Annotated in this window: 48 protein-coding genes and 1 pseudogene (2 of these 49 running past the window's edge); 32 read left to right on the forward strand and 17 right to left on the reverse strand. The window is 75.4% G+C overall.

The window, feature by feature from the left end; translation table 11 throughout:
* The 13 genes from GY42_RS00695 to GY42_RS00760 form a co-directional block, all read left to right on the forward strand.
* On the forward strand, positions 1 to 891 hold the 3' end of the coding sequence (locus GY42_RS00695) for a glycoside hydrolase family 3 N-terminal domain-containing protein (RefSeq protein WP_082131664.1). 1,323 nt of this gene lie to the left of the window's left edge; the window shows 891 of its 2,214 coding nt (coding positions 1,324-2,214); its start codon lies off the left edge, out of view; the stop codon is at positions 889 to 891.
* Positions 892 to 1,003: 112 nt separating this feature from the next.
* Positions 1,004 to 2,866 (forward strand): dihydroxy-acid dehydratase, encoded by a 1,863-nt coding sequence (ilvD, locus tag GY42_RS00700; protein WP_046527852.1) that lies wholly within the window; start codon positions 1,004 to 1,006, stop codon positions 2,864 to 2,866.
* Between the two features lie 64 nt (positions 2,867 to 2,930).
* A complete protein-coding gene (ilvD, locus tag GY42_RS00705; RefSeq protein WP_046527853.1) occupies positions 2,931 to 4,640 on the forward strand; it encodes a dihydroxy-acid dehydratase in 1,710 nt (569 codons plus the stop codon).
* 226 nt (positions 4,641 to 4,866) lie between these two features.
* The gene (locus GY42_RS00710; RefSeq protein WP_082131296.1) at positions 4,867 to 5,730 is read left to right on the forward strand and encodes a hypothetical protein; all 864 of its coding nucleotides are present in this window, start codon (positions 4,867 to 4,869) and stop codon (positions 5,728 to 5,730) included.
* Positions 5,731 to 5,787: 57 nt separating this feature from the next.
* On the forward strand, positions 5,788 to 6,063 hold the full coding sequence (locus GY42_RS00715; protein WP_046527854.1) for a hypothetical protein: 276 nt from the start codon (positions 5,788 to 5,790) through the stop codon (positions 6,061 to 6,063).
* Positions 6,064 to 6,222: 159 nt separating this feature from the next.
* Positions 6,223 to 7,365 (forward strand): hypothetical protein, encoded by a 1,143-nt coding sequence (locus GY42_RS00720; RefSeq protein ID WP_046527855.1) that lies wholly within the window; start codon positions 6,223 to 6,225, stop codon positions 7,363 to 7,365.
* Between the two features lie 138 nt (positions 7,366 to 7,503).
* Positions 7,504 to 7,911 carry a hypothetical protein gene (locus GY42_RS00725; protein WP_046527856.1) on the forward strand — a complete coding sequence of 136 codons (408 nt, stop codon included), beginning with the start codon at positions 7,504 to 7,506 and terminating at the stop codon, positions 7,909 to 7,911.
* Between the two features lie 68 nt (positions 7,912 to 7,979).
* Entirely contained in the window at positions 7,980 to 8,246 is a 267-nt protein-coding gene (locus GY42_RS00730) for a hypothetical protein (protein ID WP_046527857.1), read from the forward strand.
* A gap of 125 nt (positions 8,247 to 8,371) precedes the next feature.
* Positions 8,372 to 12,745, forward strand: a complete 4,374-nt coding sequence (locus tag GY42_RS00735; protein ID WP_046527858.1) for an FtsK/SpoIIIE domain-containing protein — start codon at positions 8,372 to 8,374, stop codon at positions 12,743 to 12,745.
* A gap of 26 nt (positions 12,746 to 12,771) precedes the next feature.
* Complete coding sequence (locus GY42_RS00745) at positions 12,772 to 15,627, forward strand: fibronectin type III domain-containing protein (RefSeq protein ID WP_052748143.1); 2,856 nt, start codon at positions 12,772 to 12,774, stop codon at positions 15,625 to 15,627.
* A complete protein-coding gene (locus tag GY42_RS00750; protein WP_046527861.1) occupies positions 15,624 to 16,592 on the forward strand; it encodes an AAA family ATPase in 969 nt (322 codons plus the stop codon). The genes GY42_RS00745 and GY42_RS00750 overlap by 4 nt, the downstream gene beginning before the upstream one ends.
* 10 nt (positions 16,593 to 16,602) lie before the next feature.
* A complete protein-coding gene (locus GY42_RS00755) occupies positions 16,603 to 17,799 on the forward strand; it encodes a DUF58 domain-containing protein (RefSeq protein ID WP_052748144.1) in 1,197 nt (398 codons plus the stop codon).
* A complete protein-coding gene (locus GY42_RS00760; RefSeq protein ID WP_046527862.1) occupies positions 17,796 to 20,048 on the forward strand; it encodes a transglutaminase-like domain-containing protein in 2,253 nt (750 codons plus the stop codon). The genes GY42_RS00755 and GY42_RS00760 overlap by 4 nt, the downstream gene beginning before the upstream one ends.
* On the opposite strand, the gene GY42_RS00765 is transcribed toward GY42_RS00760, so the two are convergent.
* The 5 genes from GY42_RS00765 to GY42_RS00785 all read right to left on the reverse strand — a co-directional run bounded on the left by GY42_RS00765 (position 20,017) and on the right by GY42_RS00785 (position 26,383).
* Positions 20,017 to 21,642 carry a methyl-accepting chemotaxis protein gene (locus GY42_RS00765; protein WP_046527863.1) on the reverse strand — a complete coding sequence of 542 codons (1,626 nt, stop codon included), beginning with the start codon at positions 21,640 to 21,642 and terminating at the stop codon, positions 20,017 to 20,019. The two genes, GY42_RS00760 and GY42_RS00765, sit on opposite strands and share 32 nt — an antisense overlap.
* Before the next feature lie 108 nt (positions 21,643 to 21,750).
* The gene (locus GY42_RS17980; protein WP_052748146.1) at positions 21,751 to 23,496 is read right to left on the reverse strand and encodes a serine/threonine-protein kinase; all 1,746 of its coding nucleotides are present in this window, start codon (positions 23,494 to 23,496) and stop codon (positions 21,751 to 21,753) included.
* Between the two features lie 51 nt (positions 23,497 to 23,547).
* A complete protein-coding gene (locus GY42_RS00775; RefSeq protein ID WP_046527864.1) occupies positions 23,548 to 24,567 on the reverse strand; it encodes a hypothetical protein in 1,020 nt (339 codons plus the stop codon).
* 159 nt (positions 24,568 to 24,726) lie between these two features.
* On the reverse strand, positions 24,727 to 25,728 hold the full coding sequence (locus GY42_RS00780) for a DUF5692 family protein (RefSeq protein WP_046527865.1): 1,002 nt from the start codon (positions 25,726 to 25,728) through the stop codon (positions 24,727 to 24,729).
* A 28-nt stretch (positions 25,729 to 25,756) separates the two neighbouring features.
* Entirely contained in the window at positions 25,757 to 26,383 is a 627-nt protein-coding gene (locus GY42_RS00785; RefSeq protein WP_046527866.1) for a TetR/AcrR family transcriptional regulator, read from the reverse strand.
* Between the two features lie 179 nt (positions 26,384 to 26,562).
* On the opposite strand from GY42_RS00785, the gene GY42_RS00790 reads away from it, so the two are divergent.
* Together GY42_RS00790 and GY42_RS00795 are read left to right on the forward strand one after the other, a co-directional pair.
* Positions 26,563 to 28,290 (forward strand): glycoside hydrolase family 13 protein, encoded by a 1,728-nt coding sequence (locus tag GY42_RS00790; protein ID WP_046530375.1) that lies wholly within the window; start codon positions 26,563 to 26,565, stop codon positions 28,288 to 28,290.
* A 67-nt stretch (positions 28,291 to 28,357) separates the two neighbouring features.
* Positions 28,358 to 28,939 carry a pyridoxamine 5'-phosphate oxidase family protein gene (locus GY42_RS00795; RefSeq protein WP_046527867.1) on the forward strand — a complete coding sequence of 194 codons (582 nt, stop codon included), beginning with the start codon at positions 28,358 to 28,360 and terminating at the stop codon, positions 28,937 to 28,939.
* A 16-nt stretch (positions 28,940 to 28,955) separates the two neighbouring features.
* On the opposite strand, the gene GY42_RS00800 is transcribed toward GY42_RS00795, so the two are convergent.
* Genes GY42_RS00800 through GY42_RS00810 form a run of 3 tightly spaced genes read right to left on the reverse strand, consistent with a single transcriptional unit; the run spans position 28,956 to position 31,844 of the window.
* A complete protein-coding gene (locus GY42_RS00800; RefSeq protein ID WP_046527868.1) occupies positions 28,956 to 30,005 on the reverse strand; it encodes an NAD(P)/FAD-dependent oxidoreductase in 1,050 nt (349 codons plus the stop codon).
* A 46-nt stretch (positions 30,006 to 30,051) separates the two neighbouring features.
* On the reverse strand, positions 30,052 to 30,576 hold the full coding sequence (locus tag GY42_RS00805; RefSeq protein WP_082131298.1) for an isoprenylcysteine carboxyl methyltransferase family protein: 525 nt from the start codon (positions 30,574 to 30,576) through the stop codon (positions 30,052 to 30,054).
* Positions 30,570 to 31,844: a type III polyketide synthase gene (locus GY42_RS00810; protein WP_330217824.1), complete on the reverse strand. Its 1,275-nt coding sequence runs from the start codon at positions 31,842 to 31,844 to the stop codon at positions 30,570 to 30,572. The genes GY42_RS00805 and GY42_RS00810 overlap by 7 nt, the downstream gene beginning before the upstream one ends.
* On the opposite strand from GY42_RS00810, the gene GY42_RS00815 reads away from it, so the two are divergent.
* Entirely contained in the window at positions 31,775 to 32,680 is a 906-nt protein-coding gene (locus GY42_RS00815; protein ID WP_330217825.1) for a UbiA family prenyltransferase, read from the forward strand. The genes GY42_RS00810 and GY42_RS00815 overlap by 70 nt on opposite strands.
* 6 nt (positions 32,681 to 32,686) lie before the next feature.
* Here the strand turns inward: GY42_RS00815 and GY42_RS00820 are convergent, their stop codons facing one another.
* Positions 32,687 to 33,352: an AMIN-like domain-containing (lipo)protein gene (locus GY42_RS00820; RefSeq protein WP_052748147.1), complete on the reverse strand. Its 666-nt coding sequence runs from the start codon at positions 33,350 to 33,352 to the stop codon at positions 32,687 to 32,689.
* A 362-nt stretch (positions 33,353 to 33,714) separates the two neighbouring features.
* Between GY42_RS00820 and GY42_RS00825 the strand changes: the two genes are divergently transcribed.
* From GY42_RS00825 to GY42_RS00865, 9 genes are all read left to right on the forward strand, one after another.
* Positions 33,715 to 35,577 carry an acetolactate synthase large subunit gene (locus tag GY42_RS00825; protein WP_046527870.1) on the forward strand — a complete coding sequence of 621 codons (1,863 nt, stop codon included), beginning with the start codon at positions 33,715 to 33,717 and terminating at the stop codon, positions 35,575 to 35,577.
* Positions 35,578 to 35,590: 13 nt separating this feature from the next.
* On the forward strand, positions 35,591 to 36,115 hold the full coding sequence (ilvN, locus tag GY42_RS00830; protein ID WP_046527871.1) for an acetolactate synthase small subunit: 525 nt from the start codon (positions 35,591 to 35,593) through the stop codon (positions 36,113 to 36,115).
* Between the two features lie 49 nt (positions 36,116 to 36,164).
* Positions 36,165 to 37,193, forward strand: coding sequence for a ketol-acid reductoisomerase (ilvC, locus tag GY42_RS00835; RefSeq protein WP_046527872.1), 1,029 nt, complete (start codon positions 36,165 to 36,167; stop codon positions 37,191 to 37,193).
* 180 nt (positions 37,194 to 37,373) lie between these two features.
* Positions 37,374 to 37,919, forward strand: a complete 546-nt coding sequence (locus GY42_RS00840; RefSeq protein WP_046527873.1) for an ASCH domain-containing protein — start codon at positions 37,374 to 37,376, stop codon at positions 37,917 to 37,919.
* Between the two features lie 61 nt (positions 37,920 to 37,980).
* Positions 37,981 to 39,039: a 3-isopropylmalate dehydrogenase gene (locus tag GY42_RS00845; protein ID WP_046527874.1), complete on the forward strand. Its 1,059-nt coding sequence runs from the start codon at positions 37,981 to 37,983 to the stop codon at positions 39,037 to 39,039.
* Between the two features lie 133 nt (positions 39,040 to 39,172).
* Positions 39,173 to 40,279: a branched-chain amino acid aminotransferase gene (locus tag GY42_RS00850; protein WP_046527875.1), complete on the forward strand. Its 1,107-nt coding sequence runs from the start codon at positions 39,173 to 39,175 to the stop codon at positions 40,277 to 40,279.
* Positions 40,280 to 40,593: 314 nt separating this feature from the next.
* Positions 40,594 to 42,216, forward strand: a complete 1,623-nt coding sequence (gene cimA, locus GY42_RS00855; RefSeq protein WP_046527876.1) for a citramalate synthase — start codon at positions 40,594 to 40,596, stop codon at positions 42,214 to 42,216.
* A gap of 104 nt (positions 42,217 to 42,320) precedes the next feature.
* Positions 42,321 to 43,232, forward strand: a complete 912-nt coding sequence (locus GY42_RS00860) for a sensor domain-containing protein (RefSeq protein ID WP_046527877.1) — start codon at positions 42,321 to 42,323, stop codon at positions 43,230 to 43,232.
* Between the two features lie 30 nt (positions 43,233 to 43,262).
* On the forward strand, positions 43,263 to 44,342 hold the full coding sequence (locus GY42_RS00865) for a lipoate--protein ligase family protein (protein ID WP_046527878.1): 1,080 nt from the start codon (positions 43,263 to 43,265) through the stop codon (positions 44,340 to 44,342).
* Positions 44,343 to 44,391: 49 nt separating this feature from the next.
* Here GY42_RS00865 and GY42_RS00870 read toward each other — a convergent pair whose 3' ends face one another.
* Genes GY42_RS00870 through GY42_RS00880 form a run of 3 tightly spaced genes read right to left on the reverse strand, consistent with a single transcriptional unit; the run spans position 44,392 to position 45,889 of the window.
* Positions 44,392 to 44,745 (reverse strand): DUF202 domain-containing protein, encoded by a 354-nt coding sequence (locus GY42_RS00870; protein WP_046527879.1) that lies wholly within the window; start codon positions 44,743 to 44,745, stop codon positions 44,392 to 44,394.
* Positions 44,742 to 45,113: a YidH family protein gene (locus GY42_RS00875; protein WP_046527880.1), complete on the reverse strand. Its 372-nt coding sequence runs from the start codon at positions 45,111 to 45,113 to the stop codon at positions 44,742 to 44,744. Before GY42_RS00875 ends, GY42_RS00870 begins: the two co-directional genes overlap by 4 nt.
* Before the next feature lie 35 nt (positions 45,114 to 45,148).
* The gene (locus GY42_RS00880; RefSeq protein WP_046527881.1) at positions 45,149 to 45,889 is read right to left on the reverse strand and encodes a YggS family pyridoxal phosphate-dependent enzyme; all 741 of its coding nucleotides are present in this window, start codon (positions 45,887 to 45,889) and stop codon (positions 45,149 to 45,151) included.
* A 131-nt stretch (positions 45,890 to 46,020) separates the two neighbouring features.
* Between GY42_RS00880 and GY42_RS00885 the strand changes: the two genes are divergently transcribed.
* Complete coding sequence (locus tag GY42_RS00885) at positions 46,021 to 46,572, forward strand: YqgE/AlgH family protein (RefSeq protein ID WP_046527882.1); 552 nt, start codon at positions 46,021 to 46,023, stop codon at positions 46,570 to 46,572.
* 16 nt (positions 46,573 to 46,588) lie between these two features.
* Here the strand turns inward: GY42_RS00885 and GY42_RS00890 are convergent, their stop codons facing one another.
* From GY42_RS00890 to GY42_RS00910, 5 genes are all read right to left on the reverse strand, one after another.
* Positions 46,589 to 48,070: a stalk domain-containing protein gene (locus tag GY42_RS00890; protein ID WP_046527883.1), complete on the reverse strand. Its 1,482-nt coding sequence runs from the start codon at positions 48,068 to 48,070 to the stop codon at positions 46,589 to 46,591.
* Between the two features lie 24 nt (positions 48,071 to 48,094).
* Positions 48,095 to 48,973, reverse strand: coding sequence for a carbohydrate ABC transporter permease (locus GY42_RS00895; RefSeq protein WP_046527884.1), 879 nt, complete (start codon positions 48,971 to 48,973; stop codon positions 48,095 to 48,097).
* Between the two features lie 12 nt (positions 48,974 to 48,985).
* Entirely contained in the window at positions 48,986 to 50,002 is a 1,017-nt protein-coding gene (locus GY42_RS00900; protein ID WP_082131299.1) for an ABC transporter permease, read from the reverse strand.
* A 10-nt stretch (positions 50,003 to 50,012) separates the two neighbouring features.
* On the reverse strand, positions 50,013 to 51,488 hold the full coding sequence (locus tag GY42_RS00905) for an ABC transporter substrate-binding protein (RefSeq protein ID WP_046527885.1): 1,476 nt from the start codon (positions 51,486 to 51,488) through the stop codon (positions 50,013 to 50,015).
* Positions 51,489 to 51,570: 82 nt separating this feature from the next.
* Positions 51,571 to 52,401 (reverse strand): alpha/beta hydrolase, encoded by an 831-nt coding sequence (locus GY42_RS00910; RefSeq protein ID WP_201775247.1) that lies wholly within the window; start codon positions 52,399 to 52,401, stop codon positions 51,571 to 51,573.
* Between the two features lie 333 nt (positions 52,402 to 52,734).
* Here GY42_RS00910 and GY42_RS00915 point away from each other — a divergent pair, with 333 nt between their 5' ends.
* The 6 genes and pseudogenes from GY42_RS00915 to GY42_RS00940 all read left to right on the forward strand — a co-directional run.
* Complete coding sequence (locus tag GY42_RS00915) at positions 52,735 to 53,772, forward strand: LacI family DNA-binding transcriptional regulator (protein ID WP_046527887.1); 1,038 nt, start codon at positions 52,735 to 52,737, stop codon at positions 53,770 to 53,772.
* Positions 53,773 to 53,776: 4 nt separating this feature from the next.
* Complete coding sequence (locus GY42_RS00920) at positions 53,777 to 55,006, forward strand: MFS transporter (RefSeq protein WP_052748148.1); 1,230 nt, start codon at positions 53,777 to 53,779, stop codon at positions 55,004 to 55,006.
* Between the two features lie 591 nt (positions 55,007 to 55,597).
* A pseudogene (locus GY42_RS20165) lies at positions 55,598 to 55,723 on the forward strand (prolyl oligopeptidase family serine peptidase); the annotation flags it as partial.
* Between the two features lie 6 nt (positions 55,724 to 55,729).
* Positions 55,730 to 56,053, forward strand: a complete 324-nt coding sequence (locus GY42_RS00930) for a hypothetical protein (RefSeq protein WP_236686681.1) — start codon at positions 55,730 to 55,732, stop codon at positions 56,051 to 56,053.
* Positions 56,054 to 56,096: 43 nt separating this feature from the next.
* Entirely contained in the window at positions 56,097 to 57,560 is a 1,464-nt protein-coding gene (gene gtfA, locus GY42_RS00935; RefSeq protein ID WP_046527890.1) for a sucrose phosphorylase, read from the forward strand.
* 77 nt (positions 57,561 to 57,637) lie between these two features.
* A protein-coding gene (locus GY42_RS00940; protein ID WP_046527891.1) for a YccF domain-containing protein crosses the window boundary here: on the forward strand, positions 57,638 to 57,671 show its beginning. The gene runs 365 nt beyond the window's last position; only the first 34 of its 399 coding nucleotides appear in the window; the start codon lies at positions 57,638 to 57,640; the stop codon falls past the right edge of the window.

Genomic DNA, 57,671 nt, shown 5'->3' on the forward strand with positions numbered 1-57,671 from the left:
GTCGACGACGACGACCGCTCGGGCTTCGACGAGGCCGTCGCGCTCGCGTCCGACGCCGACGTCGCCGTGCTCGTGGTCGGCGACCACGCGGCGCTGTTCGGCCGCGGCACGGTCGGCGAGGGCTGCGACCGTGACGACCTCGAGCTGCCGGGCGTGCAGCGCGAGCTCGTCGAGGCCGTGCTCGCGACCGGCACCCCCGTCGTGCTCGTCATGCTCACGGGCCGCCCGTACGCGGTGGACTGGGCGCTGGGGCGCTGCGCCGCGGCCGTGCAGGCGTTCTTCCCGGGCGAGGAGGGCGGCACCGCGATCGCGGGCCTGCTGAGCGGGCGCGTCAACCCGTCGGGCCGGCTGCCCATCAGCATGCCGCGCTCGGCCGGTGCGCAGCCGTACACGTACCTGCACCCCGCGCTGGGCGGCGACGGCGACGTCACGAACCTCAGCACGGTGCCCACGCTGCCGTTCGGGCACGGGCTGTCGTACACGACGTTCACGCACACCGACCTGCGGGTCGCGCCCGGCGCGACCACGGACGGCGGCCTGGCCGTCACGGTGACCGTCACCAACACGGGCGGCCGCACGGGCGCCGACGTCGTGCAGCTGTACGGGCACGACGTCGTCGCGAGCGTCACGCGCCCCGTCGCACAGCTGCTCGGCTACCACCGCGTCGAGCTCGCCCCCGGGCAGAGCGTCGACGTCGAGCTCACCGTGCCCGCCGCGCGCCTGGCGTTCACGGACCGCTCGGGTCGCCGCGTGGTCGAGCCCGGCGAGCTGCGCGTGTGGGTCGGGCCGTCGTGCGCCGAGCGCGAGGTCGAGGCGAGCGTCGAGCTCGCGGGGGAGACCTACGCCGTGACGCTGGACGACGCGCGCTGGACGCACGTCACCGCCGTCTGAGCGTCCGGCCCTCGGAGGATCACAGGCCGGACGCGCGGGACGCCCCGCACCAGGGCCGACGTACGGTGGGCGGGCACCAGCACGGTGCCCGCCCCCGAAGGAGAACTGCGCGATGAGCCGTCCCCTGCGCTCACGTACCTCGACCCACGGTCGCAACATGGCCGGAGCGCGTGCGCTCTGGCGCGCCACGGGCATGGGTTCGGAGGACTTCGGCAAGCCGATCGTCGCGATCGCGAATTCGTACACGCAGTTCGTGCCGGGCCACGTGCACCTCAAGGACATGGGCGACCTCGTCGCGTCGGCGATCCAGGAGGCCGGCGGCGTCGCCAAGGAGTTCAACACCATCGCGGTCGACGACGGCATCGCGATGGGGCACGCGGGCATGCTCTACTCGCTGCCGAGCCGTGACCTCATCGCCGACTCGGTCGAGTACATGGTGCAGGCGCACTGCGCGGACGCGCTCGTGTGCATCTCCAACTGCGACAAGATCACGCCCGGCATGCTCAACGCGGCGCTGCGGCTGAACATCCCGGTGATCTTCGTGTCCGGCGGGCCGATGGAGGCCGGCAAGGCCGTCGTCGCGGACGGGGTCGCGAAGACGCCGCTCAACCTCATCAACGCGATCAACTACTCGGCCGACGACAACGTGTCCGACGCGGCGCTCGCGAGCGTCGAGGAGAACGCGTGCCCCACGTGCGGCTCGTGCTCGGGCATGTTCACGGCCAACTCGATGAACTGCCTCACCGAGGCGCTGGGGCTGTCGCTGCCGGGCAACGGCTCGACGCTCGCGACGCACAGCGCGCGCCGCGAGCTGTTCCTCGAGGCGGGGCGCACGATCGTCGACCTCGCGCGGCGCTACTACGACGACGAGGACGACACCGCGGCGCCGCGGTCGATCGCGACGCGCGCCGCCTTCTCGAACGCGATGACGCTCGACGTGGCGATGGGCGGCTCGACCAACACCGTGCTGCACATCCTGGCCGCCGCGCAGGAGGCCGAGGTCGACTTCACGCTCGACGACATCGACGCGCTCAGCCGCCGCGTGCCGTGCCTGTCGAAGGTCGCGCCGAACCACCCGGACTTCCACATGGAGGACGTGCACCGCGCCGGCGGCATCCCCGCGCTGCTGGGCGAGCTCGACCGCGCCGGCCTGCTCGACCACGACGTGACGAGCGTGCACACCCCGACGCTCCGCGCGTGGCTCGACGACTGGGACGTGCGCGGCGGCAAGGCCACGCAGCGCGCGGTCGACCTGTTCCACGCCGCGCCCGGCGGCGTCCGCACGACGCAGGCGTTCTCGACGTCGAACGTGTGGGAGTCCCTCGACACCGACGCCGCGAACGGCTGCATCCGCGACGTCGCGCACGCGTACACGGTCGAGGGCGGGCTCGCGGTGCTGCGCGGCAACCTCGCGGAGGATGGCGCGATCCTCAAGACCGCGGGCATCGACCCCGACGTCTTCCACTTCGTGGGGCGCGCGCTGGTGTGCGAGTCGCAGGACGAGGCGGTCGAGAAGATCCTGCGCAAGGAGGTCGAGCCCGGCCACGTCGTGGTCGTGCGGTACGAGGGCCCGTCCGGCGGCCCCGGAATGCAGGAGATGCTGTACCCGACGTCGTTCATCAAGGGCCGCGGCCTGGGCAAGGTCTGCGCGCTCATCACCGACGGCCGGTTCTCGGGCGGGTCGAGCGGCATCTCGGTGGGGCACATCAGCCCCGAGGCGGCCGCGGGCGGCACCATCGGCCTCGTCGAGGACGGCGACGAGATCGAGATCGACGTCGAGACGCGCCTCATCCGCGTCAACGTGCCCGACGAGGTCCTCGCCGAGCGCCGCGCCAAGATGGAGGCGCGCGAGAACCCGTGGCAGCCGGTCGACCGCGACCGCTACGTGTCGCCCGCGCTGCAGGCGTACGCCGCGATGGCGACGTCCGCCGACCGCGGGGCCGTGCGCGACGTGAGCCGCATCCGCCGGGTCTGACGCTCCGCCGCGCCGCTGCGCGTCATCGGGTGCCCGGCGGGTCCGGCGTGCCTAGGCTCGGCTCATGACGGACGCGCAGCAGGCGGGGGTCGACATCAAGCCGCGGTCGCGGCAGGTCACCGACGGGCTCGAGGCGACGGCGGCGCGCGGCATGCTGCGCGCGGTCGGGCTCGGGGACGAGGACTTCGCGAAGCCGCAGGTGGGCGTCGCGAGCTCGTGGAACGAGATCACGCCGTGCAACCTGTCGCTCGACCGGCTCGCCAGGGCCGTGAAGGCGGGCGTGCACGCGGGCGGCGGGTACCCGCTGGAGTTCGGGACCATCTCGGTGTCCGACGGCATCTCGATGGGCCACGAGGGCATGCACTACTCGCTCGTGAGCCGCGACATCATCGCCGACAGCGTCGAGACCGTGATGATGGCCGAGCGGCTCGACGGGTCGGTGCTGCTGGCCGGGTGCGACAAGTCGCTGCCCGGCATGCTCATGGCCGCCGCGCGCCTCGACCTCGCGAGCGTGTTCCTCTACGCGGGCTCGATCATGCCGGGCCGGGTCAAGCTGTCCGACGGCACCGAGAAGGACGTGACGATCATCGACGCGTTCGAGGCCGTCGGCGCGTGCGCGCGCGGGCTCATGAGCCGTGAGGACGTCGACCGCATCGAGCGCGCGATCTGCCCCGGCGAGGGCGCGTGCGGCGGCATGTACACCGCGAACACCATGGCGTCCGTCGCCGAGGCCATGGGCATGTCGCTGCCCGGCTCGGCCGCGCCGCCGTCGGCCGACCGGCGGCGCGACCAGTACGCGCAGCGCTCGGGCGAGGCCGTGGTCGAGCTGCTGCGCCGCGGCATCACCGCGCGGCAGATCATGACCAAGGAGGCGTTCGAGAACGCGATCGCCGTCGTCATGGCGTTCGGCGGGTCCACCAACGCCGTGCTGCACCTGCTGGCCATCGCGCACGAGGCCGAGGTCGACCTCACGCTCGACGACTTCAGCCGCGTCGCCGCGAAGGTGCCGCACCTGGGCGACCTCAAGCCGTTCGGCCGGTACGTCATGAACGACGTCGACCGCGTCGGTGGCGTGCCCGTCGTCATGAAGGCGCTGCTCGACGCGGGGCTCCTGCACGGCGACTGCCTCACCGTCACCGGGCGCACCGTCGCCGAGAACCTCGCCGACATCGCGCCGCCCGACCCCGACGGCAAGATCCTGCGCGCGCTCGACGACCCGATCCACCGCACGGGCGGCATCACGATCCTCTCGGGCTCGCTTGCCCCCGAGGGCGCGGTCGTGAAGTCCGCGGGCTTCGACTCCGACGTGTTCGAGGGCACCGCGCGCGTGTTCGAGCGCGAGCGGGCCGCGCTCGACGCGCTCGAGGACGGCACGATCCAGGCCGGCGACGTCGTCGTCATCCGCTACGAGGGCCCCAAGGGCGGGCCCGGCATGCGCGAGATGCTCGCCATCACCGGGGCGATCAAGGGCGTGGGCCTCGGCAAGGACGTGCTGCTCGTGACCGACGGCCGGTTCTCGGGCGGCACGACGGGCCTGTGCGTCGGGCACATCGCGCCCGAGGCCGTCGACGCCGGACCGATCGCGTTCGTGCGCGACGGCGACCGCATCCGCCTGGACGTCGCGCACGCGACGCTCGACCTGCTGGTCGACGACGCCGAGCTCGCGGCCCGCCGCGAGGGCTGGACGCCGCTCGCACCCCGGTACACGCGCGGCGTGCTCGGCAAGTACCAGAAGCTCGTGCAGTCCGCGTCGAAGGGCGCCGTGCTCGGCTGAGCGCGGTGCTGGTGTCGGCGCCGCGGCCGTCGCCGCCGCCGTCCCCGCGCGAGCCCGGCGCGGCGTCACCGCTGGTCGGATCGGGTGAAAGCGTGTCCGAAACCGTCCGGGAACGTCCGGGAGGGGTGAACCGCCCGCGCGCGTCGGACAGACTCCGACAGATGCACACGGACCGCACGGGCCGCCACGGCGCGCCCGCACCCAGCCCCGACGTGAGGGGGACCCCGTGCTGCGGGTGACCCTGCGCGGCGTCGGCGTGCCCACCGTCGTGCTCGGGTCCGGCGAGACGCTGCTCGTCGGCCGCGACCCGCACGCCGCGCTCCCGGACGCCGACGCGGACGCCGCGCTGCGCAGCACCGCGCTGACCCTGCCGCGCGCCGCACCGCACGTGTCGCGGCTCGTCGGCGAGATCGTCGTGGGGGAGGAGGTCGTGCGGCTGCGCTGGCGCGGCTCGACCGAGGCCCAGCTCTCGAGCCTGTTCGACGCGCCCGGCGGCGCGCGCCGCGTCGCGCTCACCGACGGCATGGCCGCGCTGCTCGACGAGGGCGAGAACCACGTGCTGCTGCTGCGCGGGCGGCAGACCGCCCCGGGGCAGTACACCGACCTCGTGCTCGTCGTCGACGTGTCGGTGCCCGCCGAGCCCGACACGGGCCCCGCGTGGGTGCCCGAGCACGACCCCGACGGCGCCGTCACCGCACCCGCGCCGCGCCTCGAGCGGTGGTCCCGCGAGTGGTACGTCGCGCTCGCGCTCGCCGAGCCGTGGCTCGTCGGCGACGACGACTACCCGCGGCCCGCGTCGAACCGCGAGATCTACGAGCGCGTGCTCGCGTGGCGCGGGCACGCGTGGAACCTCGAGCGCGCGCAGCGCGTCGACGACGCGATCCGCGTGGTCGCGCGCATGGCGTTCGGCCCCGCCGACGACCCGTTCGCGCAGGCCGGCGGCCGCGCGCAGAACGTGCGGTTCGCGGTCGCGCGCCGTGCCGCCGAGGTGCGCCTCGTGACGGCCGACGACCTGGCCGTCGTCGAGGCCGCGCGCGCCCGCGGCGCGGGCCTCAACCCGGAAGGTTCCACCCCCGGCGCCCTGTCCTGAGCGCCCGCGCGCTGCCTAGCGTGCCGGGCACCGGCCCGACGACGCGAGGAGCACGCGATGTACGACAAGAGCACCTTCCACGGCATCGACCCGCAGTACAGCCGCCAGCAGGCCCGCGCGATGCAGACGGGCGCGGGCGACCTCGACCGCATCGTCGGGCAGATCGGCTCGCTGCTGAGCCAGGTGCAGTGGTCCGGCCCGGGCGCGCAGCGGTTCCTCGGCGAGTGGGAAGGCGCGCTGCGCCCCGAGCTGCAGGCCGCCGCCGAGAACATCCGCAGCAACGCCGTCGAGCTCGACCGGCGCGCCCAGCTGCAGGAGGACGCGAGCCGCTGACCGGCCGCGCGGCGGAACCTTCCACCCCGCCGACGCTGGCCGCGGCGCCCGCCCGCTCCCTAGCGTCGAGACAGCGCCGGCGCCCCGCGCCGCAGCGCCCCGCACGACCCACCCGCAGCAGCCCCGCCGGACCGTCCGGCCCACCGCAGGAGGCACCCGATGACCCAGCTCCAGCAGAGCGGCACGTTCCGCGGGTCCGACGTCGACGGGCTCGACCGCATCGTGCGGACCATGACCGACGCGGCCGAGTTCGCCGACGACGTCGTCACCGCGCTGCGCGTGCTCGCCGCGGCGCTCGAGGCGATGTCGTGGACCGGCTGGGCGGCCGCGTTCGCCCGCTACCTGCGCGCCGTGGTCATCCCGTGGGTCCAGACGGTCGCCAAGTACCTGCGCGGGTTCGCCCAGGTGCTCGCGCTGATCTCGCAGACGCAGAAGGACACGAGCGCGGACACCCCGACCGTGCACATCCCCGACGCTCGGTTCACGCCCGTGCAGCTGCCCAAGTCGTCGACCGTGAACGCGCCCGTGCTCGCGGCGCCCGACCCGGCGGTGCGGCCCTCGCAGCCCGGCGGCGGTGCGGCCGGTGCCGGTGCGCAGGTCGTCGTGCCGGTGTCGATCGGCTCGATCACGGTGCACGTCAACGGCGCGGGGGGCGGGGGAGCGGGCGTCACGACGCCCACCGCACCCGTGGCCCGCACCGAGCCCGGCGGCGGCGCGACCGGCAGCACGGGCGTGTCCGCGGGCTCGATCGCGACCGGCGTCGTCAAGGACCCGGGCGGCACGCTCGGCCAGGTGGTCGGCGGCGTCGTCGGCGGGGCCGTCGGCCACGCGGTCGGCGGCGGCACGTTCGGCGAGCGCATCGGCGCGGCCGTCGCCGACGAGGTCGCCGGGCGGATCTCCGGCGGCTCGGGCGGCGCGTCCGGCGGCGGCGCCCCGGTGCCCCCGGCCCCGCGGCGATCGGCGGACCCGTCGAGGCGGGCGGGGCCACGGGCGGCGGCACGCCCGTCGACGCGGGTGCGGTGCCCGGCGACCCGCCGGTGTCGACCACGCCCGTGGGGCTCGGCGGTGCCGCGGGCGGTGCCCCCGCCGGCAGCGACGCGCGCACCGTGGCGGCGGCCGGGACGGCGGCGCTCGAGGAGGGCGGCGGCACACCCGTCGCGCTCGCGGCCGCACCGCTCGGCCTCGCCGCGCTGGGCGCCGCGGGCCTCGGGGCGCTGCGCGCCGACGGCGGTACGGCCGACGGCGAGCCGCAGGACGACGCCGCGGCCGGCGACCACGCCGGGCCCGGCACGCCCGTGGTGACCGAGCTGACGATCGACGGGACCGTGCGATGACCGCCACGACCGTCGAGCACCCCGGACCCCTGCTGCCCGGCGCGCCGCGCTTCCGCCTCGACCTGCCCGACGGCTGGCACGCCGCCCCGCGCCGCGTGCGCTCGCGGTGGCCCGGCCCGCGGTCGACGTCCCCGGCTTCCAGCCGAACCTCACCGTCACGGCCGACCTCGTGCCCGCGGGCACGACCGCCGCGCAGGTGCTCGACGCGATGCTCGCGCAGTACCCGGGCACGCGGCAGCCGGTGCCGCCGGCCGACGCGAGCACCGGCGACGGCGCAGGCGACGACGCACCCGACGGGACCGCACGTGCGGCGCTCGTGCGCGCGCACGGCACCGGCACCGTGCACCAGCGCGTCGACGTGCACGTCGACCCGACGCCCGTGCCCGGCGGTCACCGGCACGCCGTCACGGTCGTGTCGAGCTGGTCCGCCACGACCCCCACCGACCTGCGCGACGCGCTCGCCGCCGCGCACACCTCCGTCCGGCTCGGCGCCGCCGACCCGGCCCCGGCCTGACCGAGACCGGCAGAGCCACCCACCCGCCCAGGGCGCCAGGTCCGGGCACGCACCGAAGGAGAACGACCATGAGCAACGTCCTCGGCATGGACATCGCCGCCGCCCGTGACCTCGTGCGCGTCATGAACGTCGACGCCGACTCGATCACGCAGATCACGAGCCGCCTCACGCAGCAGCTGCAGTCGACGCCCTGGTACGGGCCCGACGCGCAGCGCTTCAACGCCGACTGGACCGGCCAGTACGTGCCGGCCCTGCAGCGGGTCGTCGAGGCGCTGCAGGCCAACGCCGCGGCGCTCGCGCAGCAGGCGGACGACCAGGAGACCGCGTCGTCCTGACCCCCGCCGCCGGGGTGCCGCCGCTGTCCGGCGCGGTACCCCGGCGTCCGCGTCCCGCCGGACGTCACCCGGGACGTCACCACCCTCGCCCCCCCGCCCACGCACCCACCGACGGGAGACCGCCCATGTGGCGACTGAGCGTCCAGCCGACCCGCGACAGCGGGCTGCGCGCCGTCGACGTCGAGGTCGTCGCGCGCGAGGGCGCGCGCGTCGCGGACCTCGCCCGCGCGCTCGCGGCGCACCTGGGTGCCGGCACGGGCGCGCTGCTCGCCCCGACCACCGACGGCACGCCGTGGCCGGCCGACCTGCCGCTCGCGCAGGCGCCGCTGCGCACGGGCGCGGTGCTGCCGGTCGCGTCGGTGCCGGCCGCGTGGCTCGACCGCCCGGGCGGCCGACGCGCCGTGCGGGCACGCGTGCGGGTCGTCGCCGGCCCCGACGCGGGGCAGGAGGTCGCGGTCGCGTCCGACGCGTTCACGGTCGGCCGCGGGTCCGGCGCGACCGTGCGGCTCACCGACCCGCTCGTGTCGCGCGTGCACGCACGCGTGCTGCTCACGGGTGGCGTGGTCGTGAGCGACGAGGGCTCGGCGCACGGCACGCGCGTCGCGGGCCGCCCCGTGCAGCGCGCGCAGCCCGTGGGCTGGGGCGAGCGCGTCGAGGTCGGCCGCACCGCGTTCGAGGTGCACCGCGGCGACGCGACCCCGCTGCCCGGCGAGACGGGCGTGCTGAGGCCGCCGCGGTTCGGCGCGCGGCTGGAGGCCGCCGAGCTCGAGGCGCCCGCGCCGCCCACCGCACCGCGCCGCGCGCCGCTGCCGTGGCCCATGATGCTCATGCCCGTGCTGCTGGGCGGTGCGATGTTCGCGATGAACCGCAGCCCGTTCTCGCTGGTCTTCATGCTCGGGTTCCCGCTCATGATGTCGGTGCAGCACGTCGTGCAGCGCCGCCAGCAGCGCGCCGAGCACGACGCGCAGCTGCGTGCGTGGCGGCACGACGTCGACGACGTCGTCGCGCAGGTCGACGCCGCGGCCGCCGTGCAGCGCGAGCGCGCCGCCGCCGACGAGCCCGACCTCGTGACCGTGCGCGAGCGTGTCGCCGCGCGGCACCCCGGCACGTGGGCGCGCCGCGTCGACGACCCCGACTTCCTGCACGTGCGGGCCGGCCTCGGCCCGCGCCCCGCGCTCGTGGCCGGGACGGTCGCGCGCGGCGGCGACCGCGTGCAGCGCGACCTCGCGGTCCGCGAGCTGCAGGAGCGCGCGACGATCCCCGCGCAGCCCGTGCCGCTGGTGCTCGGCGGCCACCGGCTCGCGGCCGTCACGTGCACCGACCGGGACCGCGCCGACGCGGCCGTGCGCGCGCTGCTCGTGCGGCTCGCGGCCGCGCACTCGCCGACCGACGTCGCGCTCGCGGCCGTGCTCGGGCCCGACGCGACGCACGTCGAGACGTGGCTGCGGTGGCTGCCGCACACCGCGCACCGCGTCGCCGGCCTGCCGCCGGTGGCGGTCGGCGCGGCCGACGGGGTCGTGCTGCTCGACGCGCTCGTCGCGGCCGACGGCGCGCGCGGGCACGTCGTCTGCGTGGTCGACGAGGACGCGGGCGTGCCGCGCCGCGCGGTCGAGGCCGTCGCGGGCGCCGCCGCCGAGCGCGACGTGCACCTGCTGTGGGTGGGCCGCGACGCGACGCGCGTGCCGTCCGCGACGGACGTGCTGCTCGACCTCGACGCGGGGCTCGTGCGCCGCCGCGACCGCGGCGGGGACGACGTCGTGGACGCGGTCGACGAGCTCGACCTCGCGGCCGCGTGGGAGACCGCGCGCACGCTCACGTCGTTCCGCGACGAGGCGGCTGTCGTGCCGCCCGACTCGGCGCTGCCCGACGCCGTGCGCCTGCCGGACCTGGGCTCCGACCTGCGCGACCCCGACGACGCGACCGCCGTGCTCGACCGCTGGGCGCAGTCCGCGGGCCTGCGCGCCCAGCTCGGGGCGGGCGCCGACGGCGTCGTCACGGTGGACCTGCGCGAGGACGGTCCGCACGGCCTCGTCGCGGGCACCACCGGCTCGGGCAAGTCGGAGCTGCTGCAGACCCTGCTGTGCTCGCTGGCCACCAACAACCCGCCGTCGCGCATCACGTTCCTGCTGGTCGACTACAAGGGCGGTGCCGCGTTCCGCGAGTGCGCCGACCTGCCGCACACGGTCGGCTACATCACCGACCTCACGCCCGCGCTCGTGCAGCGCGCCCTGGTGTCGCTGCGCGCCGAGCTCACGTGGCGCGAGCACCTGCTGGCCGAGCACGGCGCCAAGGACCTCGTCGCCCTCGAGCGGCTCCGCCCCGACGTCGCGCCGCCCAGCATGCTCATCTGCGTCGACGAGTTCGCGGCCCTGCTGGGCGAGGTGCCGGAGTTCGTCGACGGCGTCGTGGACGTCGCGCAGCGCGGGCGGTCGCTCGGCATGCACCTGCTGCTCGCGACGCAGCGCCCCGCGGGCGTCGTGACGCCGCAGATCAAGGCGAACACCGACCTGCGGATCGCGCTGCGCATGGCGTCGACCGACGACTCGACGGACGTCGTCGAGGCACCCGACGCCGCGACGCTCTCGCGGCGCACGCCGGGGCGCGCGTGGCTGCGGCGCACGGGCCACGGCACGCGCGAGCTCGTGCAGGTCGCGTGGGTCGGCGCGCACGAGCCCGCGCGCGACGAGGCCGCGACCGTCGCGGTGCGCGCGTTCACGGCACGCTCCGACGCCGCGCCCGCGGCCGCGAGCGGTCGCGTCCACGAGCGGTCCGACCTCGAGCGGCTCGTGCTCACGGTGGGGGAGGCGTTCGCCCGCTCGGGCCTGGCCGCCCCCAAGCGCCCGTGGCTGCCCGCGCTCCGTGACGAGGTGCTGCTCGCGGGCGGCGAGCCCGGGGCGCTGCTGCTCGGCGCCGACGCGCGCGACGAGGCCGCCGTGCCCGGCGTGACGCCCGACGTCCACACCTGCACGCCCGGCCCCGGCGTGCTGCCGCTCGGCCTGGCCGACCTGCCGCACGAGCAGACGCAGCGCCCGCTGCTCGTCGACTACGCGCGCGCCGGCCACCTGCTCGTGCACGGCGCGTCGGGCAGCGGCAAGACCGAGCTGCTGCGCACCGTCGCCCTGGCCGCGACGCTCGCGCACGACCTCGCGCCCGCGCTCGTCTACGGCATCGACGCCGCGGGCGGCGGGCTCGCGGCGCTCGAGGCGCTGCCGTCCGTCGGGTCGGTCGTGGTCGAGCAGCAGCCCGAGCGCGTCACGCGGCTCGTGCGGATGCTGCACCGCACGCTCACCGAGCGCAACGCGCTGCTCGCGCGGCACGGCGCGGCCGACGTCGAGGCGCTCGCCGCCGCGGGCGTCGTGCTGCCGCGCGTGCACGTGCTGGTCGACAACCTGCCGCAGCTCGTCGAGCACCTCGAGGGCGGCGGCCCGCTGCGCCGCGGCCACGTCGACCAGCTCGTCGCCGTGCTGCAGGACGGCCGCCGCTGCGGCGTGCACGTCACCGCCACGACCCCGCGGCGCACCGGCCTGCCGTCGGCGCTCGCGGGCGCGTTCGGCCAGCGGCTCGTGCTGCGCATGACGTCGGTCGACGACTACCAGGTGCTCGGCGTGCCGCAGACCGTGCTCGACGACCGCACGCCGCCCGGCCGCAGCCTGCTGGGCCGCACCGAGGTCCAGGTCGCGACGGTCGGCGGTGCGGGCACGCCGCGCCAGGCCGCGCTGCTGCGCGACGTCGCCGCGCGCGAGGGTGCGCGGTACGCCGCCCAGCCGCCCGTCGCGGTGCCCGCCATGCCGACGCGCGTGCCGGTCGACCTCGTGCCCGCGCCGCAGCGCGACGACGTGTGCCTCGGCGTCGACGGCGACCTCGCGACGGGCGTCGTGCTGCCGCTGCTGCCGGCGCCGCTGCTCGTGCTGGGCCGCGGCGGGTCGGGGCGCACGTCGTTCCTGCTCGGCCTCGCGCAGGCCGTCGCGCGGGCCGCGCGGCCGCCGGCGGCCGTGCACCTGCTGGGCCCGCGGGCGCGCGACGCGGCGGGCGTCACGGCCGTCGCCGACCCCGCCGCGGCCGCCGCGCTGCTCGAGGAGCTGCTCGCGGACCCGACGCCGGCCGCCGCCGACGACGCCTGGCGCGTGCTGCTCGTGGACGACGTGCACGAGTGGGAGCGCGGCTGGGAGCGGGGCGGCGACGACCGGCGCCTCGTGGAGCTGCTGGCCCGCGCGGTCGAGGAGGGGCCCGCACGCCGCGTCGCCGTGGTCGTCGCGGCCGACGCCGACGAGGCCCGCGCGCGGCAGCACGTCGCGGGCGCGGTCGCGGCGGCCCGGCGCGCACGACGCGCGGTGCTGCTCGCCCCCGAGATGGCCGACGGCTCGCTCGTCGGCGCGACCGTCCCGATGCACACGCACGAGCCCGCGACGGGCGTCGGGCGCGGCCTGCTGGTCAGCGCCGGGGGCGTCCGGGTGGTCCAGGTACTATCGCCGACAGCCGACCGGGAGACCGTCCGTTGAACCGATCAGCCACCGCATCCGGCCTGATGAGGCGCCTGCTGGGCCGTCCGGGCGACCGCCAGCGCGGCTTCGCCGAGGCCGGCGTCGCGGTCACGGGCGCCGCGCTCGTGCTGGGCGCCGCGCTCGGCTCGGGCGTGGCCAGCACCGTGGTCACCATGTCGGACGGCGTGACCTGGCTGCCCGACGACCAGACCGGTCAGGTCGTGCAGATCAACCCCGGCACGGGCCGCGCCGAGCGTCGGCTGCAGGTCGCCGGCCCCGGCGCCGAGCTCGACATCAGCCAGCGCGACGGCGTGCTCGTGGTCGGCGACGGCCGCACCGGGAGCCTCACGAGCATCGACCTCGCGACGCTGCTCGCGAGCGGTCAGCGCACGAGCGGCGAGCCGGCCCGCGTGCTGGTCGGCGGCGGCCTGGTGTACCTCGTGACGCCCGGCAGCGGGGTCGTGCGCGCGGTGGACCCGCTGACGCTCAAGGACCTCGGCACGCCGCACCGCGTGGGCGGCGCGCTGGCCGACGCGGTCGTCGACGCGCGCGGCACGGTGTGGGTCGTGACGGCGGGCGGCGACCTGCAGCAGGTGACCTGGAAGCCCGCCGACGAGCGCTTCGACGTCGGCGAGCCGCGGCCCGTGCGGGGCGCCGGCTCCGGCACGCGCCTGCTGCCGCACGAGCGCGGCGTGACGCTGTTCGCGCCCGACGGCGGCGCCGTGCTGCAGGTCGGGGTCGGCCGGGACCTCGCGGTCGCGGTGCCCGACCTCGCGGGCGAGGTGCTGCCCGCGGACTCCTCGCCGACCGACCTCGCACCGGCGGGCGTGCCCGGCCGCTCGGCGGTCGTCATGCTCGCGGGGGACCGGATCCTCGACGTCGGCGTCGGGGCGCTCGGGTGCGAGCGCCCGGGACGCCCCGCGGTGTTCGCGGGCCTGGTGTACGTGCCCTGCACGGGCGCCGGGCGCGTGGTCGTGCTGCGGCCCGACGGCACGCGCGCCCGCGCCGACGTCGTCGTGCCGGGCGGCCGCGACCCGCGCCTGCTGGTCGACGACGGCCGCCTGGTGGTGCACACCGAAGACGGTGCGCGCGCCGTGGTCGTCGAGGCCGACGGCAGCACGCGCGCGATCGACACCGGACGGTCCGGCGCGCCCGTGCACGACCCGCGCGACACGGCGGCAGGCCCGTCGGCCGCCGTGCCGCCGCAGCGTCCGCTGCAGCCGACGCAGCCGCAGCGTCCCGACCAGGGCGCGCCGCCCCCGGGCGCCGACCCGGGCGTCCCGCCGGTGGGCGCGCCCGAGCCGCCGCCCGGTGCACCCGACGCACCGACGCCGGGCGGCACCCCGACGCTCCCGGTCGGGACGCCCACGGGCGAGCCGACGGGGCGCCCGCCGGGCACCCCGACGCCGACCCCCACCCCGACCGGCACCGCGACCCCGACGCCCGACGCCCCGCCGGGGCGCCCGTCGGCCGTCGTCGCGACCCTGGGCACGCCCGACGCCGCGGGGCTCACCGACGTCACCGTGACGTGGCGTGCGGGCACGCCGCCCGCTGACGACCACGTGGTCCGCACGTCGGTCGCGGGCGTCGCGCCCGTCGAGGTCGGCGGCGGCGCCACCACGGCGACCGTGCGCGGCGTCGTGTGCGGCACGCGGGTCACGTTCTCGGTCGAGGCCGTCGCGGGTGCCGAGCGCTCGGCCGCGGCCACCAGCGCGGCCGTCACGACGCCCGCGTGCCCGCCGCAGGCCCCCGCCGCGCCGACGGGCGTCACCGCGGTCGCGGGCGCCGACGGGTCGGTCACGGTCTCGTGGACGGCGTCGCGCACGCCGGTCGACGCGTACCTCGTCGGCCCCGAGGGCGGGTCGACCACCACGACGTCGGGCGACGCGACCTCGCTCGTGCTGCGCGACCTGCCGCCCGGCGCCGGCGTGCGGTTCGTCGTGCAGGCGCAGCGTGAGGGCCTCACCACCGCGTCGGCTCCCTCGAACGCGGTCACGGTCGCGGGCCCCCCGGGCGGCGTCGGCGGCCTCGCGGCCGCGCTCGCGGGCCGCGCGGGCGACGTGCTCACGGTCGACGTGTCCTGGGCGGCCGCCGCCGACAACGGGTCACCCCTGTCCGGCTACACGGTCGCGTGGTCGGGCGGTGGCACGGGCGGCTCGACCACGACCGCCGCCACCGGCGCGACGCTGAGCGTGCCGTGCGCCGGTCAGCCCCTGTGCACCGCCGGCGGGACTCTCACCGTGACCGTCACGCCGTCCAACAGCGTCGGCGCCGGGCCGGCTGCGAGCGCGGGCGTGAGCGTCCCTGCGCCGCCCCTGCCGCCGCCCGCCGACGGCGACGCGGTCGTCGCGTTCGTCCAGTACGGCACCCCCGGCCTGAGCGACCGCGAGGTCCCGATGTCCGCGCAGCTCTCGCCCCCCGCGTCGTGGGCGGCGCACCAGGGCGGCTGCACGCTCGTCGTCAACGGGGCCGCCGCGGGCAGCGTGTCGTGCTCCGGGGGTGCGGTGCACCTCGGCAGCTTCTCCGGGGGCTCCGTGACCGTCGCCGTCCGGGCCGAGAACGTCGACGGCCGGGCCGTCACGTCCGCGTCCGTGACCGAGCAGGTGCCGCCGCGCAACACGTGGGCGTACTGCGACCCGGTCTCGCGGATCTGCACCGACCCCGTCAGCGTGACGCCGGGCGACCCCGACGTGGTCGTCGTGCCTCTGCCGTGGGTCCCGCGCCTGCCCGTGGGGCACGAGCGGCCGCCGCTCGCGGCGGCCGGAGCCGGGCTGCTGCTGGCGGCCGGCGCCCTGCGCGCCGCGCGTCTGCGCGGACGGCACGGTGCGGAGCCCACGAGCGCCCCCGCACGGACCGCGACCACCGCCCTGCACGACCCCACCGAGGAGAGCCGCGCATGACCGACGCCGTCACCACCGTCGCCGAGTTCCGGGTGCTGCACGGGCGCGTCGTCGACGCGGTCGAGCACGCCGTGCACGGCAAGCGGCCCGTCGTCGAGCTCGTGGTCGCCGCGCTGTTCTCGGGCGGGCACGTGCTGCTCGAGGACGTGCCCGGCACCGGCAAGACGACCCTCGCGCGCGCGGTCGCCGCGGCGCTCGGCGGCACGTCGCGTCGCATCCAGTTCACGCCCGACCTGCTGCCGGCCGACGTGACGGGCACGAGCGTGCTCGACCCCGCGACCGGTGAGGTCAGGTTCCGCCCCGGGCCGGTGTTCTCGCACGTGCTGCTGGCCGACGAGATCAACCGCGCCGCCGCCAAGACGCAGTCGGCCATGCTCGAGGTCATGGCCGAGCGCACCGTCACGGCCGACGGCACGACGCACACCGTGCCCGACCCGTTCCTCGTGGTCGCGACGCAGAACCCCGTCGACCTCGACGGCACGTACCGGTTGCCCGAGGCGCAGCTCGACCGTTTTCTGCTGCGCGTGAGCCTGGGCTACCCGGACCTCGAGCACGAGCTCGCGGTGCTGCGGCCCGGGTCGAGCGCGGGCGACGTCGCGAGCGTCCCGGTCGTCACGAGCCCCGACGAGGTCGCGCGCTTCGTGCGCGACCTGCGCGCCGTGCACGTGGCCGACCCCCTGCTGCGCTACGTGCGCGCGCTCGGCGAGGCGACGCGCGAGGACGCACGCACACGCCTGGGCGCGAGCACGCGCGCGCTGCGTGCGCTCGTCGGTGCGGGCCAGGTGCAGGCGGCCGCGCAGGGGCGGCACTACGTCGTCCCGAGCGACGTGCAGCGCGTCGCGCACGCCGTGCTCGAGCACCGTCTCGTGCTCACGCGCGAGGCGCTGCTCGAGGGCACGACCGCCGCCGACGTCGTGGCCGCGGCGGTCGAGGCCGTCGAGGTGCCGCGGCCCGCGGCCGTCTGAGGCGCGGCACGTGACCCGCGGTCTGCGTCCCACGGCGCGCGGCACGGCGCTGACCGTGCTCGGCGTCGCGGCGCTCGTGCTCGGCCTGCTCGCGCGCTACCCGGGGCTCGTCGCGCTCGGCGTCGCGGCGCTCGGGCTGGTGCTCGCCGCGCTCGTCGGGCTCGCGCTGCCGACGCCGCTCGACGTCACGCACCGCGTCGAGCCCGCGCGCACGCCGCGGCTCGCCCCGGCGGCCGCGCACGTCGCGCTGCGCAACGCCTCGCCGTGGCTCCCGCTCGAGGTCGCGGGCACCGACCACGTCGCGGGCCGCGCGCTGCCGCTCGCACCCGTGCGCCTCGCGCCGCGCGGCACGGGCGAGGTCGAGGTGCCCGTGCCGACGGACCGCCGCGGGCTCGTCCCGGTCGGGCCGTTCGTGCTCGAGCGCCGCGGGCTGGCCGACCTCGCCCGTGCGCGCGAGCGCCGCGGCGGCTCGTCGACGCTGCAGGTCGTGCCGCGGCTCCTCGCCGCGTCCGCGCCGCCGCCCGGGCGCCGCCGCGGGCACGTCGGCACCCAGGAGCGCGTCGAGCACGGGGGCACCGACCTCGTGGGGCTGCGCGAGTACGTCCCGGGCGACGACCTGCGCCGCCTGCACTGGGCGAGCACCGCGCGCGTCGGCACCCCGATGGTCCGCGAGGACGCCGACCCCGCGCAGCCGCACCTCACGGTCCTGCTCGACGACCGCGCCGCCGCGTACGACGACGACGCGACGGGCGACGGCTTCGAGGAGGCCGTGGACGTCGCGGCGTCGCTCGTGCAGGCGTGCGCGGGCGACGGCGTCCCGGTGCGCTGCGTGACGCTCACGGGCCGGCTCGACGTCGAGGCGCCCGCGGGCGTGCCCGGCTCGGGCGAGCCGCTGCGCGCGGCGGCGCACGCCGCGGACCGGCTCACGGTCGTCGCGCCGGGCGGCCCGCGGGAGGCGTCGCTCGACGCAGCGGTCGCCGTGCCGCCGGGCGGCGGGGCGGTCGTCGACGTGCTCGCCGTGGTCACGGGCCACCGCGCGCCGCTGCCCGCGCTCCTGCTCGCCGGGCGCGGTGCGGCGACCTGCCTGCTGCTCGTCGTCGACCCCGCTCCCGAGCGCGTGCTCGGCGCGGCGGGCGCCGCGACCGTCGTGCGCGGGCCGCGCGCCGAGGACCTGCTGCGCGGCTGGGACCTGGCGGTGGCGCGGTGAGCGCGCGCGGTCCGGGCCTCGCGGTGACCGCGTGGGCGTGCGCGCTGCTGCTGCTCGCGTGCGTGCCGACGGCCGCCGCGTTCACGTCACCCGTGGTCCTCGCGCCGCTCGCGGGCGCCGTGCTCGTCCCGTTCGGGCTCGTCGCGCTCGCGCGGCGCCTGCGCGTGCCCGCGTGGGCGACGGGCACGGCGGTCGTCGCGCTCGTGCTGGTCGTCGCGGCCTCCGTCGCGCGGGTCGGCGCGGTGCCGCTGCCCGACGGCACGGACGACGCGTGGCGCTCGACGGGTGCCGCCGCCGCGCTCGCACCCGTCGCCGACGCGGTCGCGCGGCTCCTCACGGCACCGCGCCCGGCCGCACCGCTGCTCGCGCTGCCGCTGGTCGTGCTCGCGGCGCTCGTCGCGCTGGGCGTCGCGCTCGCGCTCGGACGTCGCGCACCGGCTCGCGTCGCGCCGCTGGTCGGGGCGAGCGTCCTCTACGCCGCCGCGCTGCTGCTCACGGCCGGCGCGGCGGACCGCGGCGTCGTCGCGGTCGCGCTCGTCACGGTCGCGGCCGCGGGGTGGGTGCTGCTCGGGGGCGACGCGGTCGCGCGCGAGCGCGAGGCGCCCCGGCTCGGGCACGCGGCGCGCGGCCCCCGCACGCGGTGGCGCGCCGGTGGCGTCGCCGGGCTCGTCGTCGTCGCGCTCGTCGCGGCCGTCGGCGTCGCGAGCGCGGGCGCGGTCACGGGGCGCGCGTTCGAGCCGCGCGAGCACGTCGCGCCGCCGCGCGTGCCCGCGCCGGCCGTGCACCCGCTCGCCGAGCTGTCCCGCTGGCAGACCGACGCCGACGCGACGGTGCTGCGCGTCGCGGGCACGCACCCGGGCTACCTCACGTGGGTGACGCTGCCGGACTTCGACGGCACAGGGTGGTCGGCCGACCTGGACCTGCGCGCGGTCGGGACGGTCGTCGAGCCCTCGCTCGCGCCGGGCCGCGCGCGGTCGGCGGTCGACGTGGAGGTCGAGCTGGCGGCGATCGCCGGGCCGTCGGGGTCGCCCGGCACGTGGTTGCCGTCGGCCGGCGACGTGGTCGCGACGACCGCGCCGCGCGCGCTCGTCGACGCCGACACGGGCGTCCTCGCGGTGCCGCCCACGCCCGACGGGCGGCTGCCCGCGGGGCTGACGTACCGCGTGCGCGGCGAGGTCGACGCGCCCGACGCGGCCCGGGCGGCCGGCGCTGGCGTGCCGGGCGGCGCCGAGGTCGAGCGCTACCTGCGGCTCGACCGCGTGCCGCCGGACCTGCGGCGCTACGCGCAGGACGTCGTCGCCGGCGCGCACTCGCGGCTCGACCAGGCCACGCTGCTCGCCGACACCGTGCGGGCCGACCGCGAGCTCGCCGTCGACGCCGTCAGCGGCTCGTCGTACGCGCGCCTGCGCGAGTTCCTGTTCGCCGACCGCGCCGACGGCGGCCAGGTCGGCACGAGCGAGCAGTTCGCGGGCGCGTTCGCGGTGCTCGCGCGTGCCGTCGGGCTGCCGTCGCGCGTCGTGCTCGGGTTCGCCGTGCCGGGCGGCGCCGCGCAGGACGACGCCACGCCGCGCGACGTGCGCGGCGCGGACGTGCGGGCGTGGGCCGAGGTGTACCTCGCAGGCACGGGCTGGGTGCGCTTCGACCCGTCGCCCGACGCGGCGACGGCCACGGGCGTCGCACCGGACGCGCGCCAGCAGGACGCGGGGACCCCCGTCGAGGACGACGTGCCCGTCGACGCGCCGCAGGACGCGCCGGCACCCGACCCGGACGCCGACGTGCCGCCGCGCGACGCCGCCGGGGGCGCGGCCCTCGGTGTCGTGGCGCTCGCGCTCGTCGTGGTGCTCGGTGCGGCCGGGGCCGGCACCGCGGCCGCGCTGGCCGCGCTGCGGGTCGTCCGGCGACGCCGCCTGCGCGCCGCGGGCGCCGTCGGGGCGTGGCAGCACGCGGCCGAGGCGCTCGCGCTGCGCGACGGCCCCCCGCCCGGGGCGGCGACGTCACCCCGGCTCGCGGAGCGGATGGCCGCGCTCACGGGTGTCGACGCGTCCGGGCTCGCGCGGCGCGCGGAGGCCGCCGCGTTCGGCCCCGGCGCCGCGACGGACGACGCGGCGGCGTGGCAGCAGGCCCGCGAGGTCGAGCGGCTGCTGCGCCGGGGCGCGCGTCCCGCCCGGCGGCTCACGTGGTGGCTCGCCCCGCCGCCACGCGCGCCCCGGTCGCGCGTCAGCAGCGGAACCGGGCGACCTGCGCGCTGAGCGCCTGCGCGAGGGCCGCGAGCCCGTCGATGCGCTCGCGGGCCTGCGCGATGCCGCCCGCGACCTCCTGCGTCGCGTCCGCGACGTCGGCCACGTGCGCCGCGATCGCCTCGGAGCCCGCGGCGGCCTCGGTGATGTTGCGGCCCGACTCGTTGGTCGTCGCGGTCTGCTCCTCGACGGCCGACGCGATCGTCATCTGGTAGTCGTTGATCGAGCCGACGATCTGCGCGATCTCCCGGATCGCGTCGGCCGCGCCGCGCGAGTCGGACTGGATCGCCTCGATGCGCCGGGAGATCTCGTCGGTCGCGCGCGACGTCTGCTGCGCGAGCTCCTTCACCTCGCCGGCGACGACCGAGAAGCCGCGGCCCGCCTCGCCCGCACGTGCCGCCTCGATGGTCGCGTTGAGCGCGAGCAGGTTCGTCTGGTCGGCGATCGCCGTGATGAGCCGCACCACGTTGCCGATCTCCTCGCTGGACTCGGCGAGGCTCACGACCGTGGTGTCGGTGCGGCCCGCGGCGTCGACCGCGGTCGCGGCGACCTGCGCGGCCTGCGTCGCGTTGCGCGAGATCTCGCGGATCGACGTCTCCATCTCGTGCGAGCCCGACGCGACCGTGAGGACGTTGGTCGAGACCCCGGCGGCCGCGGTCGTGACCTCGCCCGCCTGCCGCGAGGCGCGGTCCGAGGCCGCCGCGACCGCCGTCGACACCTGCGTGAGCTCGTCGCTCGCGCTCGTGAGCGCGGCGGTCGTCGTGGTGATGTCGCGCACGAGCGCCGCGACCCGCTCGGCGGCCTCGTTGAGGGCGCGCGCCATCTGCCCGGCCTCGTCCTGCGAGTCCGCGGGCACGCGCACCGTCAGGTCGCCCTCGGCGAGGCGCTGCAGCGCGCCGCGCACGGCGTGCAGGCGGCGGATGATGCCGCCCGAGACGAACCAGGCCAGCGTGCCGCCCGCGACGAGCGCGACGAGCGCCGTGGCGATCGTGAGCCAGCGGCTGCGGGTCTCGGTCGCGAGGACCTGCGCGTCGAGGTCGTCCACCTGCGCCTGCACGGCCGCGCGCAGGTCGTCGAGCGCGCCCGCGACCACGAAGTACGCGTCCCACCGCTCGCCCTGCCAGGTCGCGTCGCCCTCGTCGAGGCGGCCGTCGCGCCACGCCGCGAAGATCTTCTGGTCGGCGTCGACGTAGCCCTGCCACGCCGCGTCGATGGCGGCGAGCGCGTCCCGGCCGTCGTCGTCGAGCGTCGCGGGGTCGAGGTCGACGACGTTGTCGCGGAACTCGGTGATGCCCTGCGTGTAGCCGGCCATGGTGTCGCCGCCCGTCGCGGCGGCGACGTCGCCGCCGTCGACCCGGGACGACCAGGCCATGATCGCGAGGTAGTCGGCGGCCCAGAGCATCCCGTACCGGCCGGCCTCGACCCGCGCCTGCACGGCGACCGCGTCGTCCGCGCGGTCGCGCAGCGCCGCGACGCGGGCGGCGCCCTGCAGCGACGTCGTCGCGACGACGACGAGGCCCAGCATGAGCACGGCCGCGATCGTGAAGACGCGCGTGCGCACGCTGCGGTCGTCGAAGCGGAGACGTCGAGGGCGGGACGTGCTCATGGGGTGCCTCCGGGGGCGTGGGACGCGAGGTGCGTCTCACCCATCGGCGCCGCCCGCGGCGTCTGAGGGACACGGACGGGTGAACGTGGCCGACCGGGACCTCCGCCCCTACCGGTCCACGCAGGCCTCGTCGGAGATGCCCCGGCGCTGCGTGTCCTCGGTGAGGATCGCGACCACGCGCAGGCACACGCGCGGCGACTGCGGGTCGACGCCCTCGACCGTGTACGTGGTCGCGCCCGCCGGCAGCGACACCAGCGCGCGCGGCGGGTCGTCGAGCGGGTCGACGACGACGAACGTCGCCCCGCCGCCCGTCGGGTCGCCCCAGCTCAGCTCGACGCTCGTGCCGCGGTCCACGGCTACGAGGTCGCTGGGGGTGACCCCCGGGTCGGACACCTCGGGCTGCAGCGGGCCGGTCGGCGACGGCACGGGGTCCTCGCGGACCGGCACCTCGGCGGCCGCCGGCGTGGGCGGGGGCGTCGGCTCCGCGGTCCCGGGCGCCTGCCGCGCCGACGCCCAGGTGGTCACGCCCACGCCGACCGCGCTGCCCAGCAGGATCGCGCCGCCCACGAACGCCGCGACGCGCACCCAGCCGCCGCGTCCGCCGCCGGCCGTCGCGTCGGGGGCGTCCGCCGTGCGTGGCGGCAGCCCCGGGGGAGCCGGGTGCAGCCCCGTGGCCTCGTCGTCGGCGCCCACGGCCGCCGGGACCGGGGCGTGCAGCAGCGAGAGCGCCGACGGGGCGAGCGCCCGGTCGTCCTCGGGCTGGACGGGCGGCAGCTCCAGCGGGGGGAGGGCGCCTCCCCGGGCGGCCACGGGTGCGGCGGCGGGCGCGGCGTCCGGCGTGGCGGGCGTCCCGGTGCCGGGCGCGGGGTCGACGCCGGGCGCCGCGGCCGCCCCCGCGGGCGGGGCAGCCTCGGCGGCCGCGCGCCGCGCGGCGTCCGTCGGCGACGGCGCGGGCGTGGCCGGCGCGCCGCCCGGCGACCAGGACCGGGTCTCGGTCGGCAGCGCGAGCAGCGCGGCGTGCACGTCCGCGGCGGACGCGAACCGGTCCTCGCGCGCCGGGGCGAGGCACCGGTCGACGACCGCGAGCAGCGCCGCGGGCACGTCGTCGCGCCGCACCGGACGCCGCTCGCCCGTGCGCACGCGCCGCAGGTAGCCCAGCGCGGTGTCGTCGTCCGGGTCGGGCGCGGCGAACGGCGCGCGCCCGTCGAGCAGGGTCGAGAGCGTCGAGCCGAGCGACCACACGTCGTCGGCGGCCGTGGGCTCGAGCCCGTCGAGCACCTGCGGCGACGCGTGCCGGTAGCTGAAGCGTTCGAGCGACGCGGTGTGCCCCGCGTCCGCCATGCGCGCGATGCCGAAGTCCGTCAGGACGTACGACGTGGGCAGCAGCAGCACGTTCTGCGGCTTGACGTCGCGGTGCAGCACGCCGTGCGCGTGCGCGAACGCGAGCGCGTCGGCCACCGCGGTGCCCGCGGCCACGACCTCCGCGACGGGCAGCGGGCCGTGGCTGCGCAGGCGGTCGTGCAGCGAGCCGAGGTCGTGGAAGTCCATGACGAGGCACGGGTGGCCCTGCGCGGTGGTCCCGGTGTCGAGCACGGTCACGACGTGCGGGTGCTGGCGCCCCAGCCGCACGGTGATCTCGAGCTCGCGCGCGAACCGCGCACGCGTGGCGGGGTCGGTCTCGAGCAGGACCTTGATCGCGACGTCGCGGTGCAGCGCGGGCTGGTGCGCGCGGTAGACGACCGAGTCGCCGCCGCGGGCGACCTCGCGCAGGTCGGTGTACCCGGGCAGCCCGAGGTCGACGTCGACCCGGGTCGTGCGCGTCGGCGCGGGCGCCCACAGCTCGTCGTCGTCCATCGCTCCTCGTCCCCGCCCCGCGCCGGTGCCCGGCGTCCCCCGCGACCGAGACTAGCGGCGGCCGTCGAGCGTGCCGTCGGCCGGTCCGGTGATCCCGTCCCACAGCGCACGGGCGCGCAGGCCGACCTCCTCGGCACCCGTGACGATCAGCGCACCGGGCGTGTTGAGCATGCCCCACGCGCCGCCGAGGTCGAACGCGGCGTCCATGCGGTCGGTGAACCGCGCGTGGAAGTCGGTGCCCTGCATCGCGTCGTTCGCGGCCGTGCCCACGGCGGTGCCGACCTGCCACGACGCGCCGAGGGCGGCGCTGCCCAGGCCCCAGCCGGGCACGAACGACCCCGCGCCCAGCACCGCGGACACCGCGTTGTCGACCGTGCCGTGCAGGTCGCCCGCGCCGTGCGCGCGGTACGCGCCGTACGCGTCCGACGCGACGCCCAGCGCCGCGGCGCCCTGCAGCACGCCGCCGACCGCGGGGCCGATGTGCGCGTCCTGCATGATCCCGACCGCCTGGTCGAGCACGCGGTACGACGAGCCGAGCGTGACGTTGTCCCAGCGGCCGAGCGCCGCCGCGACGGCCGCCGCGTCCGCCGCCGTCGTGACGGTGCCGAGCCGGCCGAGCGCGTCGGACACGACGTCGTGCGCCCGGTCGACCTGCGCGCGGACGTCCGCCCACGACGTGCCTGCGCCCGTCGCCGTGCCCGTGCCGGCCGGCGCGGGGGCGGGCACGGTCGCGCCCGGGCCGCCGCCCGGCGTCGGGGCCGCGCCGCCGGGGCCTCCGGTCGCGGGGCCCGGGACCCCGGTCGCGGCGCTCGCGGACTCCTGCGCGTCGGCCTCGTCGAGCAGCCGCAGCGCGGCCTCGCCGAGCGCGTGCGCGGTGCGCAGCAGCGCGGGCACCTGCTCGGTCTGCCACGCGGTCCGGGCGCGGTCGGCGTCGCGGCCGGCCCACGCGAGGGCGTCGAGCCCGCGGCCGGTGCGCTGCGCGCAGGTCACGAGGGTCTGCGCGGCGTCGTGCAGCGCGACGGCCTGCGTGCGCAGCGCGGCGACGTCGGCACCGTGGAACGCGTCGGTCATGGTGGGCCCCCTGGCTCGGCTCGGGTCTGGCAGCAGCCTCGCCGACCGGGCGCGCCGCGGGCGAGCCCGCGCGGGGTGGAACGTTCCGGGACGCACGACGACGCCGGGCCCGGGACGTGCCCGGACCCGGCGTCATGGGGTGGGTCGGCGCGGGGTGGGTCAGCGCGGGGCGACGACCTCGGGCTCCGCGGTCGCGCCCGTCGCGGCCGCGACGGGGGCACCGGCACCGGCGAGCCGGTAGCCGGGGATGTTCTCGACCACGCGGCGGTATGCCGGCAGGTCGGTCCACAGCTCGTCGCGCAGCGGGTGCAGGCGGCCCTTGAGCAGGCGGCGCGCCTGGTAGACGACCACGGCGACGTTGGCCGCGAGCGACAGCGCCGACACCGTGAAGAGCGCGGCGGGGGAGTGCGACGACTGCACCGAGAACTGCGAGTCGGTGACGAACGCCGGGACGGCCATCGTGAACATCATCCAGAACGCGAGCGTGTGCGCGCGGTGCTGCAGCCACGCGCCGCGGCGCAGCCAGAACGCGGGGATCGTGCACGACAGCAGCAGCGCGGCACCGGCGTAGAAGGCGTGGTCGCCGACGCAGTTGTAGACGTAGGCGAAGTTCCACAGGTCGTACGCGACGATCCAGAACCAGAGCATGTCCGGCCAGATCATGTCCTTGGTCTTGTCGCGGCTGACGTAGATGCCGACCCAGCCGCAGATCGTCACGATGTTGAGGATGCCGGCGACGCCGTTCATGACGTTCCACGGGCCGGGCACCATCATGACGCCGTCGACGACGCCCTCCTGCATGCCTGAGACCTGGAAGTCGCGGATGACGGCCTCGAGGATGTTGATCGACAGGATCGCCGGCGGGAACAGCAGCATCCACCTGTTCGCGGCCAGGCGCGGCACGTACCGGATGAGCATGAAGCCCAGGCAGCCGGCGAGCGCCGAGTAGACCTTGACCCAGTGGAACCACGACCCGGTCGACGACCCCGCGCCCGCGGTGTGCGGCCACACGAAGATCGTCAGGACCAGCGGCAGCGCGACGAACAGCGCGAGCCCGGCCACCTTGCCGCGTCGCGAGATCTCGTTGAGGCCGATCAGGCCCGCGAGGACCACGACGAACATCAGTGCCTGGATCGGCGTGATGCTCTCGAACAGGAACATGTCTCTCCTTCGACGTGAGCCCTGGCCGCTAGGACGCGGCAGGGTCGTTGGGGGCCAGCCGCAGGGTCTGCCGCACGAGCGTGGCGAGCACGTCGTCGGGGGTGTCCGGCTGGGAGCGGACGAGCGCGATGAGGCCGTGCACGAGCACGACGAACGTGGCGCGCACGTGCGCGATCTGGATGGTGTGCCGCGCCGCGTAGGCGGGGATCGTCGTGACCTCGAGGGTGTCGACGAGCGCCTCGACCGCCCGGTCGAGGAACTGCACCGAGAGCGCGGCGTCGTCGAACCGCGGCAGGGGCGTCGCGGTGCGGGGGCCGGGGCCGTCGTGCCGGCGGCGGGTCGGGACGTGCCGGCGGAACAGCGCGACGCACTCGGCGACCGCGCCGTCGACGTCGCCGGGGCGGCGGGCCGCGTCCCACGCGCGCAGGTCGGCGACGAAGTCGTCGATGCACGCGTCGATGACGAGGCCGACGAGCGTCTCCATGTCGCCGACGTAGTGGTAGACGAGCCCGCGGGTGACGCCGACGCGGTCGGCGACGTGCTGGAACGTCGTGCTGCGGACGCCCTGCTCGGCGAACAGCTCACGTGCGGCGCGGACGATCTCGTCGCGTCGGACGTCGGGGGTCTTGACGACCCGTCGCTGCGCGGTGCTCATGGGGAGGACGCTATTGACGGTGTGTCAACGCGGCGGGGGACCGAGGTCCCGGGATCGCCCGGACGGCCCAGCGCGGTGCCGGGGTGCTCCGGGCGCGGCGGCGGACGACGTGCGTCGCGCCCGGCGCCGTGCGAGCGTCGGACCGTCCCCACGACGCCCCGGGCGAGGAGCTGCCGCGCATGACCTTCACCGTCGACGACGCCCCCTGGTGGACCGGTGCGGTCGTCTACCAGGTCTACCCCCGGTCCTTCCAGGACTCCGACGGCGACGGCGTCGGTGACCTGCGGGGCGTGCTGCGGCGCGTCGACCACCTGGCCGAGCTGGGCGTCGACGTCGTGTGGTTCTCGCCGCTGTACCGCAGCCCGCAGGACGACAACGGGTACGACATCAGCGACTACCAGGACGTCGACCCGCTGTTCGGCACGCTGGCCGACCTCGACGAGGTGGTCGCGGCGCTGCACGCGCGCGGCATCAAGGTCGTCATGGACCTCGTGGTCAACCACACGAGCGACGAGCACCCGTGGTTCGTCGAGTCGCGGTCGTCCGTGGACTCGCCGAAGCGGGACTGGTACTGGTGGCGGCCGGCCCGCGACGGCATGGAGCCGGGTACCCCCGGCGCCGAGCCGACCAACTGGGCGTCGTTCTTCTCCGGGCCCGCGTGGGAGCTCGACGAGGCGACGGGCGAGTACTACCTGCACCTGTTCAGCCGCAAGCAGCCCGACCTCAACTGGGAGAACCCCGAGGTCCGCGAGGCGGTCTACGCGATGATGCGCTGGTGGCTCGACCGCGGGGTCGACGGCTTCCGCATGGACGTCATCAACCTCGTCTCCAAGGTCGTGGACGCCGACGGCGGTCTCGCGGACGGCCCCGTGACCGCAGGCGCGCTGGGCGACGGCACGGCGCAGTACACGAACGGCCCGCGCCTGCACGCGTACCTGCAGGAGATGCACCGCGAGGTGTTCGAGGGCCGCCGCGACGGCCTGCTCCTCGTGGGCGAGACGCCCGGTGCGACGGTCGACGACGCGGTGCTGCTCACGGACCCCGCGCGGCGCGAGCTCGACATGGTGTTCACGTTCGAGCACGTCGGCCTCGACCACGGCCCGGGCGGCAAGTTCGACCCCGTGCCGCTCGACCTGCGCGACCTCAAGGCCGTGCTGGGCCGGTGGCAGGCCGGCCTGGCCGAGCGCGGCTGGAACTCCCTGTACTGGGACAACCACGACCAGCCGCGCGTCGTGTCGCGGTTCGGCGACGACGGCGCGCACCGCCGCGACTCGGCGACCATGCTCGCGACCGTGCTGCACCTGCACCGCGGGACGCCGTACGTCTACCAGGGCGAGGAGCTGGGCATGACGAACGCGCACCTGACGTCGTTCGACGACTACCGCGACATCGAGTCGGTGCGGTGGGCGGCCGAGCAGCGCGCGCTCGGCCACGTGCCCGACGAGCGGCTGCTGGCGGGGCTCGCGGCCATGAGCCGCGACAACGCCCGCACGCCCGTGCAGTGGGACGCGACCGCGCACGCGGGCTTCACGACCGGCACGCCGTGGCTCGCGGTGAACCCGAACCACGTCGAGGTCAACGCCGAGGCGCAGCGCGCCGACCCGCGCTCCGTCTTCCACCACTACCGGCGGCTGGTCGCGCTGCGCCACGAGGACCCCGTGGTGCGGCTGGGCGACTTCACGATGCTGCTGCCCGAGGACCCGCACGTGTACGCCTTCGAACGCTCGCTCGACGGCTCGCGTCTGCTCGTCGTGGGGAACTTCACCGGCGACGAGCGCACGGTCGAGCTGGGGGAGGGATGGCAGGACGCGTCGCTCGTGCTGGGCAACCTCGCCGAGCCCTCGGCGGTGGTCGCGGGGCGCGTGGCGCTGCGCCCCTGGGAGGCCTGGGTGCGCCGCGCCGCGTAGGGCGGTGCGCGCGCCGCGGGGTGGACGTACGGTGCCGCGCTCGGGCGGTCGGTGCCACCATGCGCGCATGGGCAAGGTGCACGAGCACATCGGTGAGCGCATGCGCACGTGGCTGCTGGCGCAGCACGTGTTCTTCGTCGCCACGGCACCCAGCGGGCCGGGCGGTCACGTCAACGTGTCGCCCAAGGGGGTCGGCGGCACGTTCGCGGTGCTCGACGAGCGCACGGTCGCGTACGTCGACCTGACGGCGTCGGGCTCGGAGACCATCGCGCACCTGCGCGACAACGGGCGGATCACGCTGATGTTCTGCGCGTTCGAGGGCCCGCCGGACATCGTGCGCCTGCACGGCCGCGGCCGGTTCGTGACGCTCTACGACGAGGGCTTCGACGAGCTGCTCGGACGGTTCGAGGGAGGCCTGGACGAGTCGCGTGGCGCCCGCGCGGTCGTCGTGGTCGACGTCGAGCGCGTCTCGGACTCGTGCGGGTACGGGGTCCCGCTGATGTCGCACGTCGGCGAGCGTGACCTGCTGCCCTCGTTCATGGAGCGCAAGGGCGTCGAGGGGCGCGCGGCGTACCGGCGGCTCAAGAACCGCACGAGCATCGACGGGTTGCCCGGGTTCGACATGGACCCCGAGCCGCCGGACGCGTGAGACCGGCGCGCCGCGGTCACCGGGCCAGGCGCTCGACGACCCCGCCGAACAGCGCGGGCAGGCTCCGCGCCGCGGGTACGAGGGCGGGCCGCAGCGGCGACGTGGCCCACGCGACGAGCCCCGTCGTCAACACGCGGTACTCGCGCGTCGCCGCGCGCCACGCGCGCTCGTACGCCGCCGGGTCGTCGAGCGTCGCGACGGCCGCGCGGGCCTGCGCGAACCCGACCCGCAGCCCCTCGCCCGTGAGCGCGTCGACGTAGCCCGACGCGTCGCCCACGAGCCGCACGGGCCCGAGCGCGCGACGCGTCGCGCGCTGCCGCAGGGGCCCGGCGCCGCGCACGGTGCTCGCGGGGGCCGCGCCGGCGAGCCGGTCCGCGAGCTCGGGCAGCGCGGCGAGCGTCGCGTCGAGGTCGGTGCCGCGCGGGCCGAGCACCGCGACGCCCACGAGGTCGTCGGCCACGGGCGTCACGTACGCCTCGGCGTGCGGTGCCCAGTGCACCTCGACGAGGTCGCTCCACGGGGCGACGCGGTAGTGCCGCCGCAGGCCGTAGCGGCGTCGGCCCGCGACGCGCTCGCGGGCGCGCTCCGTCGGCGGCTCGGACGCGGGCTCGAGCCCCAGCCGGCGGCGCACGGTCGAGTGCAGGCCGTCGCACGCGAGCAGGTGGCGAGCCGTCAGGCCGTCGACGTCGACACCCGCGGGCGTGATCCGCACGTCGTGCGCGCGGCGCGGGACGACGACGACGCCGACGTCGGCCGCGAGGGTGCGCAGCGCGTCGTGCAGGACCGTGCGCCGCACGCCGCGCCCGGGGGTGCCGCGGAACGCGTGGTCGACGTGACCGGTCGCCGTGCGGTAGCTGATCCCCGCGAGCACGTGCCCCGCGGGGTCGAGGTCCCACGCGCGCAGCAGGCGCAGCGCACCCGGCATCAGCCCCTCGCCGCAGGCCTTGTCGACCGTGCCGTCGCGGGCCTCGAGCACGACCACGTCGAGCCCGCGGCGGCGCGCCTCGACCGCGGCTGCCAGGCCCACGGGGCCGCCGCCCACCACGAGCACGTCGGTGTCCGTCACGGCACCGGCCCGCCGCGCGACGGCCGCGCCGCACGTCGCCCCGCGCTCACGCGCCCACGGTCGCCGCGCGCAGCGCGCGCTCCTCCGCGGGGATCCGATACCGCGCGAGCAGCACCGCGTTGAGCAGCGTGAACACGAGGGCCGTGACCCAGGCCGTGTGCACGAGCGGCAGCGCGATCCCCTCGGCGACCACCGCGACGTAGTTCGGGTGGCGCAGCCAGCGGTACGGCCCCCGGTCCACGAGCGGCAGGTCGGGCACGACGATCACGCGCGTGTTCCACCGCGGCCCGAGCGTCGCGATGCACCACCACCGCAGGCCCTGGCTCGCGACGACGAGCGCGAGCGCGGGCCACCCCAGCCAGGGCAGGAACGGCCGGTCGGCGACGAGCACCTCGACGACGCACGCGACGAGCAGCGCGGTGTGCAGCGCGACCATCGCGGGGAAGTGCCCGCGGCCGCTCTCGACGCCGCCGCGCGCGAACGACCAGCGGGCGTTGCGCGTCGACACGACGAGCTCGGCGACGCGCTCGACGGCCGTGAGGCCGACGACCACCAGGTAGAGGGTCAGCACCCGTGTCCTCCCGTGGACCACTCGAGCAGCACCATCTCCAGGCCCACGCCGGGCCCGAACGCGAGCAGCACGCCGGGGGAGCCCGCGGGCGTCCCCGCACGCAGCGTGCGGTCGAGCACGTGCAGCACCGACGCGGACGACAGGTTGCCGACGTCGGCGAGCGACGCGCGGCTCGCGTCGAGCGCGTCGCTGGGCAGGCCGAGCGCGTCCTGCACGGCGTCGAGGATGCGCGGGCCGCCCGCGTGCACGACCCACCGCGTGACGTCGCCCGGCTTGCGGCCGTGCGCGGCGAGCAGACCCTCGACGTCGGCCGCGACGCCCGCGCGCACGACGTCGGGCAGCCCCGCGGACAGCACGATGCGGAACCCCGAGGCGCCGACCCGCCAGCCGAGGTGGTCGGCGGTGCCCGGGTAGAGGCGGCTGCCGACCGCGACGACGCGGGGGCCGGTGGTGACCGCCGCGGCGGGGTGGTCGTCGCCGACGAGCACGGCCGCGGCGGCGCCGTCGCCGAACAGGCCGCTCGCGACGAGGTTCGCGGGGCTGGGGTCGTCGGGCTGCAGCGTGAGGGAGCACAGCTCGACGCTGACGACGAGCGCGACGTCGTGCGGGTGACCCGTGAGGTGGTCGTGCGTGCGGGCAAGCGCGGCCGCGCCGCCCGCGCACCCGAGGCCGAAGGACGGCACGCGCGTGACGTCGCGCCGCAGGCCGAGCCGGTCGACGAGCAGCGCGTCCACCGACGGGGCGCCGACGCCCGTGACGGACGTGAGGAACACGAGGTCGACGTCCTGCGCGGACAGCCCGGCCCGGTCCAGCGCGTCGGCCGCGGCGCGCGCCGCGAGCTCGGTGGCCAGCTCGAGGTACAGGTCGTTGGCCTGCCCGAAGTCGCGGACCTCGCCGTACCGCTCGAGGGGGAGGGCGAGGTGCCGCGTGCGGACGCCGCAGCCGGCGTGCAGCCGACGCGCGAGCGCCTCGGTGCGTGCGTCGCCCGCGGCGACCAGCGGCGCGACGACGTCGAGGATCTCCTGCTGCGAGCGCGGCGGCCCCGGCAGCGCGGGGGCGACGGCCAGCAGGTGCGACATCCCGGCATCGTGGCACGCGGCGGCGGTGCCCGCGCGGGGGGAGCGCAGGTCGCGCGCGCGTCGCGCGCAGGTCGCCCGGAGGCCGCGCGCACCGCGGTGCCGCGGGTTAGCGTCGCGTCGTGCGCGAGCCGTCCACGACCACCGACCCCGACCGCGCGGTGCGTCGCGACCCGGCCCGGCGGGCCGCACCCGGCAGGACCCTCGCGGGGCTGGTCCGCGCGTCCCACGCCGGACCGACGGTCGTCGTCACGGGTCTGTCGACGGCGCTGGCGGTCGGGCTCGCGGCGCCGCCGCGCACCGTGCTGCTCGTGCTCGTCGTCGTGCTCGCGGGCCAGCTGTCGATCGGCTGGTCGAACGACTGGCTCGACGCCGCGCGCGACCGCGCCGTGGCGCGCGCGGACAAGCCGGTGGTCGCGGGGACCGTGACGGCCCGGCTGCTGCGCGGCGCGGCCGGTGCCGCGGTCGTCGTGTCGGTGCTCGCGTCGCTGCCGACGGGAGCGCTCGCCGCGGGCACGCACCTCGTCGCGGTCGCGGCGGGCTGGGCGTACAACCTCGGGCTCAAGGCGACGGCGGCGTCCTGGCTGCCGTACGCGCTCGCGTTCGCGCTGCTCCCGGGGTTCGTCGTGCTCGCGCTGCCCGGGCCGGGCCGGCCGGCGGGGTGGCTGCTCGCGGTCGGTGCGCTGCTCGGCGTGGGCGCGCACCTCGCGAACGTCCTGCCCGACCTCGAGGACGACGTCGCGACGGGCGTGCGGGGCCTGCCGCACCGGCTGGGTCGGCGCGCGGCGAGCGTGCTGGCGCCGGCGGTCCTCGCGGTGGCGGTCGTGGTGGCCGTGCTCGGGCCGCCGGGGCCGCCGCGCGCCGCTGCCGCGACGGTCGGGGTCGTGGCGGTCCTGGTGGGCGTGGTCGCCGGGCTGGTCGGCCTGCGCCGCGGGCGCAGCCGCGCGCCGTTCACGCTCGCGATGGTCGTGGCCGTGCTGTGCGTCGTGGTGCTCGGCCTGTCGGGGACGTCGCGCGCCGTGGTCTGACGCGCGTCAGCGGTCCTCGACGTCGACGACCACACGCACGGGGTCGGCGAGCACCAGGACCCGGAACGCGCGGGGCCCGTCGTCGACGCCGACGAACGAGTCGGTCATGCCCTCGAACGTCAGGGGGCGCACGACGTGCTCGACGTCGCCGTCGTCCGGCCGCAGGTCCTGCGAGAACTCCTGCAGCCCGTCCTGCGTCGGGTAGGTGGTGCCCAGGAGCGTGACCTGGAGGATCGCGTCGCCGTCGACCTGTCGGACGGCGCCGCTCGGGTCCTCGACCGCGCGCTCGACGTACCGCACGCGGTAGCCGGGCGTGCCGGTGCCGCCCTCGAGCTGGTAGACGACGCGGTCGTACCCCTCGTGCTCGCCGGTGCGCACCCCGGTGACGACGTAGAGCGAGGCGTCCCCCTCGGACGTGAGCTCGGTGCCGGGCGCGGCGAAGCCGTCGAGCCCGTCCGTCGGCTCGGCGGCGCCGGGCGTGGCGGCGTCGGTCGGTGCCGTGCCGGTCGGCGTCGGCGTCGGGGACGACGTGCGCGTGGGCGTGGGCGTGGCGGAGACGGTCGTCGTGGCGGTCGACGTCGGCGCGGGGTCGTCGGCGCACGCCGCGAGGGCGGCGCCCAGGCCGAGCGTGGTCGCCACGGCGAGCAGCCGGCGGGCGGTCGTGGTCGTCATGGTGGCCTCCCTGTCGCGTGCGTCCACGCTAGGGGGCGGGGCGCCAGGCCGGGCGCGCGACCCGCCGAGGCGCGGCGGTCCGGGTCGACGTTCCACGCCATGGACGTGTGAACCACGATGTGAGACGAGGGGTGAGGGATGTGACACCCGCACGGGACAGGCGTAGGGTCGCCGACGTGCAGATGATCCTCGTAGTACTTCCTGAGCGCGCCGGCTGACGCCACCGCACAGGTCGCTCGTCGCGCGCGCTCGCCCCTCGTCCATCCCGGTGCCCGGGTCGAGGGGCTTTTTCGTGCCCGGCAGCCGCCCGGCGCACCCCGCACCGGACGACCACACCCGCACTCGACCCGCAGGAGACGACGATGGCTCAGGGTCCCCATCCCGCACCACCGCGCGCCACGGTGCGTTCCGTGCGCCCGGCCGCCGAGGCCGCGCCGCGCACCGACGCGCCGGCCGGCGAGCAGCGCATCGGCCCCGAGAAGGTCACCGGCGCGCAGTCGATCGTCCGCTCGCTCGAGGAGGCGGGCGTCGAGGTCGTCTTCGGGATCCCGGGCGGTGCGATCCTGCCGACCTACGACCCGCTCATGGACTCCTCGCGCGTGCGGCACGTGCTCGTGCGCCACGAGCAGGGGGGCGGGCACGCGGCCGCCGGCTACGCGTACTCCTCGGGCAAGGTCGGCGTCACCATGGCGACGTCCGGCCCGGGCGCGACCAACCTCGTCACCGCGATCGCCGACGCCAACATGGACTCGGTGCCGATGGTCGCGATCACCGGCCAGGTCGGTGCGTCGATGATCGGCACGGACGCGTTCCAGGAGGCCGACATCGTCGGCATCACGCTGCCGATCACCAAGCACAACTACCTGGTGACCGACCCCGACGACATCCCGCGCACGATCGCCGAGGCGTTCCACGTCGCGTCGTCGGGTCGACCCGGTCCCGTGCTCGTCGACATCGCGAAGTCGGCGATGCAGGCGCAGACCACGTTCTCGTGGCCGCAGGACGTCAACCTGCCCGGGTACCACCCGGTGACCAAGCCGCACGCCAAGCAGATCCGCGAGGCCGCGCGGCTGCTCGCGACCTCACGCCGGCCGGTGCTGTACGTGGGCGGCGGCGTGATCCGCGCGGGCGCGTCCGACCTGCTGCGCCGTCTGACCGACGCGTCGGGCGCCCCCGTCGTCACGACGCTCATGGCCCGCGGCGCGCTGCCCGACTCGCACCCGCAGCACCTCGGCATGCCCGGCATGCACGGCACGGTCGCCGCGGTGGCCGCGCTGCAGAAGGCCGACCTCGTGGTCGCGCTCGGTGCGCGGTTCGACGACCGCGTCACGGGCCTGCTGGCGTCGTTCGCGCCCGGCGCGACCGTCGTGCACGCCGACATCGACCCCGCTGAGATCGGCAAGAACAAGCGCGCCGACGTCCCGATCGTGGGCGACCTGCGCGAGGTGATCGCCGACCTGCTGCCCGAGCTCGAGCGCGAGCACGCCCAGCACGGCAGGCCGGACCTCGAGGCGTGGTGGAAGCAGCTCGACGACTGGCGCGCGACGTTCCCGCTCGGGTACGACGAGCCGACGGACGGCCTGCTCGCGCCGCAGCACGTCATCACCCGCATCGGCGAGATCTCCGGCCCGGAGTCGATCTTCGTGTCGGGCGTCGGGCAGCACCAGATGTGGGCCGCGCAGTTCATCCGCTACGAGCGGCCCGGCTCGTGGGTCAACTCCGGCGGCCTGGGCACCATGGGCTTCGCGGTGCCCGCCGCGATGGGCGCGAAGGTCGGCGACCCGTCGCGCACGGTCTGGGCGATCGACGGCGACGGCTGCTTCCAGATGACCAACCAGGAGCTCGCGACCTGCACGATCAACGAGATCCCCATCAAGGTCGCGGTGGTCAACAACAGCTCGTTGGGCATGGTCCGCCAGTGGCAGACCCTGTTCTACGAGTCGCGCTACTCCAACACCGACCTGCACACCGGCCACGGCACGGCGCGCGTCCCGGACTTCGTCAAGCTCGCCGACGCGTACGGCGCGGTGGGCCTGCGGTGCGAGACCAAGGCCGACGTCGACGCGACGATCAAGCGCGCGATGGAGATCGACGACCGCCCCGTCGTGGTCGACTTCACGGTCTCGCGCGACTCGATGGTGTGGCCGATGGTCGCCGCCGGCGTCAGCAACGACGCCATCCAGTACGCGCGGGGCATCAGCCCCGCGTGGGACCGCGAGGACTGAGGAAGGAACCGCGATGACCCGCCACACCCTGTCCGTCCTCGTCGAGAACAAGCCCGGCGTGCTCACGCGCGTCGCGGGGCTGTTCGCGCGCCGGTCCTTCAACATCCACTCGCTGGCCGTCGGCCCGACCGAGCACGCCGAGATCAGCCGCATCACGGTCGTCGTCGACGTCGACGCGCTGCCCCTGGAGCAGGTGACCAAGCAGCTCAACAAGCTGGTCAACGTCATCAAGATCGTCGAGCTCGAGGACGCCGCGTCGGTCCAGCGCGAGCTGCTGCTCGTCAAGGTCAAGGCCGACGTGTCGCAGCGCACGCACGTGCTCGAGGTCGTGCAGCTGTTCCGGGCGCACGTCGTCGACGTCGTGCCCGACACGGTCGTCATCGAGGCGACCGGCGGCCCGGGCAAGCTCGACGCCCTGCTGGCGGCCCTCGAGCCGTTCGGCATCCGTGAGATCGTGCAGTCCGGCACGGTCGCCATCGGCCGCGGCTCGCGGTCCATCACCGACCGCGCGCTCGAGCGCGTGAGCCGGTCCGCCTGACCCCGTCCAGACCCCACCCTGCCAAGACACACCACCGAGGAGATCCACCGTGGCTGAGCTGTTCTACGACGACGACGCCGACCTGTCGGTCATCCAGTCCAAGAAGGTCGCCGTCATCGGCTACGGCAGCCAGGGGCACGCGCACTCGCTCAACCTGCGCGACTCCGGCGTCGACGTGACCGTCGGCCTGCGCGAGGGCTCGGCGTCGCGGGCCAAGGCCGAGAACGAGGGCCTCAAGGTCGCCTCGGTCGCCGACGCGGTCGCCGGTGCCGACGTCGTCGTGATCCTCGCGCCCGACCAGGTGCAGCGCATCGTCTACCGCGAGGAGATCGAGCCGAACCTCAAGGACGGCGCCGCGCTCGTCTTCGGTCACGGCTTCAACATCCGCTACGGCTACATCAAGCCGGCCGCGGACCACGACGTGCTCATGGTCGCGCCCAAGGGCCCGGGCCACCTCGTCCGCCGCGAGTACGTCGACGGGCGCGGCGTGCCGGTCATCGTCGCGGTCGAGCAGGACGCGTCGGGCTCGGCGTGGGCGCTCGCGCTGTCGTACGCGAAGGCCATCGGCGGCCTGCGCGCGGCGGGCATCAAGACGACGTTCACCGAGGAGACCGAGACCGACCTGTTCGGTGAGCAGGCCGTCCTGTGCGGTGGCGTGTCGCAGCTCATCCAGTACGGCTTCGAGACCCTGACCGAGGCGGGCTACCAGCCCGAGGTCGCGTACTTCGAGGTGCTGCACGAGCTCAAGCTCATCGTCGACCTCATCTTCGAGGGCGGGATCACCAAGCAGCGCTGGTCGGTGTCGGACACGGCCGAGTACGGCGACTACGTCTCGGGCCCGCGCGTCATCACGCCCGAGGTCAAGGCGAACATGCAGGCCGTGCTCGCGGACATCCAGAACGGCGCGTTCGCGGAGCGCTTCATCACGGACCAGGACGCGGGCGCGCCCGAGTTCCAGGCGCTGCGTGAGAAGGGCCAGAACCACCCGATCGAGCCGGTCGGCCGCGAGCTGCGCCAGCTGTTCGCGTGGGTGAAGCCCTCGGACTCCGACTACACGGAGGGCAGCGCGGCGCGCTGACCGCAGGTGGGGGTCGCGCGGCACGTTCTTCGCCGCGCGGCACCCCCCTCCCACCGCGAGAGGGCGATCCAGCAACCGCTGGATCGCCCTCTCGCGGCTGGTGGGGGTGCAGGTCGCCGCGCGGCGCGCGAGGATCGCTGCGCGGGCGCGCCGCCCGTGACCTCGAGGGAAGGGTGCACGATGACCGAGCAGCTGCCGCAGGCCCCGGACGGCACGCAGGACACGCGGATCGCGGACTTCTGGGACGCGGCGCGCGGGCACCTGGGGTGGGGCAAGCTCGACCCGGTGATGGGGGAGACGGTCGACGGTGCGGTCGCCCCGCCGGCGTGGTCGTTCGGCGACGACCCGGTCGCGGCGGACGCGCTGCTCGGCCTGGTGCTCGAGGGGCGCAAGACGGCGACGTCGACGGCGCTCGCAGAGCTCACGGCGGCCGACGCGCCGCTGCCGCGCGTGGGGGACGTGTCGATCGTGCTGGACTCGCGCGGCGACCCGCGGGCGCTGCTGCGCACGACGGCGGTCGACGTCGTGCCGTTCGACGCGGTGGGTGACGAGCACGCCGCGGCGGAGGGCGAGGGCGACCGGTCGGTGGCGGCGTGGCGGCGCGAGCACGAGGCCGTGTGGCGGCGCGTGCTCGGGGACGCGGCGTTCTCGCCGACGATGGACGTCGTCACGGAGCGGTTCGAGCTCGTGTACCCGACGACGGGGGCGGCGCCGGCGGTCGACTGAGCCAGCGTCCGTCTGATGAGACGAGACGTCCGAGGCGTGGACCGCTGGTTACTGTGGCGGCATGGCTGACACGACCCCTCCCACGTCCCTGAACCTGGCCGTCGTGGCCGGCGACGGCATCGGGACGGAGGTCGTCGAGCAGGGGCTCCTCGTGCTCGAGCAGGCCCTGCACGGCACCGGCACCACGGTCCGCACGACCGACTTCGACCTCGGCGCCCGGCGCTGGCACGCCACGGGCGAGACCCTCACGGACGAGGACCTCGCCGCGATCCGCACGCACGACGCGATCCTGCTCGGTGCGATCGGCGACCCGAGCGTGCCGTCGGGCGTCCTCGAGCGCGGGCTGCTGCTCAAGCTGCGCTTCGCGCTCGACCACTACGTCAACCTGCGCCCCAGCACGCTCTTCCCGGGCGTCGCGAGCCCCCTCGCCGCCCCCGGCGACGTCGACTTCGTCGTCGTGCGCGAGGGCACCGAGGGTCCCTACGTCGGCAACGGTGGCGCGATCCGCGTCGGCACGCCCGCCGAGGTCGCGAACGAGGTGAGCGTCAACACCGCGTTCGGCGTCGAGCGCGTCGTGCGCGACGCGTTCGCGCGCGCCGCGGCTCGCCCGCGCAAGAAGCTCACGCTCGTGCACAAGCACAACGTGCTGGTGCACGCGGGTCACCTGTGGCGCCGCACGGTCGAGGCCGTCAACGCCGAGTTCCCCGACGTCACGGTGGACTACCTGCACGTCGACGCGGCGACGATCTTCCTCGTCACCGACCCCGCGCGGTTCGACGTCATCGTGACCGACAACCTGTTCGGCGACATCCTCACCGACCTGGCCGCCGCCATCACGGGCGGCATCGGCCTCGCGGCGTCGGCCAACATCAACCCCGACCGCACCGCGCCGAGCATGTTCGAGCCCGTGCACGGCTCGGCCCCCGACATCGCCGGGCAGGGCAAGGCCGACCCCACCGCGACGGTGCTGTCGGTCGCGCTGCTGCTCGACCACGTCGGCCTGCCCGACGCCGCGCGCGCCGTCGAGGCCGCGGTGGCCGCCGACGTCGCCGAGCGCGCCGGCCGAGTACGGTCGACGGCCGAGGTGGGCAAGGACCTCGCCGCCCGCGTCGCCGGCTGACGCCCCGCCCGGGGCTCGCCGACGACGCCGCGCACGACGAGCGTCCGTCGGTCCGCAGGCGCGCGCCTGCACCCTGTCCACCCGGCCGTCCGCACCGGTACCGTCGACGTCGACCCTGGTGAAAGGCCCCCCGATGAGCACCCTCACGACCCCCTCGTCCGCCGCGTTCGCGCTGCACCGCACCGACCACCCCGTCCCGGACGCCGAGCGCGCGGCCGCGCTCGCGTCGCCGCGCTTCGGCACGGTGTTCACCGACCACATGGCCCGCGTCTCGTGGACCCACGCGGACGGGTGGGCCGACCGCCGCGTCGAGCCGTACGGCCCGCTGCAGCTCGACCCCGCGACCGCCGTCCTGCACTACGCGCAGGAGATCTTCGAGGGCCTCAAGGCGTACCGGCACCCCGACGGCAGCGTGTGGTCGTTCCGCCCGGAGGCCAACGCGGCACGGTTCGCGCGCTCGGCGCAGCGGCTCGCGCTGCCCGAGCTGTCCGAGGCGGACTTCCTCGGCGCGATCCGCGCGCTGGTGGAGGTCGACCGCGAGTGGGTGCCGTCGGGCGAGGAGACGAGCCTGTACCTGCGGCCGTTCATGTACGCGTCCGAGCGGTTCCTCGGCGTGCGGCCGTCGCTCGAGGCCGAGTTCCTCGTGATCGCGTCGCCCGTCGGCCCGTACTTCGCGGGCGGCGTCAAGCCCGTGTCGATCTGGGTGTCGCAGCAGTACCACCGCGCCGGCGCGGGCGGCACGGGGGCGGCCAAGTGCGGCGGCAACTACGCCGCGAGCCTGCTCCCGCAGCAGGAGGCGTACGCCAAGGGCTTCGAGCAGGTCTGCTTCCTCGACGACCGCACGGGCACGCAGCTCGAGGAGCTCGGCGGGATGAACGTCGTCGTCGTGCGGGCCGACGGCTCGGTCGTGACCCCGCCGGTGTCGGGCACGATCCTCGAGGGCGTCACGCGCTCGTCGATCCTGCAGCTGCTCTCCGACGCGGGGCACGAGGTGTCCGAGCGGCCCGTGCTGCTCGACGAGCTGCGCCGCGACCTCGCCGACGGCAGCGTCACCGAGGTGTTCGCCTGCGGCACCGCCGCGGTGATGACGCCGATCGGGCGGCTCGCGAGCGACGACTTCGACCTCGTGGTCGGCGACGGCGAGGCCGGCCCGGTGACCATGCGGATCCGCGCCGAGCTCACCGACGTGCAGTACGGCCGCGCGGCCGACCGGCACGGCTGGATGCACCGGCTCGTCTGACCGGCGGCGCCGTGCGGCGGGGGACGCCTCGCCGCACGGCCCGCACCGGACGGCTGTTCCGCATGATGGACCGCCTGCCGCACGCGGGCGGCGTGTGCGACGATCACCCTGTGACCCGCTTCACGCTCATCATCGCGTAGCGCGTCGGCCCACCCGCCGACGCGCAGACCTCCCGTCCTCGGGGGGTCTTTTTGTTGGTCCAGACGTCAGCCCGGCACCACCCCCGCCGGGCGGACACGTCGACGAGGCACCGGCACCACCCCCGCCGGTCGCGCACCCGCCGACGCACGCCCGCACCGCCGAAGGAGCACCCCGTGAACGCCCCCGCGTCGCCCACCTTCCACGTCTACGACACGACGCTGCGCGACGGTGCGCAGCAGGAGGGCATCAACCTGTCGGTCGCCGACAAGCTCGCGATCGCCCCGCTGCTGGACGAGCTGGGCGTCGGGTTCATCGAGGGCGGCTGGCCGGGCGCGGTGCCGAAGGACACCGAGTTCTTCAAGCGCGCCGCCAAGGAGCTCGACCTGCGGCACGCGGAGCTCGCGGCGTTCGGCGCGACCCGCAAGGCGGGCGTGCGCGCGGTCGACGACCCGCAGGTGCGGGCGCTGCTCGACTCCGAGGCCCCGGTCGTCACGCTCGTCGCGAAGTCCGACGTGCGGCACGTCGAGCGCGCGCTGCGCACGACCCCCGACGAGGGTCTCGCGATGATCGCGGACACGGTCGCGTTCCTCGTGCGCGAGGGGCGGCGCGTGTTCGTCGACGCCGAGCACTTCTTCGACGGCTACCGGTACGACGCCGACTTCGCGGTGCGTGCGACGCGGGCGGCGTTCGAGGCCGGTGCCGAGGTCGTCGCGCTGTGCGACACCAACGGCGGGATGCTGCCCGACCAGGTGCGCGAGGTCGTCGCCGCCGTGCGGGCCGCCGTCGGCCCCGACGCGGTGCTGGGCATGCACGCGCACAACGACTCGGGCTGCGCGGTCGCCAACACGCTCGCGGCCGTGGACGCGGGCTGCGCGCACGTGCAGGGCACCGTCAACGGCTACGGCGAGCGCACGGGCAACGCCGACCTGCTGTCGGTCGTCGCGAACCTCGAGCTCAAGCTCGGACGCCGCGTGCTCGCGCGCACCGACGACTCGCCCGGCGGTCTGCCCGAGCTCACGCGCATCGCGCACGCCATCAGCGAGCTCACCAACATCTCGCCGTTCGCGCGTCAGCCCTACGTGGGCGCCAGCGCGTTCGCGCACAAGGCCGGGCTGCACGCGTCGGCGATCAAGGTCGACCCCGACCTCTACCAGCACACCGACCCCGCGCTGGTCGGCAACGACATGCGCATGCTCGTGTCCGACATGGCGGGCCGCGCGTCGATCGAGCTCAAGGGGCGCCAGCTCGGCATCGACCTGGCCGAGCAGCCCGCGGTCCTCTCGCGCGTCACCGACCGCGTGAAGGACGCCGAGGCGCACGGCTACACGTTCGAGGCCGCCGACGCGTCGTTCGAGCTGCTGCTCGTGGAGGAGCTCGAGGGCGCGCGCCCGGGGTACTTCCGCGTCGAGTCGTGGCGCACGATCGTCGAGCGCAACGGCGGTCGCGGCACGCCCGCGACGGCCGAGGCGACCGTGAAGCTGCACGCGGGCGGCGAGCGGATCGTCAGCACCGGCGAGGGCAACGGTCCCGTCAACGCGCTGGACCACGCGCTGCGGCACGCGCTGCTGCGCGTCTACCCGGAGCTCGAGGGCTTCGAGCTCATCGACTTCAAGGTCCGCATCCTCGACCAGATGCAGGGCACCGACGCCGTCACGCGCGTGCTCATCGAGACGACGGACGGCGAGACGTCGTGGAGCACGGTCGGCGTGGGGCCCAACCTCATCGAGGCCTCGTGGGAGGCGCTCACCGACTCCGCGATCTGGGGTCTGCGCCACCGGGGCGTCCTGCCGCGCTGACGCCGCCGCGGGTGCGGGGTGCGCCCGCGGGTCGTCGCGCCGGGGACGGACGCACGCCCTAGCCTCGGGGGTGGCCCCCGCGGCCCGTAACGGAAGGAGCCCCCGTGTCCGGCTCGGCCCCGCCCCCGCCCTCCGGCGACGAGGCGAGGTGGCGCGCGGACGCGCGGCCGGGCGGCGGTGCCCGCCCGGGCCGCGGGTGGCGACGCGCGGGGTGGGTCGCGGTCGTGGTGCTCGTGCTCGTCGGCGTCGTCGTGCTGGCCACGCGTCCCTGGGCCGTGGACGCGACACCCGTCCCCACGGCGACGGTCGTCGCGGCGACGCCGTCCGCCACGGACGACGCGTCGCCGGACGCCCCGACGCCCGGCCCGACGTCGACGGCGGTGAGCCCGCCGGGCGCCGACGCGCGCTTCGACGCGACGACAGCCGCGTCGCTGCTCGTCACGCGCGCCGACCTCGAGCAGGCCGTCCCGGCCGCCGCCGCGGGTGTGGGGCGCGGTCTCGAGCCCGGCACCAGCACGTGGGGCCTGCCCGAGGGTGCGGTCGTCGAGCCGCCCGAGTGCCTGCCGGCCGTCACGGTCGTGACGTCGCCGCCGGTGCACCACGACGCGCAGTCGTGGGGCAACGACGAGATGACGTTCGAGCAGGACGTCGTCGTGCTCCCGGACGCGGCCGCGGCGAGCGACGCGTTCCGCGCGCTGGTCACGACCGTCGACGCGTGCGCCCGGTACACGCGGGTGGTGCCCGGCGCGGCCGGCACGACCTGGACGGCCGAGCCCGCGCTCGAGGGGCAGGGCGTGTTCCCGGCGATCGTGCAGGACGTCACGGCCGTGACCGAGGGGGTCGCGGTGCCGCAGGTCACGGGCCACGTGCTGGTCGGCAACGCCGTGGTCACCTGGACGGCGAGCGCCCCGACCGCCGCCGACGCGCAGGCCGCCCACGCCGTGCTGGGCTCGTCCGCGGAGCTGAGCGCGGTCGTCGAGTCGCGCGCGCTCGCGGCGGTCCGTGCGCTGACCTGAGCAGGGCCGCGGCGCGCCTAGGGTGGGGGTGTGCACGGTGAGTACAAGGTGCCCGACGGCAAGCTCGTGGTGATCGACCTCGAGGTCGACGACGACGGCCGGCTGCGGGACGTCGTCCTGTCCGGAGACTTCTTCCTCGAGCCCGACGACGCGCTCGGCGTGCTCGCCGGCGCCCTCGTGGGCGTGCCGCGCGACGCGCACGTCGCGCAGCTCGTCCAGGTGCTCGACGACGCGCTGCGCCTCGCGCAGGAGCAGGGCCGGATCGTGGCGCCGGTCGCGATGGTCGGGTTCGACACGCGCGCGGTCGCGGTCGCGGTGCGTCGCGCGCTCGGGTTGTCGACCGCGTGGTCGGACCACGAGTTCGCGGTGCTGCACCCGGGGCCGATGCCGCCGGCGGTGCACGCGGCCCTCGACCAGGTGCTCACCGAGGAGCTCGACGCGGGGCGTCGCGGACCCACGCTGCGCTTCTGGGAGTGGGAGGACCCGGCGGTCGTCATCGGCTCGTTCCAGTCGCTGCGCAACGAGGTCGACCTCGACGCGGCGCGGGACCTGGGCGTGACGGTCGTGCGCCGCGTCTCGGGCGGCGGCGCGATGTTCATGGAGGCCGGCAACTGCATCACGTTCTCGCTGGTGGTGCCGGGCTCGCTGGTCGACGGCATGTCGTTCGAGGACTCGTACGCGTTCCTCAACGCGTGGGTGCTGGGTGCGCTCGCCGACGTCGGCGTGCAGGCCACCACGGCGGGCCTCAACGACATCGCGTCACCCGCGGGGAAGATCGCCGGGTCGGCGCAGAAGCGGCTCGCGGGCGGCGCCGTGCTGCACCACGTGACGATGGCGTACGACATCGACGCCGACAAGATGCTCCAGGTGCTGCGCATCGGGCGCGAGAAGCTGTCCGACAAGGGCACGCGCTCGGCGAACAAGCGGGTCGACCCGGTGCGCTCGCAGACCCGGCTGCCGCGCGAGCAGGTCATCGACGCGTTCGTCGCGCACTTCCGCGGCCGGTACCGCACGGTCGACGACGAGCTGCGTCCCGCCGAGATCGAGCGCGCGCTGCACCTCGTCGAGACGAAGTTCTCCGACCCGGCGTGGACCGCGCGCGTGCCCTGACCCGACCCGCCGGATGCTGCGCGCCCCGGCGCGGGTCCGGGTGCACGGCTCAGACCGCGCCGTCGAGAACGACGGCCAGGGCGGCGAGGCCGAGCAGCAGGAGCGCCGCGGCGCATGCCGTGACGAGACGGCCACCCGGGGCGCGGTCCGTCGCGTCCGACGCGGACGCAGCAGGTCGTGTCGCGGGGCGGCGGGGTCCGCCCGTGCGCCGGCGCCGGGCCGCGACCAGCACGACGACCGCCAAGGTGGTGCCCGCCACCGCGACCCCCCACGCCGCCACGCCCCAGACCTCTGACAGCAGTCGCCCGGCCGCGACCGACCCCGCCACGAGCCCGAGCGCGGTGCGGCGCCAGGCCAGCGAGGTCCGCTCGGGCGCGAGCGTCGGCCGGCCCGGGCCGGTCATGCCAGCAGCAGCCCGAGCAGCACGAGCAGCCCGGCCACGCCCATGCCCGCCACGAGCACGCCGAACCCCAGCGGGGCGGGCAGCGGGTCGCCGCGCCGCATCGCCCGCTCGGCGCGGGCCCAGCCCCACCAGGCGAGGGTCGGCGCGATCGTCCCGAGCGCGACGAGCAGCACCGACGCCGTCAGTCGCGGGCCGGGCGCGATCGGCAGGTCGAGCGCCTCGAGCGCGACGCCACCGGCGAGCAGCGCGAGCCCGGTGCGCGCCCACGCGAGGAACGTGCGCTCGTTGGCGAGCGAGAAGCGCGCGTCGGGCTCGATGCCGACGCGGTAGACCCACCGCGGGAAGCGGCGGTCGGGAGCGGGGGACATGCCCCCATCCTCGCAACGCGCGCGGCCGCGGCGCGTCACGGGGTCCGGCGCGTCCCGAACACGGCGGTCCCGACCCGCACGACCGTCGCGCCCTCGGCGACGGCGGCCTCGAGGTCGCCGCTCATGCCCATCGACAGCCCGTGCGCGTCGGCGGTCCCGGGCGCACCCGACGCGACCACGGCGTCGCGGACCGCGCGCAGCCGCGCGTAGCCGGCGCGGACCACGCGCTCGTCGTCGCTGCGCGCACCGACCGTCATGACGCCGGCGAGCCGCAGCCCCGGCAGCGCGGCGACGCGCACCGCGAGGTCGGGCGCCTCGGCGGGGGAGGTGCCGTGCTTGGTGGGCTCGCCCGAGACGTTGACCTGCACCCACACGTCGAGCGGTGCCGCGCGGTCCTGCACGCGCTGCGACAGCCGGAGCGCGAGCGCGTCGTCGGCGAGGGACTGCACCGCGGCGGCCCAGCGCAGCGCCGCGTTGACCTTGTTGGACTGCAGCGGTCCGATCACGTGCCAGGTCGGGGCGAGGTCGGTGAGGTGCGGCGCGGTCGCGACGAGCTCCTGCACGCGGTTCTCGCCGAGCAGCACCGGGGCCGTGCCCGACCCGGCCGCGCGGGCCGCGGCGTCGGCGAGCAGGGCGGCGCGCACCGCCGGCGCGTCCATGGTCTTCGCTGCGAGCAGCACGCGGACCTCGTGCGGGTCGCGCCCGGCGGCCGAGCACGCCGACCGCACCCGCTCGTGCACGCGAGCGAGGCGCGCCGCGACGTCCTGGACCTCCACGACGCCCGACCGTACCCGTCGGGCGCGGCCGGGTCGGCACGGCTCCGCCCGGTGGACGCCGGTGCCCGGGGTCGAGTCCCTCCAGGCGCCGCCGTGTGGCGTCGGCCTCCACCCCGCACCATGCTGGCGGGGTGGAGGCGTGCACGGGCCGGCTGCTGGTCGCGACGCCGGGACTGCGGGACGGCAGCTTCCGGCGCAGCGTCGTGCTCGTCCTCGAGCACACCGCGGACGGTGCGCTCGGGGTCGTGCTCGACCGGCCGCTCGAGGTGGACGCGTCGGCCGTGCTGCCGCGCTGGCAGCCCCACCTGAGCGCACCGGGCCGCCTGTTCAACGGCGGCCCGGTCGCGCGGGACTCGGTGCTCGCGCTCGCCGACGTCGACCGCGACGACGTGCCGCCGGGCGTGCAGGCGCTCGAGACGCGGCTGGGGGTCGTCGACCTCGACGCACCGCCCGAGCTCGTGGCGGGCGGCGTCCGGGGTCTGCGGCTGTTCGTGGGCTACGCGGGGTGGGCCGCCGGGCAGCTCGACGCCGAGGTCGAGGCGGGCGGCTGGTTCGTCGTCGACCACGAACCCGGTGACGCGTTCAGCGCCGACCCGCGCGGGCTGTGGCGCCGCGTGCTGCGGCGCCAGCCCGGCGACCTCGCGTTCCTGTCGACGGCGCCGGACGACGTGTCGATGAACTGAGGCCGCCGGGCGGGCGTCACGCGGCGTCGGCCGCGGCCAGTAGGTCGTCCAGCAGGTGCGCCATGTTCCGTGACAGGCGCGCGTGGTGGTCGGTCACGTACAGCACGTCGTCGGCGGTGGAGGCCCGCAGCCCGAGGACGTGCTCGGCGAGCCACTCCCACGCGACGCAGAGCTCGCCGTCGCGCTGCACGGCCTCGGCGAGCATCGACCGGACGCGCCCGTCGACGAGCGCGCCCACCGAGCCGCGCGCGAGCTCGACGACGCGGCCGTCGGGGAGCGTGAGCGTCGCGGTCGCGCCGTCGGTCGTGAGCCGGGCGCCGTGGACGTCGGCGACGAACGACAGCGGCACGTACACGTACCGGCCGCGGACCTGCGCGTCGCCGTCGAGCCCGTGGTACTTCAGCTTCTCGTGCACGAACGCCGGCGTCGACAGCGGCACCGTGCGCCCGTGCAGCCACGCGTGCCCGCGGCCCGCGGCCACCGCGACGCCGAACGCGTCGCCCGTGCGCGGCAGCTGGGGCGTCGTGCGCGTGATCGTCCCGTCCGGCTCGCGGCGCACGCCCGAGAACAGGTGGGACCACACCAGCTCGGCGTCGTCGAACGTCTGCCCGTGGTCGCGGTTGTGGACGTCGCGGAACACGACGTCGGCGTGCGCGCCGCTGTAGAACGCGAGGTTGTCCTCGCCGACGACCGACACCTGCGGCGGCGTCGTGACGCCGTTGACGCGCAGCCAGTACTCCCGGTTGAGCCGCAGCACCTCGCGCGGCGACGCGCCGTAGTGCGGGGGCACGGCGTCGCGCTCGAGACGCGTCTGCCAGATCGCGAGCGGCCCGGCACGGTTGACGACCGCGCCGTCGGCGTCGAACAGCAGGCGCGGGTCGCTGGGGCCCCCGGAGCCCGCGGCGCCCGCCAGCACGTCGCCGAAGTACCGCGCGAACTGGCCGGTCATCACGTTCCCCATCGACATGCCCTGCATGTAGACCCGGCCCGGGTCGATGGCGTGCTCGGCGACGGTCCGCTCGACGAGCGCCCGCACGAACGCGAGGTCGTGGTTCTCGTCGGGGCTCGCGGCGGGCGGGTTGAGGTACACGCCGCTCGGGTTCGGGGTGGTCGCGGCGGCGACGTCGTCCCCGCCGACCTCGATGAGCCAGAACCGCCGACGGCTGGCGTCGGGGAACACGACGACGAACCCCTCGCGCTCGGCCAGGAGGGTCCACGACGTGTAGACGGCCTGGCCCCAGCCGGTCATGAGCCCGCCGTGCATCGAGACGACCAGGGCGGTGGGGGTGCTCGGGTCGTAGCTCGACGGCACGTACGTGTACCAGGTGTCCTCGACGCCGTCGACGAGCACGCCGCGGTGCTCGCGCAGGCGCTCGGGGTACGGCTGGGAGTTGTTGCCGTTCTCGTTGACGACGACGTCCGAGCCCTTGAGGTGCTCGGGCAGGTAGTCCCGGTTGTCGTCGTCGGGGACGCCGGGGCGCAGGACGATGTGCGACATCGCGTTGCTGTCCAATCTGGGCGGTCAGCCCTTGACCGCGCCGAGCATGATGCCCTTCGCGAAGTACTTCTGGAGCATCGGGTAGATGACGAGCAGGGGCAGCAGCGCGACGAACGCGACGGCCATCCGGATCGAGACCTGCGGCAGCTGCGCGGTCGACCCGGTGGAGCCCGCGCTGTTGCTCGACACGGCCTGGACGTCCTGGATGATCTTGTTGAGGTACGTCTGGATGCTGAACAGGTTGGAGTCGTTGACGTAGTACAGGCCGTTCATCCAGTCGTTCCAGTACATGAGGCCGATGAACAGCCCGATCGTCACCATGATCGGCTTGCCGAGCGGCAGGACGATCTTCAGGTAGGTGCGCACGTAGCCGGCGCCGTCCATCTTCGCGGCCTCGTAGACCTCGCGCGGGATGTTCACCTCGTAGAACGTGCGCATGAGGATGACGTTGAACGCGTTCACGAGCAGCGTGGGCACGATGTAGGCCAGGAGCGTGTTCCGCACGCCGAGCTCCGACCACATGATGTACGCGGGCACCAGGCCGCCGTTGAACAGCAGCGTGAAGAACACGAGGAAGCCGATCACGCGCCGGCCCGGCAGCTCCGGGAGCGACAGCGCGTACGCGAGCGTCGACGTGAGGAACAGGCCCAGCGCGGTGCCGACGGCGGTCACGAGGATCGTGATCCCGTACGCGCGCAGGATGGTCGACGCGTTCTGGAACAGGTAGACGTACGCGTCGAGGCTGAGCTCGCGCGGGAAGAACGAGTACCCGTCGGCGACCAGGGTCGCGTCGGCCGTGATCGAGGACATGAACAGCAGGACGACGGGCAGCACCATCGAGGCCGTGACCAGCGCCAGGACCACGTGCACGACGACCGTGTAGACGCTCGCGCGGGGTTTCATCGTGGACACCTCTCAGAAGATCGCGCTCTTGGCGTGGTACCGGCGCACGAGGCCGTTGACGGCCAGCACCAGCACGAAGCCCACGACGGACTGGAAGAACCCGGCGGCGGACGAGTTGCCGATGCCGCCGGCGGACGTGAGCGCGCGGTACACGTACGTGTCGATGGTGGTCGTCACGTCGTAGATCGCGCCCGAGTTCATGGGCACCTGGTAGAAGAGCCCGAAGTCCGAGTAGAAGATGCGCCCGATCGCGAGCAGGAACAGCACGATCACGGTGGGCACGAGGTTGGGCAGCGTGACGTTGCGGATCCGCTGCCAGCGGTTCGCGCCGTCCACCCACGCGGCCTCGTGCAGCGCGGGGTCGATCCCGACGATCGCGGCGAGGTACAGCAGGGTCGAGTAGCCGACCATCTTCCACAGGTTGACCAGCACGAGGATGCCGGGCCACCACTTGCTCTCGCTGTACCAGGTGACGGGGTCGTCGGCGAACAGCGTGCTGTTGAGCATGCCGTTCTCGTGGCTGAGGAAGGCGAACACGATGTAGCTGATGACGACCATCGAGAGCATGAACGGCAGCAGCACCGAGCCCTGGTACAGCTTCTTGAGCCGCGTGCTGAGCACGTCGTTGATCATGATCGCGAGGACGATCGCCACGACGTTCGTGACGACGATGAACGCGACGTTGTACAGCAGCGTGTTGCGGATGATCTCGGCGGCCTGGCCGCTGCCGAACAGGTAGCGGAAGTTGTCGAACCCGACCCACGGGCTGCCGAACAGCCCGTCGCGGACGTTGAACTTCTTGAACGCCACGACGATGCCGGCCATCGGCACGTAGTTGTTCACCAGCAGGTAGGCGAGCGCGGGGAGGATCAGCAGGTAGAGCGGCAGGTAGGCCCGCAGGCGGCCGCGGGCGCGGGTCCGCCGCCGGTGCCCGGCGGCGGGGCGGTGCCCGCGCGCCGGGGCCCGGGGTCGCCGGGGCGCCGCCGCCGTGGTCGGCAGCGCCCCCGTCGTCTCAGTCGCGTGCGTCATCGTCGTGCGCTCACCGCTGCGCGAGCCACGCGTCGAGCTGACGCTGCTTCTCGGCGATGACGTCCTCGATGCCGGCGCCCTCGAGCGCGGCGTTGAACTCCGCGAGGCCGGTCGCCGGGTCGAGCACGCCGAACGACACCTGCTTCTTGTACTGCTCGACGATCGTGTTGAGCTGCGCGACCTGGTTCGAGACGGGCGTCGGGTCGAAGAAGAACCCGTAGCCCTTCGACACGAGCGCCTCGTCGGCCTGCGCCGCGTAGAGGTCCTTGAGGTCGGCGGGGTTGCCGGCCCACACGTGCCCGGCGAACTGGTTGGGGAGCAGGAACCCGGCGTCGTTGTGGTAGGCGACCGAGGTGAGGTCCTTGCCCTGCGGGTAGTCGGCCGTGCCGTCGGCCGCCTCGACCCAGTCGTCGCCCTCGACGCCCCAGTTGAGCAGGTCGTTGAACTCGCCGCTGGTGTACGCCCAGTTGAGGAACTCGAACGCCTTCTCGGGGTCCTTCGACGCGCTCGCGACGCTCAGCAGCGCACCGGCCGACGCGGACGTGGACTTGACGCCCTGCGAGATCGGGATGATCTCGACCTCGTAACCGGTCTGCGAGAGCTTCTCGACCGCCGTGTTGGGCTTGTAGCTCTTGATGAAGGAGAACGTGTTGCCGGCCTTCATCTTCACCTCGCCCTCGTCCTGGTTCACGGCGACGTCGCGCGACGTGTAGCCGGCCTGGTACCACCCGCGGTTGATCTCCGCGAACTCGCGGTACTGGTCGGACGCGTACCAGTTCGTCACGGTGGTGGTCTGCCCGTAGTCCTCGAGCACGCCGAGGATGTCGCCGAGCGGGTCGATGTAGGAGAACGTCTGGATGCCCATCGTGAAGGTGCCGTCGAACGGCACCATGTCGGGGTGGGCGGCCTTGACGTCCGCGAAGAGCTGCGTGATCTGGTCGAACGACGCGTAGTCGTCGGTGCTGACGTCGAAGTCGTCGACCGAGTAGCCGAGCTCGTCGAACACGTCCTTGCGGACGATGAGGCCGGCGGGGCTCGTGCTCTCCTTCATGGTCGGGAACCCGACCTGGAACCCGTCGATCGTCGCGGCGTCCGCGTCGTCGCCGAACAGCTCGTGGATGTCGGGCGTGAGCTCGGCGTAGTCGGCCGCGTTCTCGAGGTAGCCGGCGTCGACGAACGTGCCGAAGTCCTGCGAGAAGACGTAGACGACGTCGAGCGGGTCGGAGCCCGACGCGAGCATGAGCGGGAGCTTGGCGAAGTAGTCCGCGAACGTGACCGGCACGAGGTTCACCGTCATGTTCAGCTCACGCGTCGTGAGCTCGTTCACGGCGTCCTTGAGCGCCTGGGTCGGCTCGCCGCCGACGGTCATGTAGGCGAAGTTCACCTCGTACGGCGTGTCGTCGCCGGCGTCGCCGGTGCCGCAGCCCGCGAGCACCAGCGGCACCGCCAGCAGCGGGGCCAGGAGCCGCCTCGTCGTGCGCGTCATGGGTTCCTCATCTCCGAAGGGTCGACCACCGCGCGTCGCTGCGGGTGGGGAGGGGCGGCCGCGGGGGAGGCGGCCGTGGTCGTCAGAAGGGGTTGGTCTCGGCGTCGGGGAGGCCGAAGAACTCGAAGGCGCGCCTGATCGCGAGGTCCCAGAACGGCCACTCGTGGGCGTACCCGTCCTCGACCCAGAACTCGGCGTCGAGGCCGATGCGCGCGGCGTGGTCGCGGAACGCCAGCAGGTTGTCGTGGATGAGCGCGTCGTCGGCGCCGCACGCGAACAGCATCCGCGGCAGCGACGTGCCGGCGGCGACCTGCTCGTCGATGACGCGCCAGACGTTCTCGTCGGACGCGAGGAACGCGTCGAGGCCGCCCGCGTTGTCGACCATGCCGCGCAGCCGCTGGGTCATGGGGTCGGTCGACGCGGTCACCTGCTCGTGCGTGAGGCCGGAGAGGTCGACCGGTGCGGCGGACAGCACGGCGGCGGCCGCGAACAGGTCGGGGTGGCTCGCCGCGAGCTTGACGGTGCCGCGCCCGCCCATCGACAGGCCGGCGACGAAGTTGTCCTCGCGGCGCGGGGAGACGGGCAGCCAGTGGTGCACGAGCGGCATGAGCTCGTGCACGAGGTGGTCGTGCATGTCGTAGCCCAGCGAGAACCCGCTCCAGTTGGCGTAGTTGCTGTTGAGGGCGCTGGGCATGACGAGCACGACGCCCTTGGCGGCCGCGTAGCGCTCGACGTTGGTCTTGCGCACCCAGTCGGTGTGGTCGCCGAACGTGCCGTGCAGCAGCCAGACCACCTTGAGGTCCTGCTGCGCGGCGTAGAAGGCGGCCGGGTCCAGGTGACGCGGCATGTCCGGCAGGACCACGCTCACGGTCTGGTTCGACCGCAGGTAGCGGCTCTCGAACGTCAGCGTCATCAAGGCCATCGTGACTCCCTCGTCCCGCTCGGCTGCGGTTTGCTGTCGCAACATAGGCAGCGTGCTGAAGAAGTGTCAATACCGCTGATGTCACGGCTGGATCACGCGCCGGAAGATCACCCGAGATGTCGTGTTCCCGCTGGCGCGGGAGCGTTCTCACCTGCGCAAACGCTCACATGAGCGCGCGATCTGCGGCGCGAGTCGGGATTGTCGGACGTGCTAAAAGTTCAGCAATGCGGACTTCCGAAACCGTGGCCAGGCTGCTAACGTCCAGGCATCGCCAACGCCGGCGCAGGTCGGCGCACCGACCGCTCACCCAGGGGGTAGGACCGCGTGGAACGCACCCGGAAGGTCACCATCAAGGACGTCGCCCGCCACGCGGGCCTGTCGTCCACCACGGTCTCGGTGATCCTCAACGGGCGCGCCGACGAGTTCCGCATCGCGCAGCCCACGCGCGACGTCGTGCTCGCCGCCGCCGCCGAGCTCGGCTACCGCACGCCCCGGTCCACGCGGCCGCGCAAGGTCGAGACCCCCACCGGGCTCTGGACGATCCTCGCGCCCTACGACTTCGACGCGGGGCCCACGGTCGGCTTCTTCAACGGCGTGCGCGCGTACACCCGCGAGCACCGGCTCGACGTCGAGACCGTGCTGCTGCCGTTCGAGCGCGGCCGGCTGCGCGACAAGGCGCGCTGGCTCACGCCCGGCTTCACGTCCGGCGTGATCCTCGTGGGCCTCGACGACGACGACGTCGCGTACGTCGAGGGCGCCGACCTCGACGTGCCCGTCGTGCTGTTCAACCGCGTCGCCAAGCGCAGCTCGGCCGTGAGCATCGACGACTACGGCACGGGCCACCGCGCCGCCGAGCACGTCCTGGCGCGCGGGCGCACGAACGCCGCCGTCATCGCGCCCGAGTACGCGAGCCGCCACCTCAGCGTCCGCGCCGTCGGGTTCGCCGACGGGCTCCGCGAGCGGCTCGGCGCCGCCGCCGCCGAGGCCATGCCGCAGGTGCGCGCCGAGATCTCGTTCGCGGGCGGTCACACCGCCGTGCGCGCGCTGCTCGAGCGCGGCCCCGCGCCCGACGCGCTGTTCGTCCTGCACGACGGCATGGTCGGCGGCGTCCTGCGCTGCCTCGACGAGCACGGGCTCGCCGTCCCCGCCGACGTCGACGTCGTGTCCTACGGCGACAGCGCGATCAACACGATCCTGCGCCCCAGCGTCACGAGCTTCGCCGTGCCCGTCGAGGCCATGAGCTACGAGTGCGCGCGCCGCCTGCACCAGGCGGGCCTGCACCCCGGTGCGACCGACAGCGTCGGGCGCGTCTTCGACGCCGAGCTCGTGCTGCGCGAGAGCTCGCCCGCGGTGACGAGGTGACCGCGTGACGGCGTCCGCCCCCACCACGGACGTGGCCGACCGCTCCATCTGGACCCGCGGGTTCGTCTACGTCTTCGCGATCAACCTGGTCATCAACCTCGCGCAGTTCATGATGAACACGCTCGTGCCCAAGCTCGCGGTCGAGCTCGGCGCGTCGGCCGTCGTCGTCGGCGTCGTCGCGGGCATGTTCGCCGTGACCGCGCTGAGCGTGCGCCCGGTCGTCGGCCCCGCGACCGTGCGGCTGCGCCGCAACCACCTGCTCGCCGGCACCTCCGCGGTCATCATGCTCGCGTTCGTCGTCTACAGCGTCGCGGACTCGGTCCCGGTGATGATGGCCGGCCGGCTGCTGCACGGCGCGGGCATGGGCTTCCTCGCCCCCGTCATGCTCGCGCTCGCGAGCGACAACCTCCCCGAGCGGCGCATGGCGTCGGGCATCGGGATCTTCTCGCTCGGCCAGGCCGTCGCGACCGCGATCGGCCCGTCGGTCGGGCTCGCGCTGCAGCCGCTCGTCGGGTACCGCTGGACGTTCCTCGCAGGCGCCGTCGTGCTCGCGCTCGCGTCGCTGCTCGCGCTGCGGGTGCCGAGCGACCCGCCCGCCCCGCCGACCGGGCGGCTGTTCTCGTGGCGCGCGTTCGTCGCGTCCGAGGCCGCGGTCCCCGCGGTCGTGCTGTTCTTCCTCGCCGGGGCCTACGCGGGCGTCACGTCGTTCGTCGTGCTGTACGGCGAGGCCCTCGGCGTGCGGGACATCGGCCTGTTCTTCACCGCCTACGCGCTGTGCGTCCTGGTGTCGCGGCCCGTCGCGGGCCGGATCGCCGACCGCTACGGGCTGACCACCGTGATCCTGCCCGGCATGGCGGTGTTCGCGGCGTCGTTCGTGCTGCTGGCGCACGCGCGCACGCTCGGGGCCTTCCTCGTCGCCGGCGCCGTCTCGGCGTTCGGGTACGGCGTCTGCCAGCCCGCGATCCAGACGATGTCGCTGATGTCCGTCGACAAGGCGCGTCGCGGCGTCGCGGGCAACACCAGCTACATCGGCGTCGACCTCGGCTACCTGGTGATGCCGGTCGTCGCCGGCGCGGTCGTGTCGGCCGCCGGCCGGCACGGCGCCGACGTCGCGCAGAGCTACTCGACCATGTTCCTCACGCTCGTCGTGCCCGTCGTGCTGGGGATGGTCGTGTTCCTCGTGCGCGGGCGGCGGCGCGCGACCCGCGTCCACGAGGTGAGCACCGATGCCTGAGCCGACCGCCGTCACGGCGCTGACGCGCGTGGGACGCCGCGGCTGGGAGCTGCACGCGCTCGGCGCACCGGCCGCGACCTGGGGCGACGACGCCGTGCTCGTCACCGGCGGCGACGCCGCCGTGCGCGTGCCGCTGCGCGCGGACCCCGCGCAGGGGCCCGCCGTCCACCACCTCGAGCGGCCCGTGCCCCACCCGACGGCGTTCGAGGTGCACGACGCGACCGGCCGCGTGCTGCTGCGCGACACCGACGTCGCGCTGGTCCGCACCGCGGGGGCCGACGCGTTCGCGGCCGAGCAGCACGGCCCCGTGCGGCTGCGGCTGCGCGCGGCCGCCGCTCCCGGCCCGCGCCCGCTGCTGCTCTTCCTGCACGGGGGAGCGGAGGCCGGTGACGACAACCACGCGCAGCTGGTCGGCACGTTCGGCCCCGTCCACCTCGCGCAGCGGTATCCCGACGTGCACGTCCTCGCGCCGCAGGCCCCGCGCCCGCCGGTGGCCCGCCGCCGCACCGGCCGTTCGCCGAGAGCGACCTCGACCCCACCTCCGGGTGGCACCGGGCCTACCTGGCCGCCGTGTGCGACGTCGTGCGCGGCATGGTCGCCGACGGCCGGGTCGACCCCGACCGCGTCTACCTCACGGGCGTGTCGATGGGTGGTGCGGGCGCGCTGCGCGCGCTGTCGGTGGCGCCGGACCTGTTCACCGCCGCCGCGCCCGTGTGTCCGACCATGACGCCCGAGACCTTCGGGATCCTGCGCGGCCTCGACCGCACGCGGCTGTGGCTGTCCACCGCCTACGTCGACCACACGCCCTACCGGCACAAGTACCTCGTCGACGGCGTCCTGCACCTGCGCGACCGCGGCAACGCCGACGCGCACCTCACGCTCTTCTCGCCCGAGCAGCTCGCGCGGCACGGCGTCGCCGACCGCGACGACCTCCCGCTCGACGCGCTGCTGCGCGAGAACCACCTGTCCTGGGTCGCGACGTACGAGGACGAGGACGGCATCCTCTCCTGGCTCATGAGCCGGGTCGGGCGCCCCGCGACCCGCTGACGCGACCTGCCACCCCGACCACCCACGACGCGAAGGTGTGCCCATGAAGCCGATCACGAACCAGGCGATGCTCATCACGTACGCGGACAGCCTCGGCGGCGACCTGCGCACGCTCGACGCGGTGCTCGAGGAGCACCTGCCGGGGGCGTTCGGCGGCGTGCACGTGCTGCCGTTCTTCCCGTCGTCGGGCGACCGCGGGTTCGCGGTCGTCGAGTACGACCGCGTCGACCCGCGGTTCGGCGACTGGGACGACCTCGCGCACCTCGGCGAGCGGTACTACCTGATGGCCGACTTCATGATCAACCACGTGTCGATCCGCTCGGCCGAGTTCCGCGACTACATGGCGCGCGGCGACGCGTCGCCCTACCGCGGCATGTTCATCCACTGGGACGAGTTCTGGCCCGGCGGGGAGCCGACCGAGGCGCAGATGGACGCGCTGTACCGCCGCAAGGCGCAGGGCCCGTTCAAGGAGTTCACGCGCGACGACGGCGTCGTCGTGCGGATCTGGAACACGTTCTTCGAGGAGCAGGTCGACATCGACCCGTGGCACCCCGTGACGCAGGAGTACTTCGAGCGGAACCTCGGGCGCCTCGCGCAGGTCGTGCCGCTGATCCGGTTCGACGCGTTCGCGTACGCGTCGAAGCGGCCCGGCACGAGCTGCTTCTTCGTCGAGCCCGAGGTCTGGGACGTCCTCGAGATCGGCATGCGGCCGCTGCAGCGGCACGGTGCGCAGATGCTCCCCGAGATCCACGAGAACTACCGCGTGCAGATGAAGATGGCCGAGCGCGGGCACTGGGTCTACGACTTCGCGCTGCCGATGCTCGTGCTGCACGGGCTCTTCACGGGGCGGACGGACCGGCTGCGGCACTGGGTCGAGACGTGCCCGCGCAAGCAGTTCACGACGCTCGACACGCACGACGGCATCGGTGTCGTGGACGTGGTCGGCCTGCTCGACGACGACGAGATCGCGGTCGTCACGTCGCGCGTCAACGCGAAGATCGCCGACTCGCGGCAGTACGTGAAGGCCCCGCCCGGCATGATCAAGAAGGGCACCGAGGGCTCGCAGCAGTACCAGCTGATGTCGTCGTACTACTCGGCGCTCGACGAGGACGACGACGCGTACCTGCTCGCACGCGTGCTGCAGCTCTTCGTCCCGGGGATCCCGCAGGTCTACTACCAGGGCGCGCTGTTCGGCGAGAACGACGTCGACGCGCTCAAGGCGACCGGCGAGCCGCGGTCGGTGAACCGCCACGACTACACGGTCGAGGAGGTCGCGCGGCGCGTCACGCACCCCGGTGTCGCGCGCTTCCTCGACGCCCTGCGGTTCCGCAACGCGTTCCCGGCGTTCGACGGCGACGTGCGCGTGGCCGACGGCGACGGCACGCTCGCGATCACGTGGTCCGACGCGACGTCGAGCACGACGTTCCGCGCGCACCTGGCCAGCCGCGCCTGGAGCGTCACCGCGCGTCGCGGCGACGGCCCCGACGAGGTCGTGCTCGCGTCGTGACCCTCCGGGGGACCCCCGGGGACGACCCGGGGGTTCCCGGATGCCGGACCTGCGTCCCGCCGTGGCACGGTGGTGCCATGAAGACGCTGCTGAACGTCATCTGGCTCGTGT

Origin of the sequence: Cellulomonas sp. FA1 (assembly GCF_000986825.1) — a bacterium.
In the GTDB taxonomy this organism is placed as follows: Bacteria; Actinomycetota; Actinomycetes; order Actinomycetales; family Cellulomonadaceae; genus Cellulomonas; species Cellulomonas iranensis.

Coding starts and splice junctions, on each gene's coding strand:
- GY42_RS00795 (WP_046527867.1), top strand. CDS start 28,358: ATGGGCAAGGTGCACGAGCACATCGGTGAGCGCATGCGCACGTGGCTG.
- GY42_RS00790 (WP_046530375.1), top strand. CDS start 26,563: ATGACCTTCACCGTCGACGACGCCCCCTGGTGGACCGGTGCGGTCGTC.
- GY42_RS00720 (WP_046527855.1), top strand. CDS start 6,223: ATGACCCAGCTCCAGCAGAGCGGCACGTTCCGCGGGTCCGACGTCGAC.
- GY42_RS00825 (WP_046527870.1), top strand. CDS start 33,715: ATGGCTCAGGGTCCCCATCCCGCACCACCGCGCGCCACGGTGCGTTCC.
- ilvD (WP_046527853.1), top strand. CDS start 2,931: ATGACGGACGCGCAGCAGGCGGGGGTCGACATCAAGCCGCGGTCGCGG.
- ilvD (WP_046527852.1), top strand. CDS start 1,004: ATGAGCCGTCCCCTGCGCTCACGTACCTCGACCCACGGTCGCAACATG.
- GY42_RS00890 (WP_046527883.1), bottom strand. CDS start 48,070: ATGTCGCACATCGTCCTGCGCCCCGGCGTCCCCGACGACGACAACCGG.
- GY42_RS00735 (WP_046527858.1), top strand. CDS start 8,372: ATGTGGCGACTGAGCGTCCAGCCGACCCGCGACAGCGGGCTGCGCGCC.
- GY42_RS00930 (WP_236686681.1), top strand. CDS start 55,730: ATGACGCCCGAGACCTTCGGGATCCTGCGCGGCCTCGACCGCACGCGG.
- GY42_RS00715 (WP_046527854.1), top strand. CDS start 5,788: ATGTACGACAAGAGCACCTTCCACGGCATCGACCCGCAGTACAGCCGC.
- GY42_RS00745 (WP_052748143.1), top strand. CDS start 12,772: ATGAGGCGCCTGCTGGGCCGTCCGGGCGACCGCCAGCGCGGCTTCGCC.
- GY42_RS00895 (WP_046527884.1), bottom strand. CDS start 48,973: ATGAAACCCCGCGCGAGCGTCTACACGGTCGTCGTGCACGTGGTCCTG.
- GY42_RS17980 (WP_052748146.1), bottom strand. CDS start 23,496: ATGGACGACGACGAGCTGTGGGCGCCCGCGCCGACGCGCACGACCCGG.
- GY42_RS00900 (WP_082131299.1), bottom strand. CDS start 50,002: ATGACGCACGCGACTGAGACGACGGGGGCGCTGCCGACCACGGCGGCG.
- GY42_RS00840 (WP_046527873.1), top strand. CDS start 37,374: ATGACCGAGCAGCTGCCGCAGGCCCCGGACGGCACGCAGGACACGCGG.
- GY42_RS00765 (WP_046527863.1), bottom strand. CDS start 21,642: ATGAGCACGTCCCGCCCTCGACGTCTCCGCTTCGACGACCGCAGCGTG.
- GY42_RS00870 (WP_046527879.1), bottom strand. CDS start 44,745: ATGACCGGCCCGGGCCGGCCGACGCTCGCGCCCGAGCGGACCTCGCTG.
- ilvN (WP_046527871.1), top strand. CDS start 35,591: ATGACCCGCCACACCCTGTCCGTCCTCGTCGAGAACAAGCCCGGCGTG.
- GY42_RS00905 (WP_046527885.1), bottom strand. CDS start 51,488: ATGACGCGCACGACGAGGCGGCTCCTGGCCCCGCTGCTGGCGGTGCCG.
- GY42_RS00845 (WP_046527874.1), top strand. CDS start 37,981: ATGGCTGACACGACCCCTCCCACGTCCCTGAACCTGGCCGTCGTGGCC.
- GY42_RS00730 (WP_046527857.1), top strand. CDS start 7,980: ATGAGCAACGTCCTCGGCATGGACATCGCCGCCGCCCGTGACCTCGTG.
- gtfA (WP_046527890.1), top strand. CDS start 56,097: ATGAAGCCGATCACGAACCAGGCGATGCTCATCACGTACGCGGACAGC.
- GY42_RS00850 (WP_046527875.1), top strand. CDS start 39,173: ATGAGCACCCTCACGACCCCCTCGTCCGCCGCGTTCGCGCTGCACCGC.
- GY42_RS00820 (WP_052748147.1), bottom strand. CDS start 33,352: ATGACGACCACGACCGCCCGCCGGCTGCTCGCCGTGGCGACCACGCTC.
- GY42_RS00785 (WP_046527866.1), bottom strand. CDS start 26,383: ATGAGCACCGCGCAGCGACGGGTCGTCAAGACCCCCGACGTCCGACGC.
- GY42_RS00775 (WP_046527864.1), bottom strand. CDS start 24,567: ATGACCGACGCGTTCCACGGTGCCGACGTCGCCGCGCTGCGCACGCAG.
- GY42_RS00750 (WP_046527861.1), top strand. CDS start 15,624: ATGACCGACGCCGTCACCACCGTCGCCGAGTTCCGGGTGCTGCACGGG.
- GY42_RS00780 (WP_046527865.1), bottom strand. CDS start 25,728: ATGTTCCTGTTCGAGAGCATCACGCCGATCCAGGCACTGATGTTCGTC.
- GY42_RS00875 (WP_046527880.1), bottom strand. CDS start 45,113: ATGTCCCCCGCTCCCGACCGCCGCTTCCCGCGGTGGGTCTACCGCGTC.
- GY42_RS00910 (WP_201775247.1), bottom strand. CDS start 52,401: ATGACGCTGACGTTCGAGAGCCGCTACCTGCGGTCGAACCAGACCGTG.